The organism is Campylobacter sp. CNRCH_2014_0184h (genome assembly GCF_025772985.1).
Taxonomy (GTDB): Bacteria; Campylobacterota; Campylobacteria; order Campylobacterales; family Campylobacteraceae; genus Campylobacter_D.
In genome coordinates this window covers 1-57,671 of record NZ_JAKMTB010000007.1, presented here as the reverse complement: position 1 = coordinate 57,671, position 57,671 = coordinate 1, and the positions used below count along the sequence as shown (strand labels likewise).

Below are 57,671 nucleotides of genomic sequence, written 5' to 3'. Positions count from 1 at the left end.
ATTTTTTCAAATAATTCTTTATAAGTTTCTGGTTCAAGTATGTTAAACTCGTAAGCCTTTGCTTTGATTTTGTAGTTATTTTCTAAATCTTTTACAATTTCTTGAGCTAAATCTGCATTAGAATTATAAGTAAAAGCTACATTGGCTCCTGCTTTTGCAAACTCATATACAATAGCTTTACCAATCCCTCTTGTTCCACCGCTAATTACTAAAGTTTTATTTTGAAAAAAAGTATCCATTAAAATCCTTTGATATTATAGTTTTTCATAATCGCTTCTATTTTTGCTAAATTGCAATCACTAGGTTTACAAAGTGGCAAACGATATTCTAAGGTAGGGGTTAAACCTGCTATATACATTGCTGCTTTAATAGGTATAGGATTGCTTTCGCAAAATAAAATTTTATTGATATTATACAACTCATCATTAATTTTTTTAGCTTCGATGTATTTTTCTTCTAAAGCTAGATGAGTTAATTTTGAAATCATATCAGGAAGTAAATTTGAAGTAACTGAAATCACACCTTTACCGCCATTTGAAAGTATAGGATAATTAATCGCATCTTCTCCGCTTAAAAGCATCATTCTAGGCTCATGTGCTAGCAAATCAACGCATTTGTCAATGCTCCCACTAGCTTCTTTTACCCCATAAATATTTTCACAATCTCTAAACAATCTTATAATGGTTTCTGTTTGAAGCTCACAACCTGTTCTTCCTGGGACATTATATAAAAGTACAGGTATATCTATGCTTTTTGCTATTTCTTTATAATGCAAATACAAACCTTCTTGTGTGGGTTTGTTATAGTATGGAGTAACGCTTAAAATACCATCAGCTCCATGCTCTTGTGCAAATTTAGCCAAACTTACAGCCTCATGGGTAGCATTGCTTCCTGCTCCTGCTAAAACCTTACAAGAACTTCCCTTGCAAGCATCTAATGCTATTTCTATACAAATTCTATGTTCTTCATGGGTTAAGGTGGCACTTTCTCCAGTTGTTCCAACAGGCACTACTGCATCAATCCCATTTGCTATTTGTCTTTTGATGAGTTTGTGGTAAGTTTGTTCATCTAATTTTCCATTTTTAAATGGAGTTATTAAAGCTGTCATTGCTCCTATGATGATTTTATTGTCCATTTTCACCCCTTTTTAAGATTATTGTAGTAGATTTGTTTTCATTGAAATATTTTCTAGCACAATGAATTAAATCATCTTTGCTTAGATTTTCTATATTTTTTTCATAATCAAGTAAAGGTTTTAAATCGCCTTTAGCAAGATAAGATCCATAAATATTTGCAACGCTACTTGCATCGCTTAGTGAAAAAATAAAATCACTTTTTACGGTGTTTTTGATTTTTTCCATGATAGTATCATCAAATTTAGCATTTTTTACATCTTCAAGAATTTTTAAAAGCTCTTTTTCAACATCTTCTGCTTTTATACCTTCATTGCAAACACAAATAAATATAAATAAATTCTCATCTATATTTTCGCTTGCATAAGCATAAAATTCATTGATAAGTTCTAATTTATCAATTAAAATTTCGCTTATTAAAGAACTTTTTCCATTTCCCAAAAGTTCGCTTAATGCACAAAGTTTTGGCATATCCTCATGATTAAATGCAGGAATTTTATACGCAAGTGCTAGTAATTGTGTATCGCTTTCTTTATGCAAGATCACACGTTTAGCACCATCTTGCTCAGGTTCTTTTTCATGAACTATAGGGATTTCTTTGGTATTTTTTATATCTTGAAAATGCTTTTTAGCTAAAGTAAATACTTCATCTTCATCAATATCACCACTCACAAGCAAAATAGCATTTTTAGGTTGATAAAAAGTTTGATGAAAATCTTGTATATCTTCTATTTTCCAATTTTGTATATCTTTAAAAAAGCCTATCGGGGTCCAGTGATATGGATGGTGTAAAAAGGCATGATTGTATAATCTAAAATACAAATATCCCAAAGGATTATTATCAGTTCTCCAACGCCTTTCTTCTAAAACTACATTTCTTTCAGGTTGAAACTCATCATCTTTTAAATTTAAATTACGTATTAATTCAGCAAAAAGCCATAAAGATTTATCTAAATTTTCACTAGAGCATTTTATAAAATAATGCGTATAGTCAAAGCCCGTACTTGCATTATCCACTCCGCCAAAACCCTTGACTATCTCATCAAATTCACCTGCTTTTAAATTTTTTGTACTTTTAAAATTTAAATGTTCAAGCATGTGAGCTATGCCACTTTTTCCCATTTTTTCATTTCTTGAGCCAACTTTATAAAAAATATCTACACTTATAACTCCGCTTTTTTTATTTACAGGTAAAGTATAGACTTCAAGTTTATTTTCAAGGGTGATTTTTTTATAATTAATCATTTAAAATTAACTCCTATAGCTTGACTAATATGATTAAAACCATCTTGTTTTAAAAGCTCGATTAAACCTTGATTGATATTTTTAACAATACTTGGTCCTTTAAAAATCATAGCTGTATAAATTTGAACCAAACTAGCCCCGTTTTTAATGCGCTCATAAGCAAGTTCAGCACTATCTATGCCTCCACTTGCTATTAAAATAGTATCTTGATAAATTTCTTTAGCTACTTCTTTAAAAAATGTCGCACTTTTTTGGGTGATTAATCTACCACTAATTCCGCCAAAAGTTCTTGCATTGTCAATCAAAGAATAATCTATACTAGTATTTGCCATGATAATACCATCAGCTTTTGCACTAATAGCGCTTTTACAAAGTGAAATTGCGCTATCTATATTCATATCTGGAGCAATTTTTAAAATCACAGGTTTGTTTGTGATTTGTTTTGCTTGGTTAAATAAAGTACTTACAAATTCCTCACTTTGTAAATCTCTTAAATTTTTGGTATTTGGAGAGGATATATTAATCACAAATAAATCACATAAATCTTTAAATTCTTTTAATAAAATAATATAATCATTAATAGCTTCTTCATTTGGGGTGATTTTGTTTTTGCCTATATTTGCCACTAAAGGTATGCTAAAAGGATAGACTTTTTTTACTTCTTTTGCAATGGCGTCTTTGCCTTTATTGTTAAAACCCATAGCATTTTGAATACTTTCTTGTTCAACAAGTCTAAAAAGTCTAGGTTTTTCATTACCATTTTGAGGTTTTGGAGTAAAAGTTCCATATTCTAAAAAACCAAAACCTAAAGCACTTAGCGGTCTTATCATGGTTGCATTTTTATCAAAACCACCTGCTAAACCCACAGGGTTATAAAAATTTAAATTAAAAATTTCTTGATTTAAAATTTCATCATTTATTACACAATCTTTTGCAAAAAAACTAAGCCCTCCAGGAAATATACAATCTAGCGTCCGCATACTAAATTCAGCCAGAGCATGAGCATTTTCTGGATCTAATTTATATATTAAAGGTTTTAAGCTTTCATAAGTCATATTTTTCCTTTATTTGCAAAATAGCATATTGTACTAAAAAAATGATAATTTTTAGTTTTCATTTTCTTTGACTTTATCAGTTTTTTGTGCTTTTTGTTTTAATTTTTGATAAATTTCACAATGTTGCATTAAATAAGCATCATTTCCTATAGAAGCTATTTTTCCTTTATCAAGTACAGCGATTTTATCGGCATTTTCTATAGTGCTAAGTCTATGAGCGATGATGAGTATCAAACGATCTTTTTTTAAGCTTTCTATAGTTCTTACTATGGCTTTTTCGCTTTCATTGTCAAGTGCTGAGGTTGCTTCATCAAAAATTAAAATTTGAGGATTTTTATATAAAGCCCTTGCTATAGCAATGCGTTGTTTTTGTCCACCTGAGAGATTTTTTCCATGTTCTTTTAATTCAGTATGTATACCACCAAGTTCTTGAACAAAATCATAAGCATTAGCTTGTTTTAAAACTTCTATCACGCGTGTTTCGTTATATTCTTTAGCATAAGCAATATTTTGAGCTATGGTGTCATTAAATATATAAATATTTTGAGTTACCAAAGAAATATTTTCTCTTAAACTAATAATATCAAAAGAGCTAATGTCTTTTTGATTGATTAAAATCTCACCGCTATCTTTTTCAAAAAAATACATTAAAAGATTAATAATAGAAGATTTTCCTCCACCGCTTGATCCAACTAAGGCTAGAATTTCTCCTTTATCAAAAGAAAAATTTACATCTTTTAATACCATTTTATCTTTTTGATAGCTTAAAGAGACATTTTTAAAATGGATATTTTGGATATTTTCTGTAAGTTTTTCTTCACCACCTTTAATTTGTGGTTCTAAATCAGTTAAATAAAAAGTTCTCTCGCTAGCTGCTACTGCATTTTGTAATCTTGTATAAAGTGAAGAAAGTCTTTTAATAGGAGTATAAGCCATAAATAAAGCTGTAGTAAAACTAAAAAAAGAACCTATACTTAAACTTCCATCGATTACTTCTTTACCACCTATTATAATTACTATTGCAAAGCCAATTGAACCCATAGATTCCATTAAAGGGCTACTCAAAGCTTCGATTCTAATGCCCTTTAAGGAAAGTTTACAAACTTCGCTATTAGTTTGGCTGAATTTTTGCATTTCATTTTTGCCTGCATTGGAAGCTTTAATAAGTTCTATATTGGAAAAGATTTCACTTAATCTTGAAGTAAGATCAGAATTTTTTTCTTGGGTATTGCGTCCTATTTTTTTGATTTTTTTAGCAAAAATAGCAAGAGGATAAATTGCTAAAGGTAAAATAACTAAAGCAAAAAAAGCAAGTTTTGGGCTTTGATAAATCACTACGCTTAAAAGTCCAATGGCAGTTAAACTTTCTCTTAAAATTTCAGGTATGATAGTAGAAACTATATTTTGCAAAGCTCCAATATCAGAAGTACACCGACTGATTAATTCGCCACTTCTGTATTTATGAAAAAAACTCATATCTAAGCGCAAAAGATTGCCAAGAACTAATTCTCTTAATCTTCTTAAAATATCTGTCCCAACATAAGATATATAATAAACTTGCATATAAGCACCAAGATTTTTTAAAGCATAAATTAAAACAACAAGCAAAGGCATGTAATAAAGCAATTGAGCATTTTTTTCTATAAAAATTTTATTTAAAATAGGCTCTATGATGTATGCGCTAGCAGCTGTTCCACCACTAGTTAAAAGCATGCCAATGATAGCTAAAACAAAATAAAACCAATAATCTTTATAATAAGGCTTAAAGCGAGTAAAAACCTCTTTAAGCTTCATTTCTTTGTAATTTTTATCCATTTTTCTCCCATACCACACCATTTGGTGTATCCATTAAAAGAATATTCTCCTTAGCTAAATCATCACGAATTTGATCTGCTAAGGCATAGTTTTTTTCTTGCTTTGCTTTGTTGCGTAGAGCAATTTTTTCTTCTATTTCTTGACATTTTTCTTCACTAATGCCAAATTGAAAATATTTTATGGTATCTATGAAGCCTATACCAAAAATAAAAGCAAGTTCTTTCAAGGTTTTTTCTACTTGTATTTTATAAGTTTTATCTTTTGGGTTTTGATCTAAGTAAATATTACTTTCATTGATAAACTCATCAAGTAAAGCTAAGGCTTTAGAGGCATTTAAATCATCATTTAAAACTTCTAAGATATTTTTAGCTACTTCACTTTCTATGGTAGTTTTTTCATCTATAAAAGCATTTAAATTTAAGCGTTTTTTTAAGCGGTAAAATTTATCAAGTCTTTTTTTAGCAGCTTGTAAGTCTTCTAAAGCATAGTTAAAATGCGCTCTATAATGCACACTTAAAAGATAAAATCTCAAAACTTCTCCACTAAAAAGTTTTAAAGAATCTTTTAGAAAAAAGCTATTTCCCAAGCTTTTGCTCATTTTTTCACCATTAATTTGTACAAAGCCATTGTGTAGCCAAAAATTAGCTAATTCATGATTGTTTTTACAACGACACTGGCAAGCTTCATTTTCATGATGAGGAAAAAGTAAGTCTATGCCCCCTGCATGAATGTCAAGTTTATCTTTAAAAATACTCTCTATCATCACAACACATTCTGTGTGCCAACCTGGTCTTCCTTTGCCAAAACTTGCAGGATAAAATTTTTCATCAAATTTCCATAAAACAAAATCGCTATCATTTTTTTTAGCCACGCTTTCTTCTAGGCGTGATTGATTATCTTCTAAATTTCTTTTAGAGATATAAAAGTATTTATCATCTTTACTAGTATCAAAATAAATCCCATCTTCAAGTTTATAAGCTAGGTTTAATTCTAAAAGTTTTTCTATATATATAATCATTTGCTCAATATAAGCTGTAGCCTTTGGTTTAAAATCAGGTTCTAAGATATTAAGTGCTTGCATATCCTCTTCATATCTTTTAATATAAAAATTTGTAATTTCTTCTAAACTTTTGCCACTTTCTTGCATTTTTTTTAAGATTTTATCATCAATATCAGTGTAATTTCTAGCAAAAACTACTTCATAATCATTTGCTAGCAAAACTCTTCTTAAAAAATCAAAACATACACTACTTCTTGCATGCCCTAAATGTGCATCATCATATACAGTAGGCCCGCATAGATAAATGTTTGCTTTTTTTGTCTCATGTGGGATAAATTCGCATTTTTTCTTTAAAACACTATCAAAAAAAACCATCAAAACAAACCTTTAAAAAAAATGATAAATTTCAATTAAAAATTGTATTAAAATATCTTTAATTTCAAATAAGCCTAGAGCAAATAAACTTAAAAATACTATACTTATAAGCCAAAATTTAACCCTAAAAATACCCCAAAGATTTCTAAAGCCAAATTCTTTTATATTAGCATATAATAAATAAAAAGCACTAATAGATGAAGCTAGTGCAATACCTAAGCTCTTATAAGCTTCTTCTTTAATAAGTAAAATAATCACTATACTAAAAAATGCTGATATAAAAAGTGTTTTAAAGGCTATTATAGCGGCTATTTTTTGTTTAAATTTAGCATAAAGCCATAAAGAAAAAAGTTTTTGCAAGCCAAAAGGCAAAAGCCCCAAAAGATAAGCTTGTAATAAAAATGCAGTGATTTTTGTATCTTCTTGATTAAAATTTCCTCTTTGAAACAAAAACTCCACAATTTCTTTAGCTAAGATAATCCCAACTATACTAGCTAAAATCAAAAGCACGCTTAAATACTCAAAAGCTTTTTGCATAAAAGCCAAGGCTTTTTGTTCTTCATTTGCTTTTAAATGTCTTAGTATTTTGGGAAAACTTACTTGACTTAGAGCGATTGCAAAAAGAGCTAAAGGAAGCTGAAAAACTCTGTTAGAATAATACAAATACGAAATACTTCCAGCCATTAAAAAACTAGCTATAGTAGTATCTAATAATGAACTAATTTGATTTGCCGAAGAGCCTAAAAGTCCATGAGTAAATGTAGAGTGGAACTTATCTAAATTAGTCTTTGTTTTTTTAAGTTTTATGCTTAAATACATACTTTTTAAAATTCTAGTGTTTTTTAAAGCAAAAATATGCCATATAAGTTGAGCTAGACCACTTAAAACAGTCGCATATGAAAAATAATACAAAGCCTCTAAAGGTTCATCTTGAGTGACAAAAAATCCGGCAATCACAACAAAAAGATTAAAAAATGAAGCAGAAAAAGAAGTGATGAAAAAATTTTGTTTATAGTTTAATAAAGAACCTAAAAAAGTTACTAAAAAGATAAAAAACAAATACCAAAAATTAATAGAAACTAAAGGCGCAGCTAGAATGATCGTTTCTTTGTTAAAACCAAAGGCAAAAATCTTTGTAAAAAATTCAGCAAAAAAACTCACTAAAACACAGGTTAAAAAAACAATAATACTAAATTGTAATAAGACATTTATACAAAAAGCACCTTTTTTACTTGCTTTTAAAAAACTTGGTAAAAAAGCTTGTCCAAATGCCCCTTCTGCAAAAATTCTTCTAAAAAAAGCAGGCATTTTTAAAGCCACAAAGAAAATATCGCTATAAATTCCAGCACCTAAATATAAAGCTAAAACAATATCTCTTAAAACACCCATAATCCTAGAAAATAAAATTCCTAAGGCATTGATGATAAAATTTTTAAAAATAATATTTTTTCTCATTAATTTTCATTCTTTAAATATTAGTTTGAGTATTATAAAATTTTTTAGTAGCAATAATTTTAACTAAATTTTGATTTTATTTTTGCTAAAATCAAAATTTTATACACAATAAGGAAGCTTAAGCTATGGAAGAGAAGAAAATTTTATATACTAAAGACCCTTATAAAGAGCTTTTGATATTTGCTTCTGAAAATAAATGCGAAGTTGATGAACTTGATTTTAGATTATTAAGTTTTAGTACTTCTTATACTTATGATAATCAAGAATGGATAAAAGTTAATGAAAAAGAATTAAAAATTTTTGAAGAAGATGAAAAATTTTTAATTCATGATTTAAGTATAGAGCAAGAGTATAAAATAGAAATTTATTTTAAAAAATTTGCACACTCACCAGCTTTTGAGATTAGTTTATATACCAACGAAATTTGTACTTTATTAAAAGCTAGTGTTAAAGCCAGTGAAATTATTGCTTTTCATGATAAATTGGCACTAGAACTTTTAGAAGCTATTTACAAAGCGATGATAAAAGAAAAATATTTGCTCGGATTTAGAATTTTTGATTTCAAAAAGCAAATTATTGATTTTAATACCAAAGTCAAAGAAAAGCAAAAATTTGATTTTGAAGTTGAATTTGAAGTATGCAAGGGAGTTAATCCTCAAGAGCCTACAAATGAAGAAATTCAATATCACTACCTAGAAAATCTAAAAAAGCACAATGATGTGATGAATAGAAACTATGTAGCACCCATAGGAAAAGATGAGGTGGCTATTGAGAGGATTAAACCAAAAGAGGGTAGCGATGGCAAGGATTTAAGATTTAAAATTTTAAAAGCACTTCCGCCAAAAACAAATAAAGAAAAAGTTGTTTGTTCGGATAATTTTGAAGTTAAAGAAGATGATGAAAGCATAAAATATATTGCCAAAAAAGATGGCTTTATTATCCAAAAAAAATCTATTTATGAGATAGAAAATTATTTAGAATTTAATAAGGTTGATTTTAAAAGTACGGGTTCTATTTGGGCGGGTTTTGATAAACAAGTTATCATTGTGATTAAAAATACAAATAGTTTAGAAGATGCAATAGGTCCTAGGATTACTGTTGAAGCTCAAGAATTAGAAGTTACTGGTAATATGGCTCAAGATTCTGTTTTAAGAGGTAAAAAAGTAATTCTTAAAGGTAATATGCATCATAAAAGCACTATTATAGGGCAAAAGGTTGAGGTTAATATCTTAAGAGGATATTGTGAGGCCGAGGAAGTTTTTGCTGAAACTTTAGAAAATGGTTCTATCAAGGCTAAAAAAGTAAATATTAAAAAGGCTGTGGGTGGGGAGATTATTGCGGATGAAATTTACATACAAGAGCTTGGTGGTAATTGTTTGTGTATTGCTAAAAGCTTGATTCATGTTGAAAAAGTTCAAGGAAGTGGCAATAAACTTGTAATTCAAGATCTCAAAGCTTTTGATAAAGAAAAAAGTGGAGAAGAGATACTTTTGCATATTGAAGAGTTAAAAAAAGAACAAGAAAATTTAGTCAAAGAAATTGAAGAAACCAAGCATACTATCCATGTGAGTAAAGATTCTGTGAGAATTTTACAGCAAAAGGCAAAAGAATTAATAAGTGCAAAAAGAGCTGTACCGCAAGCTTATAAGATTACTATTAAAGATTTTAATCAAAAGATTGAAAATTTAAATATTTTAGCTAATAAAATAGAAACCTTAAAAGAAGAAGAAAAAGCAAATATGGAAAAGCTTAAAAAAATTCAAGATGAACTTTTAAAATCAAAAATTATTAATAAAAGTGGAAAATGGATGGATTTAAACGAGGTTAAATTTGTTTTATTAAATCCTAGAAAAGAATTAAGCTATCATCCTCATAGTGAAGAAAAAATTCAATGTTTTGAGCTTGAAAAAATAGATACTGAAAATGGGATGAGTGTTTATGAAATTCGCTCTATTAGCAATTACAAGGAATAAGCTAAATGATAGTGGCAATTGAAGGAATAGTGAGTAAAAAAGAACCTACTTTTGTTGTTTTAAAAACTTCAAGTGGGGTAAGTTATGGTGTTTATGTGTCGCTTTTTTGCTCAAGTAATTTTGAAAAAGATCAAAAGGTTGAGTTTTTAATCACGCAAATTATCAAAGAAGACTCTCATAAATTATATGGATTTTTAGATATTAATGAGCAAAGAATGTTTGAATTATTAATTAAAATTAGTGGTATAGGAGCAACTACTGCTATGGCGCTTTGCTCAAGCTTAGATACTAATACTTTTTATGCAGCTTTGCAAAGTGGTGATGAGAGTGTATTTAAAAAGGTTCCTGGTATTGGTCCAAAGAGTGCAAAAAGAATTATAGCTGAGTTAAGTGATGCAAAAATCAATATAGAAAATTCCAATCAAGACCAAGCGCAAGCTTTGGCAGCTTTACTTTCACTTGGTTTTAAACAAGAAAATATTTTAAAGGTTTTAAGAACTTGTGAGAGTAAAAATACTAGTGAGCTTATTAAAGAGGCTTTGAAAAAATTAGCATAATAAAAGGAAAAATATAATGATATATGGTGTAATTTTTGGTGCAAATTCTTATGAGCATGAAATTAGCATTGTGAGTGCTGTGGTATTAAAAAAAGTACTCAAAGCGCAAAAAAAATTTATATTTTGTGATAAAAATAAAGAATTTTTTCTTATAGATGAAGAAAAAATGAATGCAAAAACTTTTAGTAGTGGTGCTTATAAAAAAGAAAAAGTCTTGGTGCTAAAGCAGGGTGGGTTTTTTATAAAAACTATGTTAGGCGAGAAAAAACTTGACATTGATGTAGCGGTAAATATCGTACATGGAAAAGATGGCGAAGATGGCAAAATAGCTGCTTTGCTTGATTTTTATGGTATAAAATACATAGGACCGCGCATAGAAGCTAGTGTTTTATCTTTTAATAAGGTTTTAACTAAACTTTATGCACAAAGTGTAGGGGTAAAAACACTTGATTATAAAGTTTTAAATTTGCATAAAGAGCAAAATGTTTCTTTAGACTTTCCTTGTATTTTAAAGCCTGCAAGATTAGGTAGTAGCATAGGTATAAGTATAGTTAAAGATGAAAGCGAGCTTAAATATGCTAAAGATGTTGCTTTTGAATTTGATGAGGATGTTGTGGTTGAAAAATTTGTAAGCAATATTAAAGAATATAACTTAGCAGGTTGTATGATAGGTGAAAAAATGGAATTTTCTATCATTGAAGAGCCTAGAAAAAATGAAATTTTAGATTTTGAACAAAAATATTTAGGTTTTTCAGAAAGTTCTAAAGTCAGTGAAGCAAATATTAGTGAAGAATTAAAGCAAAAACTAAGGGATAATTTTACGAGAATTTACAATCCTTTATTTAAAGGAGCTTTGATTCGCTGTGATTTTTTTGTGATAGGTGATGAGGTTTATTTAAATGAGATCAATCCAAATCCAGGATCATTGGCAAATTATTTATTTGAAGATTTTACTAATACAGTTGATAATTTAGCAAAAAATATAGAGCTAGAAAAGCAAATTAAGATCGATTATGCTTTTATTCACAGTATTAATGGGCAAAAAGGTAAGTTATAATCATGGCTACTTTTAGCAAAGATGAAATTTATACTGCAACTGAAGTAGTAAGAAATTTCAGTACTATGCTTGAAAAAACAAAAAAGAGCGAAAACGGTAGAGTGGTGATAGTAAAAAATAATAAATTTGAAGCCGTGCTTTTAAGTTTTGAAGAATATGAGCGTTTAAATGAAGCTGTAATGCTTTTAGAAAAGATTTATAAAGATAAAAAAGGCTAGAAATGGCAAAAACTAGAGTATATTCTAATGGATATTTTTATAATTTAAGTTATGAAATCATCAATCCAAAATGTAAAAAAACAATTCTTATTTTACACGGTTGGGGGGCTAATAAAGAGCTTATGAAACAAGCTTTTGAAAAGCCTTTGAATGATTTTAAACAAATTTATTTAGATTTGCCTGGTTTTGGAAATTCAAGCATAGATGCACCTATGGATTCTTATGCTTATGCTAAGGTTGTGGAAGACTTTTTAACTACAATTGAGCAAAAGGCAGATTATTTAATGGGGCATTCTTTTGGCGGAAAAGTTGCGACTATTATGTGTCAAAATGCTAATTTTCAAGGTTTAATTTTACTCTCTAGCGCAGGTGTGGTTTTACCAAAAAGCTTTAAAGTGAGGTTTAAAATAGCCTTGTTTAAAATTTTAAAAAATCTTCCTTATGGGGATTTTTGGAGGAAATTTTTTATTAGCAAAGACGCTCAAGGTATGAGTGAAGTGATGTATGAAACCTTTAAGAAGGTTGTTAATGAAAATTTAGAAAATGAATTTCAAAAGCTTAAAAACCCTATTTTGATTTTTTGGGGTAATGAAGATAAAGCTACGCCTTTAAAAAGTGGAGCGATTATCCATTCTTTAGCACAAAAAGGAAATTTTTTTGCATTAGATGGGGATCATTTTTTCTTTTTAAAACATGCTGATTTTATAAATGAAAAAATACATGAGGAATTTTTAAAAAATGATTAGTATGATAGCTTTTTTAAGTTTGAATTTTTTACTTGGATTTTACCTGATTTTAGCTTTGCAATGGTACTCTTATAAATTCTCACGCATAATTTTACATTTTGCTAAGCCTTTGTGGCATTTATATTTTTTAATAATTCCTTATTTTGCTTTTGTGTTTTCTTTGTATAGCGGAAATTTTTATTTATATTTTATAGTTTTTGCTTTATCTTTGTTATATGGTGGGTACTTATATAAAAATTTAGATAAAAAGCTGGTTTTTACTGCTAGGATTAAGCGTTATTTTTTATTTTTGTCGCTTTTTACTTTAGTATTTATGCCATTTTTTTGGATAGGTTTAGAAGCTTTAGTAGCTGCATTTTTATTAAGCTTTTTAGTAGAAAAAATAAACCAAAATACATTTATAAAAAAGGCAAATAAAAAGATTTGTGATAATTCAAATTTAAAAATTATTCTAATTACTGCTAGTTTTGGAAAAACAAGTATAAAAAATTTTTTATACGAACTTTTAAAAGATGAGTTTAAGTGCTATAAAACTCCAAGAAGTGTTAATACTTTCATGGGTATAGTAAAAGATATCAATGAAAATTTAGAAAATAATACTGAAATTTATATCGTAGAAGCTGGCGCAAGAGAGCAAAATGATATTTTAGAAATTGCAGAGTTTTTAAATCCTCAAATTTGTATAGTGGGTGAGATTGGTTTGGCGCATTTGGAGTATTTTAAAACTCAAGATAACATCCGCAGTGCTAAGTTGCAAGCTTTAAAATCCAAGCGTTTAGAAAAATACTTTTTACACTCAAGCACCTTATATGAAAATGAATTTTATGATGATTGTTTAAGTGATGTTAGGGCAAGTTTAGAAGGTTTAGATTTTAAAATAAGATTAGATGGTAATATTTATGATTTTCATGCAAATTTACTAGGCGCTTTTAATGCTTATAATATTAGTGTGTGTATTTTACTTGCTCATTATTTAGGAATTAAAATAGAAAATATTATAAAAAGTGTATTAAATTTAAAAGCAGTAGAACATCGTTTGCAAGTGATTTCTAAAGAGCCTAAATTTATCATAGATGATGGTTTTAATGGAAATTTTAAAGGTATGAGTCAAAGCTATGAGCTTTGTAAAAGCTATCAAGGAAGAAAAGTTTTGGTAACTCCTGGTATAGTTGAAGTTAATGAAGAAGAAAATATAAAATTATGTAAGATAATCAATGAGTGTTTTGATTTTGTAATTATTACTTCAGAGGCTAATAGCACGATTTTGCAAAAACATATTACATTAGATTTTTATGTATTAAAAGAAAAATCTCAACTTGTGCAAACTTTATCAAAATTAACCCAAAATGGAGATTTGATTTTATTTTCTAATGATGCACCAAGTTTTATGTAAAACCATTTAGCTTAAAAAGGCCAAATGGTTTCCATGAATTTTGTCCCCCAAGGCTTGCGTGTAGATTTATCTATATCACCTTCTGTTTTATAAAGAATTTTTGCATCAGCTATGTATTTACTATCTATCATATTATCTTGAGAAATATCATAAGGTCTTATAACCCCACTTAGCTGAATGATTTGTTTTTCACCATTAATTAAAAGCTCACGACTTCCTTCTATAAAATAATTTCCATTAGATAAAACTTTAATCACTCTAGCAGAAATGGTGGTTTGGAAATTTTCACTTCTAGTTTGGCTTCCTGTGCCTTGATATTGTGAAGTACTTGCTGTAGTATAGCCTATATTTGTATAATCATTGATAAAATCTCTAGCTTTACTAAGTCCAGCACCAGTGGTTACTTGTCCTCCGCCTAAATTAACATTATTGTTTTTACTTGTAGCTTTAGAGCCTTGCGAGTTTTGTGTAGCATTTTCTCTAATGACTACGGTTACTAAATCATTTACATTCATTGCTTTTTTATCAGAAAATAAAGGATTATCTCCTTTACCAAATAGCGATCCAGGATTGCTTTGGGTGTTATGATTTTGTTTTGGAGCCAATTCTTCTACATAAGTTGGAGGTTTCATGTTAATATGCGGATCGACTGTGGCGCTACAACCAAACATTACAAAAGGTAACAAGTAAAAATTAACATTTTTAAATTTCATAGCTTTATAACCTTATATTATTGTGATGAATTTTAAAATTATTATATTACAAAAAAACAATTATTTTGTTAAAAAAGAGGAAAAAATGAAATCCATGTTTTTATTAAATTGTGTTGATGAGAAATTTTTAACACAGTCTTTAGAAAAAGTTCAAGGTAAAATAGCCTTTTACTTTCCTGTTTTTTGTGAAAAAAATAAAGAAAAAATTGCTTTAATATGTTCAAAAACCAATTTTAAGCTAGATTTTTTTAGTAGTTTTGAAAAAAATAATTATCAAAGCAAATTTACTCAAAATTCAAATGATTTTTTTAAAAAAATTATTGAAGATTTTGAAAAAATAAAAAATAAAAATGATTTTGTTATAGTGGTTGGAGTAGATGATTTTGGCTTGATGGGTGATTTGAGTTTAAATATAGCCTTAGCTAAAGAGCTAAATGCTCCACTATATGCAAAAAGTCAAGATGAAAATCATACTATGTTAAATTTTTTACTAAGTCAAAAGCTTAGCGACTTTGTTTTGTTAAAAGAAAATGAAGATTTTACTCAAGATTTATTACAAGAATATACCTATAAAACTCAGGCAAGATTTTCTTATGAGCTTTTTGAAAAAGCAAAAGCAGATAAAAAAATAGTGGTTTTACCTGAAAGTTTTGATGAAAGAGTATTAAAAGCTAGTGAGTTTTTAATGCAAAATGAGATTGTTGATTTGATTTTACTAGGCGATAGCAATGAAATTTGTGCTAAAGCTAATAGTTTAAATATTAATATCGATGGTGTACGTATTATAAATCCTAAAAATTCTCAATATAATGAAGAATTTGAAGAGCTTTTGTATGAAGCTAGAAAAAGCAAAGGTATGAGTAAAGAAGAAGCTAAAAAGTTAGTACAAGATAAAACATATTTTGCGACCTTGCTTGTACATACTCAAAAAGCGCATGCTATGGTAAGTGGAGCAAGTACAACTACTGCTGAAACTATTCGTCCTGCTTTGCAAATTATCAAAACAAAACCTTATGTGAGTTTGGTTTCTGGTATGTTTTTTATGTCTTTAGAAGATAAGGTTTTGGTTTTTGCTGATTGTGCTGTTATGCCAAATCCAACCCCTGAACAACTTGCTGAAATTGCTTATGTGAGTGCAAATAGTGCTAAGGCTTTTGGACTTGATCCTAAAGTGGCTTTGCTTTCATATTCTAGTGGAGATAGCGGAAGTGGGGCTAGCGTGGATGTAATTAAAGAAGCTACTAAAATAGCTAAAGAAAAATATCCTCAACTTGAGCTAGAAGGTCCTATACAATTTGATGCAGCATATGATATGCTAACAGCAAAAAGTAAAATGCCAAATTCTAAAGTAGCAGGAAGAGCAAATGTATATGTGTTTCCTGATTTAAATGCGGCAAATATTTGCTATAAAGCAGTTCAAAGAACGGCAAATTCTTTAGCGATTGGTCCGATTTTACAAGGTCTTAAAAAGCCGATTAATGATTTAAGTAGAGGATGTTTGGTAGAAGATATTGTTAATACTGTGATTTTAAGTGCTATTCAAGCACAAGAATAAGGAGAAAAATGAAAATATTAGTTTTAAATTCAGGTTCATCTTCAATTAAATTTAAGCTTTTTGAAAAAGATGAGGCTTTAGCATCTGGTTTGGTGGAAAAAATAGGCGAGCAAAGCTCTAAAATAGAGTTAAAAGATCTAAAAAGTGGTCAAAAATACAAAAAAGAATTAGCGATTAAAGATCATGAACAAGGTATTGAATTAGTAAATGAATTATTTGCTCAAAGTGGAATTTTACATGATTTAAATGAGCTTGATGGATGTGGACATAGGATAGTTCATGGAGGTCCAAATTTAACCAAGCATTGTTTGGTAGATGATGAAATTTTAAAAGAAATTGATAGAGTTGCTCACATAGCACCTTTACATAATCCTGCGCATTTAATAGGTATTAAAACTATGATAAAAGCAGCTCCAAAAGTTCCTAATGTGACAGTTTTTGACACAGCTTTTCATCAAAGTATGCCTGATTATGCTTATATGTATGCTTTGCCTTATGAATTTTACGAAAAACACCAAGTTAGAAAATACGGCTTTCACGGTACATCACATTCTTATGTAAGTAAACAAGCTGCGCATATACTTGGTAAAGATATTAATGAATTTAATGCAATTAGCGCTCATCTTGGAAATGGTGCAAGTGTTTGTGCTATAGAAAATGGAAAATGCGTAGATACTTCTATGGGCTTTACACCGCTAGAAGGTTTGATCATGGGGACTAGATGTGGAGATATTGATCCTGCTGTATTGCCATTTTTAGCAAAAGAATTAAATTTAAACCCGTCTGATTTAGACACTATAATGAATAAAAAAAGTGGTGTTTATGGAATTTGTGGGTTTAATGACTTTAGAGATATTGAAGCCCAAATTGAAGAAAATAACGAAAAAGCAAGACTTGCTCTTGATATGTTTTGTTATCGTTTGAGTAAATATATCGGTTCTTATTTTGCGATTTTGCCTAGAGTTGATGCGTTGATTTTTACTGCTGGTATAGGCGAAAATGATGATATTGTTAGAGCAAAAGTTTGTCAAAGACTAGCGCATTTAGGATTTGATATAGATTTAGATAAAAATGCACAGCTTAGAAATGGTGAGATTAGTAAAAAAGACTCTAAAATTAAAATTTTAATTGTTCCAACAGAAGAAGAATTAGAAATAGCTAAAATTACCACAGAACTTATTAAAAATAAATAACCTTGAGTTTTAAAACTCAAGGTTTGTTTTAAAATGCAGGGACTACTGCACCTTGGTATTTTTCATTGATAAAGTCTTTTACTTTTTGACTTTGCAAAGCCTTTACTAAAGCCTTGATTTTAGGATTGTCTTTATTATCTTGAGTGGTTACTAAGATATTTGCGTAAGGACTTTCTTTGCTTTCTATTAAAATAGAATCTTTCACAGGATTTAAGTTTGCTGATAAGGCATAGTTTGAATTAATCACTGCAAAATCAACATCATCTAAAGCTCTTGGAAGTTGTGCTGCTTTTAACTCTTTAAATTTGATATTTTTTGGATTATCTTTAATATCAAGTGGAGTTTTTAATGTGCTATTTTCAAAACTAACGAGCTTGGTGCTAGCGATAATATCTAAAGCTCTACTTTCATTTGTCGGATCATTTGGTACAGCTATGGTAGCATTTTGTGGAAGATCTTGGATGTTTTTATATTTTTTAGAATAAACTGCCATTGGTTCGATGTGAATTTTTGCAACGCTAATTAATTTTGTACCTTTATTAGCATTAAACTCATCTAAATAAGGCTGATGTTGGAAAAAATTTGCATCAAGTTCTTTACTATCTGTACTAAGATTTGGCAAAACATAGTCATTAAATTCTTTAATTTCCAATGTGTAACCTTCTTTTTTTAGCAAATCTTTAGTTTGTTCTAAAATTTCAGCATGAGGAATAGGTGTTGCACCTACAGTGATAACTTCATTAGCAAATAAACTTGCACCTAAAATTGTGCTTGCAGCGAGCAATTTTAACAATTTCATTTTAACTCCTTTTTATAGTTTAAAATGCTTGATTATATTATAAAAATATTAATAAGATAAGAAAAGTTTTATTTTTGTTTGTTTTTATATTCTTTGGCAAAATGTTTAAGTTCTTTTATAAATTTTATATAACCACCTTTGTGCCAATTTTTTTGAGCCTTAATGAGAGCTTGTCCGATTTTATAAGAATAAGTATTTTGATTTTTAATACCTTCACTTTTATAATCATCATAGCTTGATAAAGGTGGAAGCTTAAGATAAGGTTTTGTTTTTAAATCTTTTTGATATTGCTTGGCAAGTTTTGTGTGTTTATAGTAAATCTTTAGTAGAGTAAAAGGTAAAAAAGGAATTTTTTTCTTATTTTTAGTACATTCTATAAAAGCATAACCTAGTTTGTATGATAAATGATATCTTATTCTTGCTTTTGCTTGAGTGTGAATAGCTTTTATTCCGCCTAAATATCTACTTCCACCAAGTTTTAACCATTTTTCATAATACTCTTGCCATTTAGGCCATGTTTGATTGCATAAAACATTATTCCAAAAACGATTATTGCTACCTTCAGCATGTGTTATAGAAGCTTTTTGTGATAAATTGGTTCTATAATCAATATTTCCATTATAAGTATCTTTTAAATCTTTTATTTTAAATTTGTGTTCTAGCACCAGTAGTGTAAACAATCCTTGATCGTTTAAATTTTGAATGTTTTCGTTTAGATGTTTATATATAAATTGATAGCATTTTAAAGGATTTGGTATAAGATCTGTAAAGACTAAAATTCCAGTTAAATACGTACGTTTTTGATGATGCTCTTTTTTTGCAGGCAGGCTTTCAAAAAGCAAAGTTTTACCCAATCTTGCACCAAAATGATATTTTCTAGCTCTTAATTTGCTAAGTTCATCTATACTTTTTAAAAGTAAAACATCAAAATCAAGATAAATAATACTTTCGCATTCATCTAAAAACTTAAAAGCTTCAAATCTTGCAAAAGCCATATGTGTCCATCTTTTTAAGAAAAATAAATTATTAATATCATTTTGATTTTTACCAAGAGTGGCTAAAAAATCTTCTTGGGTAAAAGGAAGAAATTTAATTGTTTTGTTTTTAACAATTTTTTGCATGATATTTTGATCATTCAAGCTAAAGCCATCATGTAAAATGTAAAATACATCTACCTTTTCATCCATAACATCCATGATATTAATGAGCAAGGTTCCTATGGTAAAGCTTGAATTTTTAGTCGCTGCTAGCAAAATACCAAGTTTATGCTTCATTGTTTATCTTTTAGTGATTTTATAAAGAATATTTCCTATAAATTGTATGATTTGCACTAGTATAATTAAAATCACAACGGTTTGAATCATAATATCAGTTCTAAAACGTTCATATCCATAGCGAATAGCCACATCACCCAAGCCACCACCACCAACAGTTCCTGCCATAGCGGAAAATCCAATAACAATAATTAAAATTAAAGTAATACCATTAATAATACTTGGCAAAGCCTCACTAAACATAACTTTAAAGATGATTTGTGCTTTGCTAGCTCCATAAGATCTTGCTGCTTCAATGATAGCAGGATCAATTTCTTTAAAAGCACTTTCAATCATTTTAGCTAAATAAGGTGCAATTCCTATGGTAAGTGGCACTATCGTAGCAGTTGTACCTATGCTAATGCCAATAAGATATTTTGTAAAAGGACTTAAAACTACAATGAGCACTAAAAATGGAAAAGATCTTAAAATATTGATAATAAAATCAAGCACACTGTAAATACTTTTATTTTCCCATAAGCCGCCTTTATCAGTAACAGTAAGTACAATTGCAGGGATAAGTGCAATTAAAAAGGCTAAAAAAGTGGCTGTAAAACTCATATAAAGAGTTTCCAATAATGCTGGATAAAGTATATTTTCAAAATTTCTTAAAATTGTTTCTAAGTTCATTATACAAGCTCCCAAATAACGCCATTTTCTTGTAAATAATTTAAAACTCTTTCTTGATCTTTAGCTTCTATATTGATTACCAAATTTCCTAAAGCATTGTTGTTTAGTTTTTCTATCTTACCCCAAACTATATTAAAATCAATATTTAAACTTCTAGCCATGTGAGTGATTATGCTTTGGTTTGCTTTTTCTTTACAAAAATATAAGCGCACATTGACTCCATTTTGTGGTAAAAAATCACTTTCCCCTAGGAATTCACGCATTTTTTCACTTGGCTTTAAGAATAAATCTTCGATTTTTCCTTGACCTATGATTTGTCCATGCTCTAGCAATACGGCCTTTTGTGCTATTTGTTTTACTGCTTCCATTTCATGAGTTACTAATACTACGCTGATGTTAAATTCTTGATTGATTTTAGCAATAAGTTCTAAAATATTATTTGTAGTATTTGGATCAAGTGCAGAAGTAGCTTCATCGCTTAGTAAAATTTTAGGATTTAAAGCAAGGGCTCTAGCTATGGCTACTCTTTGTTTTTGCCCACCACTTAGCTCATTTGGATAAGCTTTGCTTTTAGCTAAAAGTCCCACAAGATCTAAAAGTTCATTAACTCTTTTTTGAATTGTGCTTTTGTTAAAATTATGAATTTCTAAAGGCATAGCTACATTTTCAAATACATTTTTTCTACTCATAAGTGCAAAATGTTGAAAAATCATCCCTATATCTTTTCTAAATACTCTTAACTCTTTTTCTTTTAAGGTAGCTATTTCTTTACCAAAAACCTCTACGCTACCACTTTGATAATTTTCCAAACCATTAATACATCTTAGCAAAGTTGATTTTCCTGCCCCGCTGTGTCCAACAAGAGCATAAATTTCTCCTTCTTTAACTTCTAAAGAAACATTATTTATAACTAATTCTTTGCCATAATATTTTTTAAGATTTTGTATTTTTATCACTTATTAGCCTTCTAAATTAGAAATTTCATCATTGATTTTTTCAAGTTGAGTTTTAATGCTTTCAAGTTGAGTTTTATTTTGCTCAACAACCGCAGCCGGTGCATTAGAGATAAATTTTTCATTTTTCATCATAGCATCTAGCTTGTTAAATTCTTTTTCAAGTTTTATTTTTTGACTATTAAGCCTATTTAAAACACCGCTTAAATCAAGATTTTGAGTTGGTATAAATACTTCTAAATTCTCACTTACATCTCTAATGGATTTTTCTAAATTTGTACTAATAAACTCGATGTTTTCACATTTTGCAAGTGTCGAGATGAAATTAGTGTAATTTTTCAACTCAGCTATTAAACTCTCATCATTTAATTTTATGCAAGCTTTTTGAATTTTTGCATTTGCAAGCTCTACTAGGGTTTTTGCACGGCGTAAACTCACTATGCTTTCTATAATGATATTAAATAATTTTTCTATTTTTTCATTGCTAGAATTAAATTTAGGATATCTTGAAATCATTATAGACTCATGAGTTTGGATAGAAGTTTTACTTAACTCATGGTATAAATACTCACTAATAAATGGCATAAAAGGATTTAAAAGCTTTAATGCTTCTTTAAAAATGCTTCCAAGTTCTTTTATACTTGATTTTTCAGCCTTACTAAGCTCGATCCCCCAATCACAAAATTCATCCCAGAAAAATCTATACAAAGTATTTGCTGCATCATTAAAGCGGTAATTATCTAAATTTTCTCTTGTTTCTTTTACGCATACTTCAAAACGAGACAGCATGTATTTTGCCAAGTTAGTTTGAATTTTGCTTTTATCTAAATCTTCAAATTTTTCTTCATTTAAAAGTAAAAATTTGCTTGCATTATAAAGCTTGTTGGTAAAATTTCTAACTTGTATAAGTTTGTCATTGCTTAATTTTATATCTCTACCTTGGATAGCTAAAAGAGCAAGAGTAAAACGCAAGATATCAGCACTGTATTCATCCACACTTTGCACAGGATCAATGACATTGCCTAAAGACTTACTCATTTTTCTACCTTGCTCATCTTTAACTAAAGCATGTAAATATATATCTTTAAAAGGAAGCTCACCTAAGGCATTAGTACTTTGAAACATCATTCTTGCAACCCAGAAAAATAAAATATCAAAGCCGGTGATTAATAAAGAATTTGGATAAAAATCTTTTAAATCATCTTCATGCCAAAGTGTGTTTTTGCCCCAGTCTTTATTACCCCAACCTAAAGTACTCATAGCCCAAAGACCAGAAGAAAACCAAGTGTCTAAAACATCAGGGTCTTGTTTGAAATTAGTGCTTTGGCATTTTGGACATTGACTTGGAGTTTCTTCGCTTGCCCATTCATGAGAGCATTCACAATAATACACAGGAATTTGATGACCCCACCAAAGTTGTCTTGAAATACACCAATCTTTTAAATCTCTCATCCAAGCATTAAAGCTATTAATCCAATGTGCAGGGTAGAATTTGCTTCCACCAAGATTAACTTTTTCTATGCTTTCTTTTGCGATTTCATTTTTTACAAACCATTGTTTAGAAATGTAAGGTTCTACTACATTTTTACAACGATAACAATATCCTACTTGATTAGTATAATCTTCTATTTTTTCAACAAAACCTTTTTCTTGTAATTCTTTTATAATAACATCTCTTGCTTCTAATCTTTCTAAGCCTTTAAAATGCAAGCAATGTTCATTTAAAATGCCTTTTTCATCAAAGATAGTAATAAATTCAAGTTTATGTCTTAAGCCTACTTCATAGTCATTATGATCATGTGCTGGGGTTACTTTCACAAAGCCTGTGCCAAATTCCATATCTACATGCTCATCAGCAATAATAGGAATTTTTCTATCTATTAAAGGCAAAACGACATTTTTGCCTATTAAGTGTTTAAATCTTTCATCGCTTGGATTAACCATCACAGCGCTATCGCCAAAATAAGTTTCTGGTCTTGTAGTGGCTACTACGATGAATTCTTGAGAATTTTCTAAGAAATATTTTAAATAATATAATTTTCCTTTATTTTCTTTATGTTCTACTTCTATATCGCTTAATGCTCCATCATGAGTGCACCAATTTACCATGTAATTTCCACGCACAATAAGCTTTTTATCATAAAGATCTACAAAGGCTTTTTTTACTGCATTTACCAAACCCTCATCCATAGTAAAGCGCAAGCGACTCCAAGCAGGAGTGATACCTAAAATTCGCATTTGCTTAACTATAGTGCCACCGCTTTGCTCTTTCCATTCCCATACTTTTTTTATAAATTCTTCTCTACCGAGTTCTTCTTTTTTAATACCTTGAGCTAAAAGTTGTTTTTCCACAACATTTTGTGTTGCAATGCCTGCATGATCAAGCCCTGGTTGATAAAGAGTCTTATAACCATCCATTCTTTTATAACGCGTTGTGATATCTTGTAAAGTACAAGTTAGGGCATGGCCTATGTGTAAAACGCCTGTTACATTAGGTGGAGGCATCATAATACAAAAGTTTTTACCTTTTTCTTGAATTTTTTCATTACCATTGATTTCAAAATATCCGCGTTCTTCACAAATTTTATAATATTCTTTTTCTAGTGATTTATCATACATAATTGCTACCTTGAGAATGAAAATAAATTGTTATGTTAGCTTAAAATTGTTAAAGAAGTTTTGAAATTTAGAAATTAGTTATAAAAAACTAATTTCTACTTTACGATTATTTTGTCTTTGAGAGTCAGATTTATCTTTAGTAGGATAGGTGTCTTTTCCTAAAGATTCTATTTCTATAACCTCAGTAAAGCTAAAGAAATGTTTGGCTACGTTCATTGCTCTATTTAATCCTATCATGTAGTTTGCAAAAGTACTACCTCTATCGTCTGCATAACCTTGAAATTTAATTCTTTTGATTATATCTTCTCTTGCTAGATTTTGATTGATTTTTTCAAGTAAATTTTCATTGCTGTATTCGCTATATCCATTTCTTTCAAATAAAAATTTCAAATCAGAAATTTTAACATCTACATAATTAAATTTTTTCTTATTTTTAGCAAAAACAATATCTTTGTTATATATGCTTAATTTCATATTATCATTTGATAGCATATCGATAAAAATAGTTAAATTATAATCTTGGGAATTAACTTTAATAGGATTAATCATTTCTTTTAGCATATCAACTCTATAATCACTTAAACTTTTTCCATCTAGCACATAAACTTTAACAAAATCATCACTCAATCTTGGCTCATATCTGCTAGTTTTACCTTTTGCAATGTATTCTTGCATGGTATTTTTATATTTTGTTGTTTTTTCTTTTTTTACACTTGTTTGTTTGTTGTTTTCAACTGGAGTTTTTTCTTCTTTTTGGACTACTTTAGGTGTAGTAATTTCATTTTTAGAAACTTCAGCTATATTTGTTTGGGTTGTTGGAGCAACTTCTTGAGTGCTTGTATTTTCATCTATGATAGGATTATTTTGTACCGGAGTTTCTTCTTTTAAAGGCTCTTGGTTTGTTTGCTGTGGTTGGTAGTAAGTATTATTACTTATATTATTTCTTTCTTGATTGTATTGAGTGCTTGGTGGAGTGTAGCTTTGATAAGAACTATTTTTTTTATAATCATATACATAAGTATTTGAATCATCTTCAAAATACCACATATAAAAACCAATACTAGCGCCTATTAGCACCACAAAAGCTATACTAAAAGCAATAATACTTTTCATTTTTTATCCTTTGTGAAGTCCTTAAAAGGACTTTGATTATTTATAATTTTTAATAGAATTTTCTAAAATTTCACTTGCTTTTTCAATGTCTGCAAATTCTTTTACTTTTACCCATTTGTTTGGCTCAAGCATTTTATATGTTTCAAAGAAATTTTTGATTTTATCTAAGCTTGCTTTTGGTAAATCATCTAAACTTTTAATATTATCATATCTTGGGTCAATTTTACTTACAGGAACAGCAAGTAATTTTTCATCCATACCACTTTCATCTTCCATCAATAATACTCCTATTAAACGACAAGGAATCACAGCTCCTGCCTGGATAGGGTATTCATTTAAAACTAAAACATCAATAGGATCGCCATCATCTGCAAGAGTGTTTGGTATAAAACCATAGTTTGCTGGATAAAACATAGCTGAATACATTACACGATCAACCATGATGGCTCCGCTTTCTTTGTCAAGTTCGTATTTAATGTTTGATCCATAAGGAATTTCAATAACTGCATTAAGTTTGTTTGGCACTTCTCCAACTTTGATTTTGCTAATATCCATTTTTTATCCTTTATTTTAATAAATCATTGATTAAATTTTTCATATCAGCTACGATAGCTTCAATACTTCTTTCACCATTGATTATATGGTGGATATTTTCTTTAGTATAGAAATTTGTTATTTCTTCTAAAGGTTCTAAATAAACTTTCATTCTATTATTGAAAACTTCTTCGTTATCATCAGCACCTCTAGCACGTCCTAAAACTCTTTCTCTAGCAACTTCTTCACTAACTTTAACTTCTATCACACCTTTTAAAATTACTTCACTTTGGTTTTTTAATACCTTATCAAACTCAAGCATTTGTTCGACACTTCTTGGATAACCATCGATAAGTATTGTGTTAGTTGGTGCATTTTTTAAAGCAGTGATGATAGTATTTACAACTACATCTAGTGGAACTAAATTTCCCTTAGAAATAAAACTATCAATAGTCTTTCCAAGTTCGCTTCCACTAGCCACTTCTGCTCTTAGTAAATCACCTGTAGAATAGTGAGTAATATTTGCATCATCTGTAGCTATAATGCTTGCATCAGTTGTTTTGCCACTACCTGGTGCACCTATAATTAAAAATAATTGTTTCATTTAGTATTCTCCCTTAATCTTATACCTAATTCTCTCATTTGTTCATTGCTTACTTCGCTTGGAGCTTGAGTCATAAGACATTGCGCTCTTTGTGTTTTAGGAAAAGCTATGACTTCTCTAATGCTTGAAGATTTTGTTAAAAGCATGATAAGTCTATCAAGGCCTATTGCTATACCACCATGTGGTGGTGCTCCAAAGCTTAATGCATCAAGTAAGAAACCAAATTTCTTTCTTTGTTCTTCTTCATCAATATTTAAAAGCTTAAAGACTTTTTGTTGGATAGGGCTTTTATGAATTCTTATACTACCGCCACCTAGTTCTACACCATTTAACACCACATCATGTGCAATAGAATTAATTTCTTCTAAATCTTGCTCGTCAATATTTTTTGGCATAGTAAATGGATGGTGCATTGCAGAATAGCTTCCATCATCATTTTGTTCAAACATAGGAAAATCAATAACCCATAAGAATTCTAATTTATCCTCATCAATAATTTTCATTTCATCAGCAAGGAATAATCTAAATCTACCCATATAATCAAGCACGGTTTTCTTAGCTCCTGCACCAAAAAATACTACATCTCCAACTTCTAATTCACATCTTTGAATTAAAGCATTCAAATCCTCTCCATTAAAGAATTTGCAAAGTGGACCCTTAGGACCATCTTCTTTCATTTGTATAAATGCAAGTCCTGCCGCTCCAAATTTGCGTACAAATTCTTCAAATCTTTGCATTTGGCGTTTAGAAAAAATTGTATCGCCTTTTGGAACTCTTAAAGCTTTAATGCGATTTTTCTTTGTATCTTTTGCAATATTTGCAAAAATTTCGTTATTTGATTTTGCAAAAATATCAATCACATCAATAAATTTCATATCAAATCTTAAATCAGGCTTATCAGAACCATAATTTTCCATAGCTTCTTTGTAACTCATTTGTCTAAAAGGTATGCTAATTTCTTTTCCGCAAGCTTTGAAAATATCTTTGAGTAAATTTTCTGCCATAGCTATGATATCTTTTTGCTCACAAAAACTCATTTCTATATCTATTTGAGTAAATTCAGGTTGGCGATCTGCTCTTAAATCCTCATCTCTAAAACATTTTGCAATTTGAAAATATCTATCAAATCCTGAACACATTAAAAGTTGTTTGAAAAGTTGGGGGCTTTGAGGTAAGGCATAAAATTCGCCTTGATGTACACGTGATGGTACTAAATAATCCCTTGCACCTTCTGGAGTGGCTTTAGTTAAAATAGGGGTTTCAACTTCTAAAAATCCCATGCTTGATAAAGAATTTCTTGCTGCTATACAAGCAGTTGATCTTAGAGCAAAATTATCATAAAGTTTTTTGCTTCTTAAATCTAAAAATCTATATTTTAATCTTAATTCTTCATTAACACTTTCATCACCTATAGCAAAAGGCACTACAGCACTTTCATTTTCAATAGTAAGTTTATTTATAACAACTTCTATTTCTCCGGTTTTTAATTTTGGATTTACAAGTCCTTCACCGCGTGGGCGAATTTTACCTTGTGCTATTAAAACATATTCATTTCTTACTGATGAAGCTATATTATGTGCTTCTTGATTATCTGCAGGATCACATACTAACTGTATAAGTCCGCTACGATCTCTAAGATCGATAAAAATTACACCTCCATGATCACGGTAAGAATTTACCCAACCACATAATGTTACTTCCTCGCCAACATTTTGTATGTTAAGCTCTGTATTATAATGAGTTCTCAAAATTTTTCCTTAGCTTAATTTTGTTCAATTTTGTTATTATAGTATTTTATTCTTTTGCTTAGCTAAGTTTTGTTATAATTTTTTTATGAAAAAAAATATAAATATAGAAAAAATTCAAAAAATAGGCTTATTTTGTAGGTTAAATACAAATTTAAATGAGCAAATTGATTTTTTAAGAGCAATTTTTTTGCAAAAAAATATAGAGCTTGTGTTGCTAGAGCAAGAAAAAATTAATCTAAAAGATTTACAAGAATTAGATTTTTTGATTTCTCTGGGTGGAGATGGTACACTTTTGTCTTTATGTAGACAAGTTTATCAAGCTAAAAAGCCTATTTTGGGTATAAATGCAGGAAATTTAGGTTTTTTAACAGCTCTTTCTTTTAATGAGGTAGAAAGTTTTTTTAAAGATTTTTTTAAAAGTGATTTTAAAATAGAAAAAGCCAAAATGCTTCAAATTACCTTGTATAAAAAAAATAAAATCATTAAAAAATTTGCTTTTAATGATGCGGTTTTTTCTCGTGATAATGCTTTAATGGCAAATGTAGAAGTTTTTTTTGAAAATAAACTTTTTAATGCTTATTATGGAGATGGTTTGATTATAGCTAGCTCAAGTGGCTCGACTGCTTATAATATTAGTGCAGGTGGGCCTATAGTGCATCCTTGGAGTGAAATTTTTGTTCTAACTCCAGTTTGCTCTCATTCTTTAACTCAAAGGCCCATAGTTTTACCTTATGGCTTTGAGCTTGAATTGAAAGTTGAGCATTGTTTGTTGTATTTAGATGGACAAGAAGTGATTGATCCTAAAGAATATGATAAAATTCTTATAGGACTTAGCAAAAAAGAACTTAGTTTTATACATAAAAAAGATAGAGATTATTTCCAAGTTTTAAAAGAAAAGTTAAATTGGGGTAAGTGATGATAGAGAGTATTTTAATCAAAGAAAATTTAGGTTTTAAACAGGCAAAATTAGAATTAGAAGCGGGACTTACTGTCTTTACTGGTTTAAGTGGTGCTGGAAAGTCTGTGCTTTTTAAGGCTATTTTGGCAGCATTTGCTCTAAGTGAGAGTGAAGCTAAAATGGTAGAAATTTTATTAAATGATAAACTTGAATTAGATGAGTTTGGTATCGAAAATGAAGAATTAAATGTATTTAAACTTTTAAAAGATAAAAGCTCGCGTTATTTTATCAATAATCAACTTATTTCAAAAAAGAATTTAGCCTTGCTTTCTAAGAAATTTGTAAAATATCTTTCAGCTAAGGAAAATAATGAGTTCTCAAATGAAAGATTTTTAAACTTACTTGATTTTATGCAATCAAAAGAGGATAAGAAATTTCAAGATTTTTTAAATGAATATAAAAATATTTATAAAGAATATATGGAAAATAAAACTAAATTAGAAAAAATTCAAGAAGAAGAAAAAAAAGTAGAAGAATTAAAAGAATTTACGAGCTTTGAAATACAAAAAATTCAAAGTATTAACCCAAAAATAGGTGAATTTGATGAGTTGATGAGTTTTAAAAAAAGACTTTCGAAAAAAGATAAAATTGACGCTGCTTGGAATAGGGCAAGCAGAATTTTTGAATTAGAATCAGCAGTGATTGAAGCTTTGCAAATTAGTGATGTTGATAGTTCATTTTTTTCAGAGTGTTTAAATGAACTAAGGGCAGTGTGGGAAAATCAAAGTTTTGATGATTTTGATTTTGATATAGAAGAAGTACTTGATAGGATAGAAAAACTTTCTTCTTTGATTTCAAAATATGGAAGCATAGAAGAAGCTTTAGAAGCTTTAGAGAAGAAAAAGGCAGAATTAGCTCATTATGAAAATTTAAGTTTTGAAAAAAAGGAATTAGAAGAAAAAGTACAAAGTACTAAAATACTTTTAGATGAAAAAAGTCAAAAATTAAGTACTTTGCGTAAAAAAAGATTAAAAGAGCTTGAAAAATTACTGAATTTTTATCTTGAAAAACTTTATATGAAAGAAGTTAAATTAGAACTTAAAGATTGTGCTTTAAGTATTTTAGGTAAAGATGAAGTGAGTTTAAATATCAATGAGGCTAGTTTAAAAAATTTAAGTTCAGGCGAGATAAACCGTCTAAGACTTTCTTTTATTGCAACAGAATGCAATGTTACTAATAAAGCTAGTGGGATAATATTTTTAGATGAAATTGATGCAAATTTAAGTGGCAAAGAAGCTATGAGTATAGCTGAAGTATTAAAAGAGCTTGCTAAGTTTTATCAAATTTTTGCAATTTCACATTTACCACAGCTTTCATCAAAAGCAAGCAATCATTTTTTAGTAGAAAAAATAGGAAATGAAAGTAGGGTAAGAAAAATAGAAAAAGAAGAAAGAGTAAGAGAACTTGCTAGAATGGTAAGCGGGGAAAATATCACACAAGAGGCTTTAGAATTTACTAGAACTTTACTTTAAAAACAAAAAGTAAATTTCTATATGTTATAATTATACTTTTAAATTATAAAGAGAGTTGACTATGGAAGAAAAAATTTTAATTATTGATGATAACAAAATGCTTACAAAGCTTTTAGCAAAAAAAGTAGAAAACACTTTGGGTTTAAAAGTAGATGTTGCTTTTGATATGAATAGTGCTAAAGAATTAGTGAAAAATGATTATTTTATGGCTTTTGTAGATCTTTGTTTGCCAGATGCTCCCAATGGAGAAGTGGTGGATGTGGTTTTAGAAAAAAATATTCCTGCTATAGTACTTACAGGAAGTAGTGATGGGCAAACGCGTAAGAAATTTATGGAAAAAGATATTATAGGTTATATTCAAAAAGAAAGCGAAAGCTGTATTGATGAAATGCTAAGTTCCATTAGAATGCTTCAAAAAAACAATAAAACTAAGATAATTTTAGCAATCGCTAATGTAACTTTACGCGCAGAAATGAAAAAAAATCTTAATAATCAACTTTTTAATGTTTTAGCAGCAGCACATGGAGAAGAAGCGCTAAGTTATCTTAGTGATAATCCTGATACAAAATTAGTAATTTGTGATGCAACTATGCCTGTAATTAATGGAGAAGATTTGCTTGTAGAAATTCGCTCAAAATATTCTAAGATAGAGCTTGGCGTGATTATGGTTGGAGATAAAGATGATGCGCTAGAGGCAAGAGCTTTTAGAAAGGGCGTAAATGACTATGTGATTAGACCTTTCCAAAAAGAATCACTTAATTGTAGAGTGAATAATTGCTTAGATTATATGCAAAAATGTGTTTTACTTGATGAGTATAGTTTGGGTAAAGATTTGCTAACAGGACTTGATGATTATGCAAATTTTGAAAAAAGATTTTTAGATTATTTAGAAGATATGCAAGAAAATGAAGAATTAGCTTTAGCATTAATTGATATAGACAATCTTGCAACAATTAACTATGAACTAAGTTATGATTGTGGCGATGGAGTGATTAAACACACAGCTAAAAAAATTAAAGATCAAATTCGCGGTATGGATTTAGCAACTAGAATTGAAGATGGTAAATTTTACGTACTTTTAAAAAATACAGATAATAAAGAAGCATTGAAAGCTTTTTCAAATATAAGAGTAAATATTGCTAAAGAAAGTGTTTTAATAGCTTTAGATGAGGTTGATTACAGTGTTTCTGTAGGAGTTGCTTTTGGAGGTAAAACAAGCCAAATACAAGATTTGCTTAATAATGCTCAAAAGGCACTAGATTTAGCTAAGGCTAATGGTAAAAATAGGGTAGAGGTATGTTTTTAGATTGTGATTTTAGCGAAAAAATCATAGATACACATTGTCATCTAGATAATCAAGCTTATTTTGGATGTTTGGATGAGATGTTAAATCATGCCTTTGCTAGTGGAGTAGATAAAATCATCATACCTGGAGCAGATATAAAAGATTTGCCAAGAGCAAGAGAAATTGCACATGATTATGAAAATGTGTATTTTTCTTGTGGAGTGCATCCTTATGATATAGATGATTTTGATTTGGATGTTTTAAAAGAATTTATAAATGATAAAAAATGCGTTGCAGTGGGTGAGTGCGGACTTGATTATTATCGTTTAAGGGCTGATGAGGATGAAATAAAAGCAAAGCAAAAAGAAGTTTTTATAGCTCAAATTCAGCTAGCTATTGAATATAAAAAGCCTTTGATTGTTCATGTGCGTGAAGCTAATGAAGATAGTTTTAATATTTTAAAAACATATGCAAAAGATTTACAAGGTGGTGTTTTGCATTGTTTTAATGCTAGTGAGCTTTTACTTCAGCTAGCAGATGATGGTTTTTATTTTGGTATAGGTGGGGTTTTAACTTTTAAAAATGCAAAAAAATTAGTAGAAGTTTTACCTAAAATTCCAAAAGATAAGCTTGTTTTAGAAACAGATGGACCTTATTTAACTCCAGAGCCATATCGTGGCAAGGTAAATGATCCTATTTTGACCCATTTTGTAGCTCAAAAAATGGCTGAGCTTTTAAATTTATCTAAAAATGAAATAATAAAACTTACTAATTCTAATGCTAATCGTTTGTTTTTCCAAGGTTTATGATGAAAAAAAGCTTTTTATTTTTTATTTTAGTGTTATTATGTTTAAATGCTAAAGCCTTGCAATTTACTCCAGAGCACTATACTCAACAAGCACAAATTTTAAGAAATTTAGATATAGAAGCAAGCTATCTTAGTGATATGATTTTTTTAGAATTTAAAGAATCTTCCATGGATATGCATTCTAAAACTTTAGTAGATACGATGAGGGAATTTTACAAAATCACTCCAATTATCCGTAAAATCTTAGAAAAAGAAAATATCCCTCAAGAATTTTTATACTTAGCAATTGTAGAATCTGGTTTAAAAATTCATTCTATCTCAAGAACTAAAGCAGTAGGTGTTTGGCAATTTATGAAACCAACAGCACAAACTTTGGGTTTAAGGATAGATCCTTATGTAGATGAGAGAAAAGATTTAGTAAAATCAACTTATGCAGCTATTACTTATTTAAAACAACTAAAAGAGCAGTTTGGAAAATGGTATTTGGCTATTTTAGCTTATAATTGCGGTGATGGTAAATTACGTCAAGCTATAAAAAAAGCAAAAAGTGATGATTTAAGGGTTTTGCTTGATCCTGATAAAAAATACTTGCCATTAGAAACTAGAATTTTTATTAGAAAAATTCTTACTATGGCATTTTTGGCTAATAATAATGATTTTTTAATTTCTCAAGATAGTGCTTTGCTTAATTATGCCCTATCAAGTGAAGTTAAAAAAATCTCAGTTCCACCAAGTGTTTCTTTAAGAGAGCTTGCCAAAGTAGCTAAAATGTCTTATAAAGAATTTAAGCGTTATAATCCACATTTTAATTATGACTTTACTCCACCTGATAAAAAAGATTATTACATGTACATTCCTTTAAGCAAAAGTGTGGCGGTAGAAAAGGCGTTGGAGAATGTAAAATTAGCTAAGGTGGATACAACCATTCCGCATACAAAAATTTATATAGTAAAAGAAGGTGATAGTCTTTATACTATTGCAAGAAAACATAAAATAAGCGTTGAAAGTATTAAAGAATACAATAAAATAAAAGGAAATTTAATCAATATCAATCAAAAACTTGTGTTAAAAATTAAGGAGAATAATAATGCAAAAATCAAAACAACTCAAAAAATATCAAAAAACTCTCATACAAAAGTCGTTAGTCGTTAGTTGTGTAGGAGTTTTGTTTAGTGCTTGTAGTATGGTGCCTATTAGCACACCTACTGTGTATTATCCAGAGAGGGATTTTAAAAGTGTAAAGCACAATAACACTAGTTTAAAAGGTACCATGAAGCCTTACACTATTAATGGTAAAACTTATTATCCAACTGTAGTAGAGGTGGGTGAGATAGCTGAAGGTATAGCTAGTTGGTATGGACCGGGCTTCCATGGTAAAAAAACTTCCAATGGTGAAACTTATGATCAACACGCATATACTGCAGCTCATAAAACTTTGCCTATGAATACCATAGTAAAAGTAACTAATTTAAAAAATCACCGTCAAACTACTGTTAGGATTAACGATAGAGGACCTTTTGTAGCAGGTAGGATTATAGATTTATCTAATATGGCTGCAAGAGATATAGATATGATTCAATCTGGAACAGCTCCTGTAAGACTTGAAGTGATTGGCTTTGGAACAAGTGCAAGTTCGGGTTCAGTTCATACTAATTCTAATTTAGGCAGCAGTGGAGAGATTGCTGATAGTGGTCATATTTTCCAAGGTGGATCTTTTATGGTGCAAATTGGAGCATTTAGAAATAAAAATGGCGCAGAGCTAATAGCAGGTAGATACAAAAATTATAATTCTTATACTTCAACTATACAAACAAGTGCTAAAGATGGCTTACATAGAGTATTTTTAAAAGGTTTTAGAAGTGAGCAAGAAGCAAGAGATTTTGTTGATAGTGGATCTTTCCCAGGCGCGTTTATAGTAAGAGAGTAAGATTATGATAGAACTTATTTTTTTAGATGTAGATGGTTGTCTAACAGATGGTAAAATCATCTATACACAAAACTATGGTGAGATTAAAGAATTTAATGTAAAAGATGGTGCGGCGATTGAAGCTTGGCAAAAGCTTGGTAAAAAAGTTGCTATCATTACGGGTAGGACTAGCGAGTGTGTGTATTTTAGAGCTAGGGATTTAAAAATTGATTTAGTCTATCAAGGTATTAGTGATAAACTAGCTTGCGCTAAAGAAATTTTAGAAAAATTAAATTTAGATTTTTCTCAATGTGCTGCTATTGGGGATTATTATAATGATATGAGTTTGCTTGAAGCAGTTGGATATAGCTTCAAGCCAAAAGATGCACACAAGGCTTTGAAAACTGATAAAGTTTTAAATAGAAAAGGTGGCAATGGAGCAGTGAGCGAGATGATTGAAATTTTAATCGAACATAATAATATGCAAGCTCAATGGGATAAACTTTGGCGATAAAAATTTTTGCTATATTAATGAGCTTATTTGCCTTTGTTATGGTGATTTTAAGTACCCAAGATCCATATTTATTTGCCATAAAACCACAAAAGGTAGATGTGGCAAATATGCAAGCTTTTGATGTGCTTGATTATGAGTTAAATGCTAGTGTAATTAAGGCTACATATCAGGCAAGTCGTTGGGTAAAATATCAAGACAAAGATATTTTTGATGATTTTAAAGTTCAAGCGCTTGATTATAATTTAAGTTCAGATTTATTAGTAAGAAATGAAGAAAAATCCATTTTAGAAGGCAATGTAAGTTATTTTGATTATAACCAAACTTCTATTTTTACCCAAAAAGCAACTTATGATATGAAAAATAAAATTTTATTTTCTAATGATAATTTTAAAGCATATATAGGTTTAAATGAAGTTTTTGGGGATAATTTTTTATATGATGTAAATCAAAAAGAATTAAAAATTCAAGGAATAAAAGCATGGTTTTTAGAGCAGTAATTTTTTTGTGTTTGTTAAATTTGTTCGCATTTAGTGCACAAAAAATAGAAGTTTACGCTAAGGATTTTTACTTAGATGAAAAAAATGAAACAAGTGTATTAACCGGTGATGTAGAAGTTAAAAAAGGTAATGATGTTTTAAATTCGCAAAAATTAGTTATTTATATGAAAAACAAACAACCCACCAAGTATATAGCTACTAAAGATGCTAAATTTAAAATCATGATGAAAGATAAAACTTATCATGGAAGCGGTGATGAGTTTATTTATAATGTGGCTAAGGATACATATGAGATTAATGGCAATGCAAAAATTACAGAAATGCAAACAAAAAAAGAACTCATAGGGGATAAAATCATAGTAGATAGAAAAAATATGACTTATAGAGTAGTGAGTAAAGATAAAAAACCTGCCAAATTTGTATTTGAAGTAAAAGAATGATATTAAATGCTAAATTTTTAATTTCTGCTTCCAAAATAGACGAAGCACCACAACCTATATACACTGAAATCGCCTTTTTAGGACGTTCTAATGTGGGTAAAAGTTCTTTGATTAATACACTATGCAAAAATAAAAATTTAGCGAAAAGCTCTTCAACTCCAGGTAAAACACAACTTATTAATTTTTTTGAAGTTGATTGCAAAAAAGATGAGGATAAATTTAAACTAATATTTATTGATTTGCCTGGTTTTGGTTATGCTAAAGTGAGCAAAAAAACTAAGGCTATTTGGAATAAAAATTTAGATGAGTTTTTAAAAGAGCGCAGTTCTATCAAGCTTTTTATCCATCTAATAGATTCAAGACATGAAAATTTAGATATTGATGCAAATTTGGATTTATATTTGGATTCTTTTATTAGAGCTGATCAAAAAAAAATAACAGTGTTTACAAAAGCAGACAAGCTCAATCAAAGTCAAAAAGCAAAAATTTTAAATACAAATAAAAATGCTATCTTAGTGTCAAATTTGAAAAAAAGTGGTATTGATAAATTAGAACAAAAAATCATTTTAGAGAGCTTGGGTTTGAATGAGGAGTAGAAATTTAGTAAAAAATAGATTTGATTTTTCTTATTTATTTTTTTATTTATCTTTGATTTTTTATCAAGTGCTAAGCTCTGTGTATTATTGGATGCCTCCTTTATTTGGGGTGTTTTTTTGTTATATGATAGTGCTTTTAAAAGAAAAAGAAAGAACTCTTAATAAGCTTGATTTTAGATGGTATTTTTCTTTGTTTTATCTTTTGCTAGTTGATATTATCCATGGATTTTATCTTTTTAGCTCATGGATAGCTTTTTTTGTTTTTTATCATCTTTTTGTCGATTGGTTTAAAAGCAAGTTAAAACTAGGTCATTATTTACTCGTTATATTTACTTTGTGTGCTTATATTTTTATCTATCTTTTTGATGTGTTTTTAGCATATTTAGATAATAATGAAATTTTAAAATTTGGTATTGAATATCTATGGTTTTTTGCTGTTGAGGCTTTGATTTCTTTTGTTATTTTTAAAGGGAAAATCTAATATGCGTATGCGTTTGGTGATGGGATTTATAGCTTGTTTTTTCTTGCTTTTGCTTGCTAGGGTGTATTATATAAGTATTAAATCTAATGTTTATTATGAAGAAATAGCTAAACAAAATGCCATTAAAACGCAATTTTTAGCACCTGTTAGAGGGCAAATTTTAGATATAAAGGGTAGACCCTTAGCGGTAAATAAATTAGGTTTTTCGATCTCTATAAAGCCATATTTGCATATAAAAAAGAAAAACAGAAATCTTTTAGAGCAGGAATTGCAGGTTATAGTAGATGCTTTTCCTGATTTAAACATAACTAAATTAAAACGAAATTATATAAAAGCAGATTCTTATTATAATCAAGATTATATAGAAGTAGTTCCATTTGTAGAATATGATGCGATGATTAAGCATTTTACTAAGCTTAATTTGCGCGAAAACATGCAAGTTAAATCTACTACTCAAAGATTTTATCCTTATGATGCTTTAGCTAGCCATGTTATAGGTTATGTTGGAAAAGCAAATTTAAATGATATGAATGAAAATGAAATTGCAAGATTGACTAGCTATGTAGGGCGTAGTGGCATAGAGCGTTCTTATAATGATATTTTACAAGGTCAAAATGGTGAAAAGGTTAGCAAGGTAAATGCATTAAATAAAGAAATAGAAGAACTTTCTTATAAAAAACCTACTTCAAGTAATATCACTTTAAGCATAGATCTTGATTTGCAAGAATACTTAGCCAGTATTTTTGAAAATTTAGCAGGTGCAGCTATAGTAATGGATGTAAAAAGCGGAGCTATTTTGGCAGCGGGTAGTTTTCCTGAGTATAATCTCAATCCATTTGTTACGGGTATTAGTCAAGAAGAATGGGATAAACTTTCTAATGATTTAAATCATCCTTTTACTAATAAACTTATTAACGGTCTTTATCCTCCAGGTTCAGTTATAAAAATGGGTACAGCTTTAGCTTTTTTAGATAGTGGAAAAGTAAGTGAAAATCATAAATATTTGTGTGATTCTAACTTTGAGCTTGGTGGTAGAAAATTTAGATGTTGGAAGGCTATAGGTCATGGTTATGTAGATATGACAGATGCTATTAGGGAAAGTTGTGATGTGTATTTTTATAAAGGCGCTTTAGAGGTTGGTATTGATACTATTAGTTCTGTTTTTGAAAGAATAGGTTTTGGTGCAAAAACAGGAGTGGATTTACCTAATGAATTTATAGGAACAGTACCTAATAGAATATGGAAAAAAGAAAAATACAACCAACCATGGTATCAAGGTGAAACTTTAAATACAAGCATAGGACAAGGTGATTTTCTTGCTACTCCTATGCAAGTGGCTAAATTTACAGCTATGATTGCTACGGCTAAAGATATCACACCGCATTTTTTACATAGCGTTGATGATAATATTACTAAGATAAATTTTGATAATAATGAAAGTGTTTTTACGACTTTTGAACTATCAAAACTTCCACTTTTAAGGCGTGCTATGTATGAAGTTGCTAATGAAGACGGTGGAACTACGGCAAGATTTTTAAGAAATTCACCTATTACCATAGCAGCCAAAACAGGAACAGCACAAGTAGTTGGAATTTCTCAAAGTGAAAAAAAGCGTATTAAAGAAGAGGATTTAGAATATTTTTTAAGATCTCATGCTTGGATTACTTCTTATGCACCTTATGAAAAACCACAATATGTAGTAGTGGTTTTAATCGAACACGGAAAAAGCGGTAGTAGTACAGGAGGGCCTATACTGGCTAAAATTTATCAAAAACTTATAGATTTGGGTTATATTGATAAAAAATATATCAAGAAAAAGACTAAATAATTAGCATTCCATCACCATATGAGTAAAAACGATAGTTATTTTTTATAGCTTCATGGTAAAGCTCTAAGGTTTTTTCCCTACCTATAAATGCTGCTACAAGCATAATTAAAGTTGATTTTGGTAAGTGAAAATTAGTAAGTAAATAATCAAGTCTTTGTGGGGTATTTTGTGGGTGTAAAAACAAATCACAAAAACCTTCTTTTAATTTTTTTCTATGATAGTACTCTACACAACGAGTAACAGTAGTACCAACGCCTAGTATTTTCTTGGAAGAATCAATCAAAGCACAAGTTTCATCATCAATATGAAAAAATTCTGAATGCATTTTATGATCACGTATATCTTCACATTCTACACCTTTAAAAGTTCCTGCGCCAACGTGTAGTGTGATAGTATGGATATTATGATTTTTTTTAAGTTCATTGATCATTGCTTCATCAAAGTGTAAGCTTGCAGTAGGTGCGGCAACTGCGCCTTGATTTTTAGCAAAAATGCTTTGATAGTTAATGCTATCTTGCGCTTCATCTGCTCTTTTAATATAAGGTGGTAAAGGCACATGGCCTATTTTTTCTAAAATTTCAAAAACTTCATGATGATTAAGCTCTTTTTCATCATTAAAAAACTCTACTTCTCTTGTGCCATCATCATGTAATTTTTTGATTTTAGCTTTTAAAGAATTTTCAAAATATAAAATTTGCCCTTCTTTAACCTTACCCCGAATTTGCACTAAAAAATCATTATTTTTTAAAGGATGGTTGATAAAAAGTTCTATTTTACTACCACTTTCTTTGTTTCCATAAATTCTTGCTTTGATGACTTTGGTATCATTAAAGATGATTTCACAAGGTGGTAAAATTTTAGCTAAGTCCTTAAAATGCAAATATGAAATTTGATCTTTACATCTTTCATATACTAAAAGCTTGGCATTTTCTTTGGGTAAAATAGGAAAATTTGCTATAAGTTCATTGGGTAAATCATAATCATAACTAGAAAGCAAAAGATCTTTATTAATCATTTTCATCATCTTCTTTTTGACTAGGATTAACTTTTTTAGCTATATAAATAGAAATTCCATAAAGCCCGCATAAAGGAACAGCCATTAAAAATTGTGATATAACATCAGGTGGTGTCATCATAGCTGAAAAAACAAAAATCACTAAAACTGAAACTCTAAAATGTTTTTTCAAAAAAGTATCATCAATCAGTCCAAGTTTAGCAAAGAAAAAGGTTATTACAGGCATTTCAAAAGCTAAACCAAAAGCGATTACTAATTTAGTAAAAAAGCCTACATATAAACCTATACTAATTAAAGGCTTAAAATCTTGGGTTTGCACCCCAAAATCAATCAAAAATTTAAAAGCCAAAGGTATAACTATATAATAACAAAATAAAGCACCAAGTGCAAACATAATACTAGCAAAGCTTACAAAAGGTACTACTAATCTTTTTTCATTATCATAAAGTCCAGGTGCTACAAATTTCCAAAACTGCCAAAAAATAACTGGCAAAGAAATCAAAAAAGCTGTAAAAAACGAAACCTTCATCGCAGTAAACAAAGGCTCTTGTAACTCAACAAAGGTCATTTGTCTTGAAATTTCAGGTAAGGCCGCTTCAACAGGCGCTTTTAGTATATCTATGATATAGTTATTAAAACTAAAACATACAAAAAACATCACAACAACACAAGCAACACTTATAAATAATCTTTTTCTAAGTTCTACTAAATGCGGTTTTAATTCTTCAAACATTCTTAGCTTTCCATTTTCTGAGTATTTTTTTCATCTTTTTGAATTTTTTCTTCAAGATTAGAAAGTTCTTGTATATCTTTTTCTAAATCATTAATTTCACTTTTTAATTCTTTGGTATTATTTAAAATATCTTCTTTGAGTTGATCAAATTCTTCAAAACTTAGTTTTTTTCTGATATTTTCATTAGTTTGTGAAAATTCATCTTTGTATTTTTGTGCTTCATCTTTTAATTCTGCTATTTTTAGTTCTTTATTAATACTTGCTTTTGCTTCATCGATATTACTTTTAATGACTTTTAAAATTTTTGCAATTTCAACTATAGTTGAAGGTAATTTTTCAGGCCCAAGCACTAAAATAGCTACAACTAAAATAACTAAAATTTCACCAAAACTCATTATTTTATCTTCTTTCGTTTGAATATATGGTTTACATTTTACATAAAAATACTTAAAAATATTATTACTTTTATCATATTAATATATAAAGATATCTTGATATATTAATATATTTTTGTTATATTGAATTAAAAATAAAAAAGGAAAAGCATGGAGAAATTAGTTTTTATTTTAAAAGATTTTCTTATTTTATTTATAGAAATATCTGTTTTGTTTATTTTGGTTAGTATGCTTATTGCTTATTTAAATGAGCGCTATGCCAAATTTTTTAATGAGCATTTAAAGAAAGATTCTTTTACAAGCTATATAAAAGCCATACTTTTGGGTTGTTTAACTCCATTTTGCTCATGTTCAAGCATACCGCTTTTAAACGCATTTTTAAAAGCTAAAGTCCCACTTGGGGTATGCATAGCTTATTTAATCACCTCGCCTTTAATTAATCCTATTATAGTAGTGATGTTTATGGTGAGTTTTGGCTTAAAAATATCTTTATTTTATGTGGGGTTTTTATTTTGTGTGATTTTATTTATTGCTTTTTGTGTTTCTAAAATAAACACTCAAGGATTTTTTAATGAAGACTTTTTAAAAAATGATTTAGAGCAAAAGTCATGTTGTTCTAACAATACTTTTCAAAGCTCATGTTGTCAAAAACCTAGCTTGGTTTTTGCTAAAAATTCTAAAACAAGTAAAATTTTAAATTTTAAAAACAAAGCTAAAGAAAGTAAAATCAAAATATTATTTTCACAAAGCTTTAAAGAGTATAAAAAAATTTTACCTTATATTGTTATAGGTATGGCTATAGGGGCTGTTATACATGGTGCTTTTCCACAAGATTTTTTCCAAAATTATATGAAAGATTATGGAGTTTTGGGCGTATTTATAGCAGCTTTTATAGGAGTTTTACTTTATATGAATTGTACAGCTATGATACCTGTAGCACTAGCTTTAACTACCAGTGGAATTCCACTTGGTATAATGATGAGTTTTTTAATAGCAGGAGTAGGGTGTTCTTTGCCTGAGCTTATTTTGCTTAAAAGAATTTTCAAAACAAGCTTTTTGATTTTATTTGCAAGTATGATTGTTGCTATTGCGATTAGTTTTGGTCTTTTAATGTTTTTTATATAAGGATTTTTATGCAAGAGTTTTTAAAAATAACAAGTGCGGTTAATGATGAAAGCAGGATTTTGATCCTAGCTTTCTTACAAAAATACGGAAAGCTTTGTGTGTGTGATTTGCAAAGCTCTTTAAATATGAGCCAATCAAGGCTTTCAAGACATTTAAAAATTTTAAAAGAAGCTAATTTTTTAGAAGTAGATAGACAAGGTGTTTGGGCGTATTATGGAGTAAAAGAAAATTTAAATAACTTTTGTAATGATATGCTAAAAAACATCAATGAACTTTCCATAAAGCTTCCTGAGCTTAAAAGGTTTTCTTGTGAATGCGCTAATGCTAGGTAAGTTACCTAGCAAGCTATTTTTTGTGTGAGAATTGATGAGGGTGTTTTCCTTTGATGTGAATAATTTTCCCATCTTGTATATCATAAGCTTTGCCAAATCCTTTTACAAAGCGTCCATTGTGAAAGTTAAGTTTAATCAAATGAAAATCAAGCATAGTTCTAATCATCTTCACTGCTTTATCATCTTTTGTTTGTTTTTCAAACTCATCATATTTTTTGTCAAATTCTGTATCTCTTTCAAGAATGGATGCGCTTGCTTTATAGCGTAGTCTTTTTCTTAGAGTGACCGAACTCGCTTTGCATTCATCTTCTAAAAACATTACTTCAATGTTGTTTGGGTTTGTTTTGATATTATGAAAATGCTCACTGATTTGACTAATGTAAATGTAATTTTCAGATTGAAATCTAAAAAATGGAGCATAAGAGCAAGTGGTTTCACCATTTTCAGTGAGTGTTGCTAAAATGATGGAATTGTATTGTGCGATAAATTCATCAATCTCTTGATGAATGTTTTCTAAACCATCGTTTTTTGCATTCATGCAAAGCTCGATAATGATATCTTTAATGGTGTTTACATCAGCTTTTGTTGGAAAATTAATGCGTAGTGTTTGATCATCATTGTAGATTATATCTAGTCCTTCAAAGTCCACACTTTGAAGTATAGCTTTTTCGATTTTCTTGGAGTCAGAAAATTTTTTGCATAAGTCTATAATGTTGGATTGATGGTGTGAGTTCATATGCTCAATGATAGTACTAAAATTCATTGAATAGTATCCTTTTTATAAAATTTTGAAAAACAATATCAATTATCAAATTAAATTTATCTTAAATCGCTTATTATTTTATCTTTTTTTAAATTAAATGAGAGTATATTTCTCTTTTTTTAATAATGATATGAATTATCATTATTATATAGTAATCACTAAGGAGTATATATAATGAATTCTACAAGTAGGATTATTTCGTTTTCTTTTTATGTAGTATTATTTTTAAATCATGCATGGGCTAATGCATTAAATACAAAAGATGAAAAAGTGTATTTAGATGAACTTGTGGTTTCTGCGAGTGGATTTGAGCAAGATGCGGATAAGAATTTGAGAAATGTTATTGTTGTAGATGGTTCTTCTTTAAAGAAAAAAGGTTTTAGCTCTATAGAGCAAGTGTTAGAGAGTATACCTGAAATCAATTTTGTTAATTTTGGACTAGGTCGTAATGTTGATATGAGAGGACAAGGAAATAAATCTAATACTGCTGTTAAGGTAATGCTAGATGGTCGCCAAATTAATATGCTTGATAATTCCCATGGTGTTACTCCTTTAAATGGTATTAATATAAACAATATCGAACGTATAGAAATCATACCGGGTGGAGGGTCAATTTTATATGGAAATGGCACAAGAGGTGGTGTGATCAATATTATAAGCAAAAAGCAAAAACAAGATCATTTTTCTATTTTTGGTCAAACACAATCTTACCAAAATATTATCGATGGAGGTAATTTCGGTTTTAATTTAAATAAGGTTTTACGTGATGATGTGGCTTTGTCTTTGAGTGCTCAAAAATTTGACAAAAATGGCTTTCAAGAAGGCTACAATGAAAAAGGCTTTCATCTTAATACAGGCATAATGAGTGATCTTGATGAAAATAGTAATATTGCATTAAATTATAATCATTTTAAAAGTATAAATAAAAATAGCGGCTATTTAACCAAAGCGCAAATTGAAAGTAACCCTAGACAAAAAGGCGCTTCAGAGAATATCACACAAACTAATAGATCTGAATTAAGCTTAGATTATAATTACTATCTTGGCGATGCTTGGGAATTTCGCTTAGGGAGTTTTTGGCAAGATCAAAAAATCGTTTACGATAAAGATGTGATTATGATGAAAGGCATTAAAGCTTACCAAGATGGAAGTGGATTTAATGACACAACTTTAGGGTTTAATTTTAAAGCAAAATACAATTATAATGAGAATTCTTACTTGGTAAGCGGGTATGATTTTTTAAATCATGATGCTAAGCGAACAAGCTTATTAAAATATAGTGTTTTTCCTATCATACCTTATCATTATATGCAAACTATTATGGATATGAACAAACAAAGCCATTCGATTTTTGTTTTAAACTCTCATCAATTTAATGATATTTTTGTTTTATCTAGTGGTATTCGATACGAATGGAACCAATACACCACACATAGAAGTTATAAAAATCAAATGCAAATTAACACTCCAAATCACCCCATAATTATAGATGAGTTGAGTCTTTTTGATACAAAAAAACACAGTGATAATATTGCTTTTGAGTTTACTCCTACTTTTGTATATTCTGATACGGGTTTGGCTTATTTTAAATACGAAAAGGGTTTTATATCCCCAAGCCCAGCACAATTTGTAAATAAAGACAACAAAAGTAAGAAGTATTATTCTACGGATTTAAATTCTGAAATTTTTCATACCTTTGAATTGGGTATTAATGATGTATTGTGGGATTTTCACGCTTTTAGAGCAAGTGTTTTTTACACCCAAAGTAAAGATGAGATAGCTTATCTTGGCAACCCGCATGCTACATCAGGATCATGGTGGAAATACTACAATATAGATGAGACTAGACGACTTGGTGTTGAAATGAATTTAAGTCAAAAACTACTCGGAGAAACTTTGATCTTAAAACAAGGTGTAGCTTACATCGATGCAAGTATATCTAAAGGGGTTAATGATGGCTTAAGAATTCCTTATGTTTCTAAGGTTAATTTATATGCGGGATTAGATTATTACTGGAGTGCAAATTTTAATACTTTTGTTGACTTAAATTATCATTCTAGAGCTAAAGATGGTGGTATGATAGATGAGAAAACGGGAAAAATGTATCAAAATGAATGGATTAAAGACTACACTTTAGTAGATATTGGAGCAAGTTATAATTATAAAAATTTGCAAATTGCTGTAGGGATAAGAAATATATTTGATAAAAAATATTACACCTATCAAGATAGTATAAATGATCAGTACCTACCAGGAAATGGAAGAAGTTATTATACGGAGTTTAAGTATGTGTTCTAAAAACACTTTAATTTACTCCATGTTTGTTTTGGCTTATTTTGTGGTTATTGTAATGGCGTTATGCTTAGGTGAGGAAAATATCAACCTTGTGCAACTGTATGAATATGTTTTTATACATAATGACACTTTAAATCAAATGATCATAGATGCTCGTTTAAGTAGAGTAGTTATGGCTATTTTGATTGGAATGTTATTATCAAGTAGTGGAGCTATTACCCAAAATGTATTTTCAAACCCCATAGCAGATCCTTATATCATAGGTATTGCTTCAGCGGCTACTTTTGGGGCTATTGTTGCTTATTTATTGGGCTTTGAAGATTATTATTATGGAATTTTTGCCTTTATTTGTTCGAGTATTTTTTCTTTTTTTGTTTTTAAAATTGCTTCTAAAACTTCCATTAGCACATTGTTGATTATTGGTATTGCTACATCATCTTTTTTAGGAGCTTTTACTTCATTTTTTACTTATGTTATTGGAGAAGACTCTTTTAAGGTTGTAGCTTGGTTGATGGGAAATATTGGCTTAAGTTCTTGGTATCATGTGCAAATTCTTATCTTGCCTTTGCTTTTAAGTTTATTGTATTTTTATATCAATAAAAATGCCTTAAATATTTTACTAAGCGGAGATGAAGAGGCTAAAAATTTAGGAGTTGATGCATATAGCTTAAGGATAAAACTTTTGATCGTTTCTTCATTAGCTGTATCTTTTGCTGTGGCTTTTACGGGGATTATAGCTTTTGTTGGTTTGATTATACCGCATGTTGTGAGATTGATTTTTAAAACCTATGATAATGCTATTGTGATCCCATATTCTGTTGTTTTTGGTGGTATTTTTTTGCTCATTAGTGATATTATAGCAAAGACTTTACTTTCTCCTGTTCAAATACCCATAGGCATTATTACTGCTTTGTTTGGTTCGCCTATATTTTTATATTTAGCTTTGAAGTCAAAAAAAGGATTTTGAAAAATGATTAAAATTCATAATTTGTATTTTTCATATGATCATAAAGCATTACTTGAAAATATCAATATCAGTCTAAAACATCAAACATTCTTAGGTATTTTAGGTCCAAATGGGTCTGGAAAAAGTACTTTATTAAAGTTACTATTGAAAGATTTAATGCCAAATCAAGGTGAAATTGTTTTATTAGGCGAAAATGTGAATCATATTAACACAAAAGACATATCACGTCTAATAGGGCTAGTACCACAAAAATCTAAACTCCAAGCTCCTTTAAAAGTTGTAGATGTTTTGCTAATGGGAAAATATAACGCACTAAAGTATTCTTTTTCAAGTTATACTCATGAAGATATAAAAGAAGTGAAAAATTACGCAAAAACACTACAATGCGAACATTTGTTGCATAGAAATATCTTATCTTTAAGTGGGGGAGAATTCCAAAAAATCCTCCTTATAAGGGCTTTATTAAAAAATCCAAAAATACTTTTCCTAGATGAGCCTACTTCAGCTTTAGATTTAAAATACTCTATAGAAATTTTAAAATTTTGTGAGCAACTTATCCATAAAAAAAATATCTCTATTGTGGCTATTTTGCATGATTTAAATTTAGCTTCTATTTTTTGTGATCAATTGGTATTTTTAAAAGATGGAAAGGTTCGGTATTTTGACAGTACACATAAGCTTTTTACTCCTGAAATTTTATATGAAATTTATGGGTTAAAATGCGAAGTGATTTATAAAAATGCAAGACCATATGTTTTAGCTTTAAAGGAATAAAATGAAAAAAATCTTATTGTTAATAAGTATTGTGATTAGTTTTGTGTATTCTAAAGAGCGTTTAGTGGTGTTAGATCCTGCTAGTGTTGAGACCATATTTATGCTTGATGGAGCAGATGAGATTGTTGGTATTGCTAAGTTACAATATTCTAGTATTTATCCAGAAGAAAAGACTAAAAATATCCCAAGCGTAGGTACTTTTTCTAACCCTTCAGTGGAAAAAATTGTTTCCCTGCGACCAAGTTTAGTTGTTTTGAGTGAATATTCTTTCAATCTAAAACCCATATTAGATCAGTTTAAAATCAAAAGCATTGCATTACAATCAAAAAATTTAGAGGATATCAAAGAAAATATTCTCATCTTAGCAAAGCTTATTCATAAAGAGGAGCAGGGGCAAAAACTTTTGGAGTATTTTCAAAATGAACTTAAACAACTTCAAGAACAAGCTAAAAATAAAAATGTTATATATTTATATTCAGCTCAACCTTTGATGGCTTTTAATGATAATTCTTTGATTGCAGATATTTTAAGATTACTGGGTTTTTCTAATGTTAGTCCTAAAAGTAAGGTTTCAAGACCCATTCTTTCTCAAGAGCATATCTTAAAGCAAAATCCTGATATGATCATACTTGGAATGGGTGCAAACAAACAAAGCTTATTGAATTATTCTTTATTAAAATCCACTAAGGCTTGGAAGCAAAATTGTATCATTATAAATGATCATACCCATGAATTGTTAAGATTAAGTCCAAAAATACTTGATAGAATTAAAAAATTTAAAACATTACTTTCTAAGTGCTAATATACAAAGCTAGTTCATCGCTTAAAAGGTAGTTGGTGTTATAAAAAATTCCATTTTTATAAACTAGCTTTCCTTTTTTACTAAGAAATATTGCTTTTTCTTTTTCTAAAGGTTCTAGCTTTGTTTCATCCACTCCTATAATACTTCTAAGTCCTAAGAAAATATGCTCTAAGCGTAAATCTTTTGAATTTAAATTTTCAATCTCTCTAAAACAAGGATTTGTTATATAATCTTTTAAACTTTTTTTAGTATAAAATCTTTGATTTTTTAAAAATCCCACCGCACTTAAACCACAACCTATATAGTCTTTTCCTTGCCAGTATGCAAGATTGTGTTTGCAAATTTGTCCAAAATTGCTGATTTCATATTGTTTATAGCCAAGGATTTCAATTGCTTTAATAAAATGCTTTGCAAGGCGCGGTGCATTTTTTTTAAAATGAAATTTTTTAGCAAATCTTGTCTTTTCTTCTATGGTTAGATTATAAGCGCTCACATGGTTAATATCAAGCAGAGTAAGTTTGGAAATTTCATAATCAAGCATTTTTTTATCATCAAGTTTTGTATCGTAAATTAAGTCTAGATTGATATTATTAAATCCTGCTTTTTTTGCATTTTCTATACTAGTAAAAATACTTTTTTGATCATGAATACGCCCAAGAAATTGTAATTTTTTTTCATGAAAACTTTGCACTCCAAAAGAAATACGATTAAAACCTAAATTTTTTATCTCTTTAAGCCAAGAAAAATTACTCGAGTTGGGGTTTGCTTCTATACTAATTTCACTATCTTTTTGTAAATAACTTTGTATAAAAATAAATATTTTTTCATAAAAACTAGCATCCATTAAACTAGGCGTTCCACCACCTATAAAAACAGTCTTTATGGAATTTTTATCAAGTTTGAAAAAATTTAGTTGATATTTTATATCTTGCGTTAAAGCATTTAAATAATCTTTTTCAAAGTCCTTTTTCTTAAGTGAAGTAAAAGAACAATAAAAACACTTGCTTTCACAAAATGGTATATGTATGTATAAATGCATAAAACTTCTTTAAAATGTGATTATAAATTCGTATTTTTTTGTTAGAATTATATTATTAAAAAGTCAAGGATAAGAAAATCATGGAAAAAGAAAAAAAATATAGGCCAAATGTAGCCGCTGTTGTACTATCATCAGCTTATCCTTTTGAATGTAAAATTTTACTTGCTAAACGCAATGATATGGAAGATATATGGCAATTTCCTCAAGGTGGTATAGATGAGGAAGAAGAAGTTAAAAGTGCATTATTTAGAGAGTTAAAAGAAGAAATAGGCACAGATGAGGTTGAAATTTTAGCTGAATATCCTGAGTGGATTAATTATGATTTTCCAACTAAGGTTGCACAAAAAATGTATCCTTATGATGGTCAAAGCCAAAAATATTTTTTGGTTAGATTGAAAAATAAAGCTATCATTAATCTAAACACTAAAAATCCTGAATTTGATGCTTATAAATTTGCTTCATTAGAAGATGTTTATGATATGATTAACCATTTTAAAAAACCTATATATATTAAGGTTTTAAAATATTTTAAAGAAAGGGGGTATATTTAATGCTGGTCGTACAAAAATATGGGGGAACAAGTGTAGGAACGCTTGAGCGTATTGATGAAGTTGCTAAAAGAGTAGCAAAAAGTAAAAAAACTTGTGATAAGTTAGTTGTGGTAGTTTCAGCGATGAGTGGGGTTACTAATGAACTTATTGATTTTGCTCACCATTTTAGTAAAAATCCTTCAGGTCGTGAGATGGATATGCTTTTAAGTAGTGGCGAACGCGTGACTTCATCTTTGCTTGCTATTGCATTAAATGAAATGGGTTTAAAAGCTACTGCATTTTCCGGACGCAATGCAGGAATTATCACAGATGATGTTTATACTAAAGCAAGAATAGAACACATTGATACTACAAATATTAACAAAGCCTTAGATGAGGGATATATCGTAGTAGTTGCTGGCTTTCAAGGTATTGACAAAATGGGTAATGTTACTACTTTGGGGCGTGGTGGAAGTGACTTAAGTGCGGTAGCACTAGCGGGAGCTTTAAATGCTGATTTATGTGAAATTTATACTGATGTAGATGGGGTATATACTACCGATCCTAGAATTGAGCCAAAGGCTAAAAAGCTAGATAAAATTTCTTATGAAGAAATGCTAGAGCTTGCAAGTTTAGGAGCTAAGGTTTTACAAAATCGCTCTGTAGAACTTGCTAAAAAATTAAATGTAAAATTAGTTACTAGAAGTAGCTTTAATGAAAATGAAGGTACGATCATTACTAAGGAGGAAAATATGGAACAAGCTTTGGTTAGTGGTATAGCACTAGATAAAAACCAAGCAAGGGTTACTTTAAGAAATATCGATGATAAGCCAGGTATTGCTGCTGAAATTTTTGGGACTTTAGCAAATGAAAATATCAATGTAGATATGATTATCCAAAATGTAGGTTTAGATGGAGCTACAAATTTAGGTTTTACTGTGCCTGAAAATGAACTTGATTTAGCAACTAATGCTATGAAAAAAGTTTTAGGTGCTAATGCTAATATAGAAACAGATAGTGCTGTGGTAAAAGTTTCAGTTGTGGGTGTGGGTATGAAATCACATTCTGGAGTAGCTTCGGCAGCTTTTAAAGCATTAGCAAATGAAAATATCAACATACAAATGATTTCTACAAGTGAAATTAAAATTTCAGTTATCGTGCATGAAAAATATGGCGAATTAGCTGTAAGAGTATTACATGAAGTTTATAAACTAGATATATAAATGAGCAATAGTTTTTTAAAATTTACCCTAGAGCAAATCCGAGAAAATGGTACTTATACAAGTTGGTTAGAAGAAAGGCGTCTTGAGTGGTCGCCTTTGATCGCTTCTAAGTTAGCTTTGCTTTTGCAAGGTTATACTTTTATTGTGATTACTGATGATCAAAGAACGTGGTTTGAAGAGTATTTTTTAGGCCAAATTAACGCTAGTTCCACAAGACCTTTAGTGCCTTTTGTGTCTTTAAAAGGAATTTATAATAAAACTTGTAATACCCAAGAAGATATAGATTTGTTAAATGATCTTTTAAGTATTTCTTTTCCTAATGGTTATGCCTTTTTTTATATAGGAACTAATACAGGTTTTAAATTTAAAATCGCTAATTCTAAAGCAGAAAGTATGCTTTGGCTTTTTGATGAGCAATTGCAAAATAGCTTTTACCTTTCCTCGCGTGATAAGGAATTAGACTATAAACTCATTTCTTTATATAAAGTATTTGAGCAAAGCTTAGAGGCTGTGCTTTTTTCTAAGGTAGAAATTTGAATCTAAGAAATAAAATCATTATCCATAATGATTTTGAGCTAATGCAAGAAAAGCTCACAGAAGAATATGATCAAAAAAATCTAAGATTTTTCATACCCAAAAATCCTGACTTAGAATTAAGACTAAATGACTTAACTTATGACAAAAACGGCCAAGCAACCGCAAAAGCTATTATGAATGAAAGTTATATAGCTGAAGCACAAGCTAAAATCATTGTTATACTAGCCAAGTCTTTTCGTGAAGAAGCGCAAAATTTTTTGTTAAAACTTTTTGAAGAGCCACCAAAAAATGTATATTTTATCATCGTAGCTCCTTCAAAAAATGTTTTTTTACCTACTATACTTTCAAGATTTATCATAAAAAAGCATAAAATTCAAAAAGAAAAGATGTCTTTAAATTTGGATCTTAAAAAAATGGATCTAGCTCAAATTGCTTCATTATTAAAACAATATGAAAATATAGATAAGCATGAGTGTTTAGAGTTAATTAGCACTTTAAGCCATGAATGTTTTAAACAAGATATAAAATTAAACGATGAAGAAATTGAATTTTTTTATAAAGCTTATGAATTAGCTAAATTAAATGCAAAGCCAATTATTTTACTAAGCACTATAGCTTTAATTTTACACGAGAGAAAAAATGAAAATCATTAAAATCAATCCTAATACAGATTTTGAAAAAATTTCTAAATATATAAAGCCACATAAAGCAGGCGAGAAAATTATGAGTGAAAAAACTCAAATTCATTTTTTTCTTATCAAAGAATTAAGAGCACCTGCTGCAAATATACTCAAACAAGATGCGCTAAGGGTTGGAGCTGAGCTTGTAACACATAAAGAAGTTATACTAGGCAAAGAACATACCAATGCCTTGCTTATGGTAACACAAGATCAAGCTAAAAAGCTTATAGAAAAAGAAAAACTACAAGATTTTAAACTTAAAAATTTAGCACTATTTTTAAAGTCTAATTTCGCTAAACCCAAACACGCAAAAATTATGGGTGTGATTAATATTAATGAAGATAGTTTTAATGCTCAAAGTAGGGTTAAAGAAAATGAAGTTTTAGAAAAAATCGAACTCATGATTTCTCAAGGGGCTGATTATATAGATATAGGCGGGGTTTCTTCAAGACCTGGTAGTGTGTATTGTGGGCAAGAAGAAGAGTTTAAGCGTTTAAAAAATACCTTAGATTTAATCTATAAAGAAAAACTTTATGAAAAATGTATTTTTAGCTTAGATAGTTTTGATGAGTATTGTTTAGAATATGCTTTAAATAAAGGCTTTAAGCTTATTAATGATATCACCGGTTTTAAAAATGAAAATTTAGCCAAACTAGCTTTAAAATACAAAGCCACTTACACACTCATGCATATACAAAATACTCCACAAAATATGCAAGATAACCCGCATTATGAAGATGTATTAGCTGAGCTTGATGATTTTTTTGCGCAAAAACTAAAAAGGCTAAGTGAGCTTGGTTTAGTAGATGTGATTTTAGATGTTGGTATTGGTTTTGGTAAAAGTCCTTGGCATAATATGATGTTAATCAAGCATTTAGAGCATTTTTTACGCTTTGAAAAAGAACTTTTAATCGGAGCTAGTAGAAAAAGTATGATAAATGCTTATTTTAGCTCAAGTGTTGAGCAAAGACTAGCGGGTACGCTTTATTTGCATTTAGAGGCTTTTAAAAATGGAGCAAGTATTATAAGAGTGCATGATGTATATGAACATAAACAAATGTTTGAACTTGCAAAAGCTATGGATGAACTTTCTTTGGAGTAATGATGACTTATCAAGAGTATTTAGAAAAGGTAAAATTAGCAAAAGAATGGATGAGGGCTTATTATGAAGATGATGAGCCTTTAGCAAGCGATGAAGAATACGATAAACTTATAAGAGAGTTAAAAGCATTTGAAACGCTTCATCAAGAAAAGATTTCTAAAGACTCTCCTACGCAAAATATCGCCCCAACTATACAAAGTGAGTTTCATAAACTTGCACATAGTGCAAAAATGTGGTCTATGGAAGATGTTTTTGATGAAGCTGAACTTAGAGCTTGGGCAAAAAGAGCTAAATGTGAGTTTGATTTTTTCATAGAACCTAAATTTGATGGAGCAAGTTTAAATCTTACTTATGAAAATGGTATTTTAATCAGCGGTGCTACAAGGGGCGATGGGGAAGTAGGCGAGGATATTACTTTAAATGTTAAAGAGATATCCAATATACCTCAAAAAATTCCTTATAAAAACAAGATAGAAATTCGTGGCGAAGTAGTGATTTTAAAAGAAGATTTTGAAAAAATCAATGAAAAAAGAGCCAAAGATGGCTTGAGTTTATTTGCAAACCCACGCAATGCAGCAAGTGGCTCTTTAAGACAGCTTGATACAAGCATTACAAAAGAAAGAAATTTAAAATTTTATCCTTGGGGAGTGGGGGAGAATTCTTTAGAGTTTAAGAAACACTCTGAAGTGATGGAGTTTGTAAGAAATCTTGGCTTTTTAAAAGATGATTTTGTTTTTTGTGTAAAGACTTTAGATGAGGTTTTAGAAAAATACCATGAGCTTTTAGAAAAAAGAGATCAAAAGCCTATGATGATGGATGGTATGGTTGTAAGGGTAGATGATTTAGCTCATTGTAAGCTTTTGGGTTATACCGTGAAATTTCCAAAATTTATGTCTGCGTTTAAATTTCCTGCTTTGGAAAAAACTACAACCTTACTCGGGGTTAATTTACAAGTTGGAAGAAGTGGGGTAATCACTCCTGTGGCGGTTTTAGAGCCTGTAAATTTAGACGGGGTTATCGTAAAGTCTGCAACCTTGCATAATTTTGATGAGATAGCTAGACTTGGAGTGATGATAGGCGATAGTGTAAGTGTGATAAGAAGTGGCGATGTTATACCTAAAATCACTAAAGTTTTTACCCAAAGACGCGATGGTTTAGAAAGTAAAATCACCAAGCCAACTCTTTGTCCTGAGTGTTTTAGTGAGCTTTTAGATGAGGGTGCTTTTTTAAAATGTCAAAACCTAGACTGCAAAGCAAGACTTGTAAATTCTATTATACATTTTGTATCCAAAAAGTGTTTAAATATAGACGGCCTTGGAGAAAATATCGTAGAACTTTTATTTAAAGAAGGAAAAATCACTAATATAGAAAGCATATTTTTCTTAAAATATAGTGATTTTGAAGGTTTAGAAGGCTTTAAAGAGAAAAAAATCAACAACCTTCTAAGCGCTATTGAAAATGCAAAAAAATGCCCCTTATCAAGGTTTATCACTGCTTTGGGTATAGAGCATATTGGAGAAGTGGCAGCTAAAAAGCTAGCGCAATCTTTTGGCTTTGAATGGTTTATACAAAGCTATGAAGCTTATGCAAATTTAGAAGGCTTTGGCGAGCAAATGGCTAAAAGCTTAGAAGAATTTACCCATGTTAACGCAAACCGCATTAAGCATTTTTATGAAATTTTGCATTTAGAGGATGAGAAAAAAGAGTTTATTATAAATGAAAATATTTCTAATAAAACCTTTGTTATCACAGGAACTTTAAGTAAATCACGCGATCATTTTAAAGAGCTAATCGAAAGCTTTGGAGCAAAAGTAAGTTCAAGTGTATCTAAAAAAACGGACTTTGTATTATATGGAAGCGAAGCAGGCTCAAAGCTTGAAAAGGCTCAAAGTTTAGGAGTCAAGTGCATCAATGAGGCTGAGTTTAATGCTCTTTTAGGCGGTGATGATGAGGTTTGATGTCTTTGTAAGTGCAAAGTTAAACATTTCTCGTAATAAAGCTTGTGAGCTTATAGAAAACAAGCAAATTTTACTCAATGATGAATTTAAAAAAACCTCTTTTAGAATCACATCTCAAAGCCCCTTAGAAGATGAGAGTTTAAAACTAACGCTTTTAGAAGAGCTTTTTGTAAGTAGAGCTGCTTTTAAACTCAAGCGTTTTTTACAAGAGCATACATTTACTATCAAAGATAAAATTTGTTTAGATATAGGCTCATCGACTGGAGGTTTTGTACAAATTTTACATCAAAACAAGGCTAAACATATCACAGCTTTGGATGTAGGTTCTAATCAACTTCATAAGAGCTTAAGAAATTTAGAAAATATCCAAATTTGCGAAAACACTGATTTGCGTGAGTTTAAAAGTGAAATTTTATATGATGTTATCACTTGTGATGTGAGTTTTATATCTTTAACACATTTAATTTTTCATATAGATAAACTTGCTAAAGATCTTATCATCTTGCTTTTTAAGCCTCAATTTGAAGTAGGTAAAAATGCTAAGCGTGATAAAAACGGAGTAGTAAAAGATATCAAAGCCATTAAAACTGCTAAAGAAAGCTTTGAAAAAGCCTGTGCAAAGCTTGGTTGGATTTTACAAGTAAGTCAAGAGTCACACTTAAAAGGAAAAGAAGGTAATGTTGAGTTTTTCTACGCCTATAGAAAAAACTAAAATCACGAGCTTAGCCATAGGGCGTTTTGATGGTATGCATTTGGGGCATTATGAGCTTTTTAAGCATTTAGATGAAAATGGAGCTTTGTTTATCATCACTAAAGAGGAAAAAGAAGCCTTAACACCTAAGGATTTTAGAGTAAATTTGGTTGATTTTCCTTTGATTTTTTGTGATTTTGAAAAAATCAAAAATTACAAAGGCGAGGATTTTTTAAAGCTTTTAAAGCAAGAATTTCCCAAACTAGAAAAAATCATCGTAGGTTATGATTTTAAATTTGGTAAAGAAAGAAAATGTAGCGCCAAAGATATACAAAGCCTTTGTGATATAAACACTATCATTGTAGATGAGTTTAAAATTCAAAACAAAAGCGTTCATACAAGTATGATTAAAACCTTACTTGAAGAAGCTAAAGTTAAAGAAGCTAAAAATTTCCTAGGTAGGTTTTATACTATACAGGCAAATATCATCAAAGGGCAAGGCATAGGTGCTAAAGAGCTTTTTGCAACTTTAAATTTATGCGTCAAAGACTTCTTTTTACCTAAAGATGGTGTATATGCGACTTTGGTAAAGATTGAAAATAAAAGTTATCATAGTGTAAGTTTTATAGGTATAAGATCTACTGATGAAAATTTTGCTTTAGAAACGCATATTTTAGATGAAAATTTCACAAACACAAATACAAAATCAGTGGAGTTAAGCTTTATTGACTATATAAGAGCTAATGAGAAATTTAACGACTTAGCTTTATTAAAAGCACAAATTAGTAAAGATATTAACAAAGCAAAAGAAATTTTAGGAAAATTAAATGAAAGATGAAATTTTTAAAAAACCCTTAGAAAAACAATTTGAATTTGATAAAAGTGTAGCAAGCGTTTTTGATGATATGGTGTCAAGGTCCGTGCCTTTTTATACGCAAAATTTAAAACTCATAGTCGAACTCATAGATCATTTTACACCGCAAAATGCAAGAATTTGTGATCTTGGTTGTTCTACGGCTAGTTTATTGCTTGCACTTTATGAAAAAAGAAAAGATTTTCTTTTAAGTGGGGTTGATGAGGCTAATGCTATGCTAGAGATTGCTAAAAGTAAATGCCAAGCTTTTGGAGCTAGGGTGGAATTTCATCAAAAAAATTTAGATGATTTTGAGTTTTTTAAAAATGATGTTTTCATCGCCACCTACACTTTGCAGTTTATCCGCCCACCCAAAAGACAAGAGTTAGTTGATAAAATCTATCAAAACCTAAATGAAAATGGTATATTTGTGCTTAGCGAAAAAATTCTTTATGAAGATGTCAAAATAGCTAAAAAAATGATACAAATTTATGAGCAGTATAAACTAGAGCAAGGTTATAGTAAGCTAGAAATTTCAAGCAAACGAGAAGCTTTGGAAAATGTTCTCATACCTTATACTCAAAATGAAAACATAGCCATGCTTAAAAAAGCAGGATTTTCTAAAGTAGAAAGTGTGTTTAAATGGGTAAATTTTGAAACTTTCATAGCTTTTAAATAAAATATTTTCAATATAAAAGTTAAAAATATTAGCTTAAAAATTATATTTTTTAATAATTATAAATATCTTACAAATTAATTTTTCTACTATAATCCAGTATAAATATTTGTAATTTATTGTAGAATTTTGATATTATTTGCAATACAAATTTTACTTTTACCCTGATGAAAACTGTTGGTTTCCTGAATATTTTTTGTTAAAAAATTAAAATAATTAAGTATTTTTTTATTATGCAAGTTATTTGTATTCGTTTACAACTATAAAAGGTAAAATTGATAAATTAAAACATAAAAAATATAAAATAATTTTAGTATAATTTCTTAGAATATATTAAAGGATACTATGCGAGTATTATAAATTTTGAAAAACTATGGTTAAAACAAACTAGGATGGTATCGATAAATTTGTGAGTATTTTTTTGCATACAAAGATAGATTTTGTAAACTTGATTATGATCTATATATAAAAAATAAGTAATTGCAATCATTTTTAATTTTAAAAAATGCTACAAAAAGTTAATTTTTAATTTTATATATGAGAATTTTTATTGAAAATATTTCTTAATATAAACCCTATAAAATAAACAATTGAAGTAAA

General features: G+C 29.3%; 56 protein-coding genes and 1 pseudogene (1 of these 57 running past the window's edge). 35 read left to right on the top strand and 22 right to left on the bottom strand.

Annotated elements, in window-relative coordinates; translation table 11 throughout:
• The 7 genes in view from L8X36_RS06910 to murJ are tightly spaced (at most 51 nt apart) and all read right to left on the bottom strand, a layout consistent with a single transcriptional unit that may run on beyond the window.
• Nucleotides 1-239, bottom strand: the 5' portion of a protein-coding gene (locus L8X36_RS06910; protein WP_263683181.1) for an enoyl-ACP reductase. The gene continues 541 nt to the left of window position 1, outside the view; only the first 239 of its 780 coding nucleotides appear in the window; the start codon lies at nucleotides 237-239; the stop codon falls past the left edge of the window.
• Nucleotides 239-1,135: a 4-hydroxy-tetrahydrodipicolinate synthase gene (gene dapA, locus L8X36_RS06905; RefSeq protein ID WP_039666865.1), complete on the bottom strand. Its 897-nt coding sequence runs from the start codon at nucleotides 1,133-1,135 to the stop codon at nucleotides 239-241. The genes L8X36_RS06910 and dapA overlap by 1 nt, the downstream gene beginning before the upstream one ends.
• A complete protein-coding gene (locus tag L8X36_RS06900; protein WP_263683180.1) occupies nucleotides 1,125-2,378 on the bottom strand; it encodes a M16 family metallopeptidase in 1,254 nt (417 codons plus the stop codon). Before L8X36_RS06900 ends, dapA begins: the two co-directional genes overlap by 11 nt.
• Entirely contained in the window at nucleotides 2,375-3,433 is a 1,059-nt protein-coding gene (locus L8X36_RS06895; RefSeq protein ID WP_263683179.1) for a quinone-dependent dihydroorotate dehydrogenase, read from the bottom strand. Before L8X36_RS06895 ends, L8X36_RS06900 begins: the two co-directional genes overlap by 4 nt.
• Nucleotides 3,434-3,484: 51 nt before the next feature.
• A complete protein-coding gene (locus tag L8X36_RS06890) occupies nucleotides 3,485-5,248 on the bottom strand; it encodes an ABC transporter ATP-binding protein (protein ID WP_263683178.1) in 1,764 nt (587 codons plus the stop codon).
• Nucleotides 5,241-6,623, bottom strand: coding sequence for a cysteine--tRNA ligase (gene cysS / locus L8X36_RS06885; RefSeq protein WP_263678989.1), 1,383 nt, complete (start codon nucleotides 6,621-6,623; stop codon nucleotides 5,241-5,243). Before cysS ends, L8X36_RS06890 begins: the two co-directional genes overlap by 8 nt.
• Nucleotides 6,624-6,635: 12 nt before the next feature.
• Nucleotides 6,636-8,078 (bottom strand): murein biosynthesis integral membrane protein MurJ, encoded by a 1,443-nt coding sequence (gene murJ, locus L8X36_RS06880; protein WP_263683177.1) that lies wholly within the window; start codon nucleotides 8,076-8,078, stop codon nucleotides 6,636-6,638.
• 125 nt (nucleotides 8,079-8,203) lie between these two features.
• Here murJ and L8X36_RS06875 point away from each other — a divergent pair, with 125 nt between their 5' ends.
• From L8X36_RS06875 to L8X36_RS06850, 6 genes are read left to right on the top strand one after another with little or no spacing between them, the layout of a single operon-like run.
• Nucleotides 8,204-10,051, top strand: coding sequence for a FapA family protein (locus tag L8X36_RS06875; RefSeq protein WP_263683176.1), 1,848 nt, complete (start codon nucleotides 8,204-8,206; stop codon nucleotides 10,049-10,051).
• Nucleotides 10,052-10,056: 5 nt separating this feature from the next.
• Complete coding sequence (gene ruvA, locus L8X36_RS06870; RefSeq protein ID WP_263678993.1) at nucleotides 10,057-10,608, top strand: Holliday junction branch migration protein RuvA; 552 nt, start codon at nucleotides 10,057-10,059, stop codon at nucleotides 10,606-10,608.
• A gap of 16 nt (nucleotides 10,609-10,624) precedes the next feature.
• Entirely contained in the window at nucleotides 10,625-11,665 is a 1,041-nt protein-coding gene (locus L8X36_RS06865) for a D-alanine--D-alanine ligase (protein ID WP_263683175.1), read from the top strand.
• Between the two features lie 2 nt (nucleotides 11,666-11,667).
• On the top strand, nucleotides 11,668-11,883 hold the full coding sequence (locus L8X36_RS06860) for a type II toxin-antitoxin system Phd/YefM family antitoxin (protein WP_012661347.1): 216 nt from the start codon (nucleotides 11,668-11,670) through the stop codon (nucleotides 11,881-11,883).
• Nucleotides 11,884-11,885: 2 nt separating this feature from the next.
• Nucleotides 11,886-12,629, top strand: a complete 744-nt coding sequence (locus tag L8X36_RS06855) for an alpha/beta fold hydrolase (RefSeq protein WP_263683174.1) — start codon at nucleotides 11,886-11,888, stop codon at nucleotides 12,627-12,629.
• Nucleotides 12,622-14,022, top strand: a complete 1,401-nt coding sequence (locus tag L8X36_RS06850; protein WP_263683173.1) for a Mur ligase family protein — start codon at nucleotides 12,622-12,624, stop codon at nucleotides 14,020-14,022. The genes L8X36_RS06855 and L8X36_RS06850 overlap by 8 nt, the downstream gene beginning before the upstream one ends.
• An 11-nt stretch (nucleotides 14,023-14,033) precedes the next feature.
• Here the strand turns inward: L8X36_RS06850 and flgH are convergent, their stop codons facing one another.
• Nucleotides 14,034-14,735, bottom strand: a complete 702-nt coding sequence (flgH, locus tag L8X36_RS06845; RefSeq protein ID WP_263664106.1) for a flagellar basal body L-ring protein FlgH — start codon at nucleotides 14,733-14,735, stop codon at nucleotides 14,034-14,036.
• Between the two features lie 85 nt (nucleotides 14,736-14,820).
• Between flgH and pta the strand changes: the two genes are divergently transcribed.
• A complete protein-coding gene (pta, locus tag L8X36_RS06840; RefSeq protein WP_263683172.1) occupies nucleotides 14,821-16,290 on the top strand; it encodes a phosphate acetyltransferase in 1,470 nt (489 codons plus the stop codon).
• Nucleotides 16,291-16,298: 8 nt separating this feature from the next.
• A complete protein-coding gene (locus L8X36_RS06835; protein WP_263683171.1) occupies nucleotides 16,299-17,483 on the top strand; it encodes an acetate kinase in 1,185 nt (394 codons plus the stop codon).
• 28 nt (nucleotides 17,484-17,511) lie between these two features.
• On the opposite strand, the gene L8X36_RS06830 is transcribed toward L8X36_RS06835, so the two are convergent.
• The 9 genes and pseudogenes from L8X36_RS06830 to aspS all read right to left on the bottom strand — a co-directional run bounded on the left by L8X36_RS06830 (nucleotide 17,512) and on the right by aspS (nucleotide 27,796).
• A complete protein-coding gene (locus L8X36_RS06830; RefSeq protein ID WP_263683170.1) occupies nucleotides 17,512-18,282 on the bottom strand; it encodes a MetQ/NlpA family ABC transporter substrate-binding protein in 771 nt (256 codons plus the stop codon).
• A gap of 68 nt (nucleotides 18,283-18,350) precedes the next feature.
• Entirely contained in the window at nucleotides 18,351-19,556 is a 1,206-nt protein-coding gene (locus tag L8X36_RS06825) for a glycosyltransferase (protein WP_412175676.1), read from the bottom strand.
• Nucleotides 19,557-19,565: 9 nt separating this feature from the next.
• Nucleotides 19,566-20,228 (bottom strand): annotated as a pseudogene (locus L8X36_RS08140) (methionine ABC transporter permease); the annotation flags it as partial.
• Nucleotides 20,225-21,181: a methionine ABC transporter ATP-binding protein gene (locus tag L8X36_RS06820; protein ID WP_263683169.1), complete on the bottom strand. Its 957-nt coding sequence runs from the start codon at nucleotides 21,179-21,181 to the stop codon at nucleotides 20,225-20,227. The pseudogene L8X36_RS08140 and the gene L8X36_RS06820, both read right to left, overlap by 4 nt.
• 3 nt (nucleotides 21,182-21,184) lie before the next feature.
• Entirely contained in the window at nucleotides 21,185-23,797 is a 2,613-nt protein-coding gene (locus L8X36_RS06815; RefSeq protein WP_263683168.1) for a valine--tRNA ligase, read from the bottom strand.
• Between the two features lie 78 nt (nucleotides 23,798-23,875).
• Nucleotides 23,876-24,910, bottom strand: coding sequence for a hypothetical protein (locus L8X36_RS06810; RefSeq protein ID WP_263683167.1), 1,035 nt, complete (start codon nucleotides 24,908-24,910; stop codon nucleotides 23,876-23,878).
• A gap of 36 nt (nucleotides 24,911-24,946) precedes the next feature.
• Entirely contained in the window at nucleotides 24,947-25,465 is a 519-nt protein-coding gene (gene ppa, locus L8X36_RS06805) for an inorganic diphosphatase (RefSeq protein ID WP_263683166.1), read from the bottom strand.
• A gap of 10 nt (nucleotides 25,466-25,475) precedes the next feature.
• Nucleotides 25,476-26,048: an adenylate kinase gene (locus L8X36_RS06800; RefSeq protein WP_263683165.1), complete on the bottom strand. Its 573-nt coding sequence runs from the start codon at nucleotides 26,046-26,048 to the stop codon at nucleotides 25,476-25,478.
• Nucleotides 26,045-27,796: an aspartate--tRNA ligase gene (gene aspS / locus L8X36_RS06795; RefSeq protein WP_263683164.1), complete on the bottom strand. Its 1,752-nt coding sequence runs from the start codon at nucleotides 27,794-27,796 to the stop codon at nucleotides 26,045-26,047. The genes L8X36_RS06800 and aspS overlap by 4 nt, the downstream gene beginning before the upstream one ends.
• A gap of 85 nt (nucleotides 27,797-27,881) precedes the next feature.
• On the opposite strand from aspS, the gene L8X36_RS06790 reads away from it, so the two are divergent.
• The 12 genes from L8X36_RS06790 (at nucleotide 27,882) to mrdA (ending at nucleotide 38,581) form a co-directional block, all read left to right on the top strand.
• A complete protein-coding gene (locus tag L8X36_RS06790) occupies nucleotides 27,882-28,712 on the top strand; it encodes an NAD(+)/NADH kinase (RefSeq protein WP_263683163.1) in 831 nt (276 codons plus the stop codon).
• On the top strand, nucleotides 28,712-30,226 hold the full coding sequence (locus L8X36_RS06785; protein ID WP_263683162.1) for an AAA family ATPase: 1,515 nt from the start codon (nucleotides 28,712-28,714) through the stop codon (nucleotides 30,224-30,226). Before L8X36_RS06790 ends, L8X36_RS06785 begins: the two co-directional genes overlap by 1 nt.
• Before the next feature lie 61 nt (nucleotides 30,227-30,287).
• Nucleotides 30,288-31,532, top strand: coding sequence for a diguanylate cyclase (locus tag L8X36_RS06780; protein WP_149062250.1), 1,245 nt, complete (start codon nucleotides 30,288-30,290; stop codon nucleotides 31,530-31,532).
• Nucleotides 31,523-32,320 carry a TatD family hydrolase gene (locus L8X36_RS06775; protein WP_263683161.1) on the top strand — a complete coding sequence of 266 codons (798 nt, stop codon included), beginning with the start codon at nucleotides 31,523-31,525 and terminating at the stop codon, nucleotides 32,318-32,320. Before L8X36_RS06780 ends, L8X36_RS06775 begins: the two co-directional genes overlap by 10 nt.
• A complete protein-coding gene (locus L8X36_RS06770) occupies nucleotides 32,320-33,471 on the top strand; it encodes a lytic transglycosylase domain-containing protein (RefSeq protein WP_263683160.1) in 1,152 nt (383 codons plus the stop codon). The genes L8X36_RS06775 and L8X36_RS06770 overlap by 1 nt, the downstream gene beginning before the upstream one ends.
• Nucleotides 33,407-34,246: a septal ring lytic transglycosylase RlpA family protein gene (locus tag L8X36_RS06765; RefSeq protein ID WP_263683159.1), complete on the top strand. Its 840-nt coding sequence runs from the start codon at nucleotides 33,407-33,409 to the stop codon at nucleotides 34,244-34,246. Before L8X36_RS06770 ends, L8X36_RS06765 begins: the two co-directional genes overlap by 65 nt.
• Before the next feature lie 4 nt (nucleotides 34,247-34,250).
• Nucleotides 34,251-34,739, top strand: coding sequence for a 3-deoxy-D-manno-octulosonate 8-phosphate phosphatase, YrbI family (locus L8X36_RS06760; RefSeq protein WP_039618077.1), 489 nt, complete (start codon nucleotides 34,251-34,253; stop codon nucleotides 34,737-34,739).
• Nucleotides 34,730-35,236: a hypothetical protein gene (locus L8X36_RS06755; RefSeq protein ID WP_263683158.1), complete on the top strand. Its 507-nt coding sequence runs from the start codon at nucleotides 34,730-34,732 to the stop codon at nucleotides 35,234-35,236. Before L8X36_RS06760 ends, L8X36_RS06755 begins: the two co-directional genes overlap by 10 nt.
• Nucleotides 35,218-35,676, top strand: coding sequence for a lipopolysaccharide transport periplasmic protein LptA (gene lptA / locus L8X36_RS06750; protein WP_263683157.1), 459 nt, complete (start codon nucleotides 35,218-35,220; stop codon nucleotides 35,674-35,676). Before L8X36_RS06755 ends, lptA begins: the two co-directional genes overlap by 19 nt.
• Entirely contained in the window at nucleotides 35,673-36,272 is a 600-nt protein-coding gene (gene yihA / locus L8X36_RS06745; protein ID WP_263664125.1) for a ribosome biogenesis GTP-binding protein YihA/YsxC, read from the top strand. Before lptA ends, yihA begins: the two co-directional genes overlap by 4 nt.
• Nucleotides 36,262-36,753: a hypothetical protein gene (locus L8X36_RS06740; protein WP_263664127.1), complete on the top strand. Its 492-nt coding sequence runs from the start codon at nucleotides 36,262-36,264 to the stop codon at nucleotides 36,751-36,753. Before yihA ends, L8X36_RS06740 begins: the two co-directional genes overlap by 11 nt.
• Before the next feature lies 1 nt (nucleotide 36,754).
• A complete protein-coding gene (gene mrdA, locus L8X36_RS06735) occupies nucleotides 36,755-38,581 on the top strand; it encodes a penicillin-binding protein 2 (RefSeq protein ID WP_263683156.1) in 1,827 nt (608 codons plus the stop codon).
• Here the strand turns inward: mrdA and queA are convergent.
• Genes queA through tatB form a run of 3 tightly spaced genes read right to left on the bottom strand, consistent with a single transcriptional unit; the run spans nucleotide 38,574 to nucleotide 40,724 of the window.
• Entirely contained in the window at nucleotides 38,574-39,593 is a 1,020-nt protein-coding gene (queA, locus tag L8X36_RS06730; protein WP_412175008.1) for a tRNA preQ1(34) S-adenosylmethionine ribosyltransferase-isomerase QueA, read from the bottom strand. The two genes, mrdA and queA, sit on opposite strands and share 8 nt — an antisense overlap.
• Complete coding sequence (tatC, locus tag L8X36_RS06725; RefSeq protein ID WP_039628251.1) at nucleotides 39,589-40,329, bottom strand: twin-arginine translocase subunit TatC; 741 nt, start codon at nucleotides 40,327-40,329, stop codon at nucleotides 39,589-39,591. The genes queA and tatC overlap by 5 nt, the downstream gene beginning before the upstream one ends.
• A 2-nt stretch (nucleotides 40,330-40,331) precedes the next feature.
• Complete coding sequence (gene tatB, locus L8X36_RS06720; RefSeq protein ID WP_412175007.1) at nucleotides 40,332-40,724, bottom strand: Sec-independent protein translocase protein TatB; 393 nt, start codon at nucleotides 40,722-40,724, stop codon at nucleotides 40,332-40,334.
• Nucleotides 40,725-40,874: 150 nt separating this feature from the next.
• On the opposite strand from tatB, the gene L8X36_RS06715 reads away from it, so the two are divergent.
• On the top strand, nucleotides 40,875-41,849 hold the full coding sequence (locus L8X36_RS06715; protein WP_263683154.1) for a permease: 975 nt from the start codon (nucleotides 40,875-40,877) through the stop codon (nucleotides 41,847-41,849).
• Nucleotides 41,850-41,857: 8 nt separating this feature from the next.
• Nucleotides 41,858-42,181, top strand: coding sequence for an ArsR/SmtB family transcription factor (locus L8X36_RS06710; RefSeq protein WP_263683153.1), 324 nt, complete (start codon nucleotides 41,858-41,860; stop codon nucleotides 42,179-42,181).
• Between the two features lie 13 nt (nucleotides 42,182-42,194).
• Here the strand turns inward: L8X36_RS06710 and L8X36_RS06705 are convergent, their stop codons facing one another.
• Nucleotides 42,195-42,944 (bottom strand): HugZ family heme oxygenase, encoded by a 750-nt coding sequence (locus L8X36_RS06705; protein WP_263683152.1) that lies wholly within the window; start codon nucleotides 42,942-42,944, stop codon nucleotides 42,195-42,197.
• Between the two features lie 174 nt (nucleotides 42,945-43,118).
• Here L8X36_RS06705 and L8X36_RS06700 point away from each other — a divergent pair, with 174 nt between their 5' ends.
• From L8X36_RS06700 to L8X36_RS06685, 4 genes are read left to right on the top strand one after another with little or no spacing between them, the layout of a single operon-like run.
• Nucleotides 43,119-45,242: a TonB-dependent receptor gene (locus tag L8X36_RS06700; RefSeq protein WP_263683151.1), complete on the top strand. Its 2,124-nt coding sequence runs from the start codon at nucleotides 43,119-43,121 to the stop codon at nucleotides 45,240-45,242.
• Nucleotides 45,202-46,206: a FecCD family ABC transporter permease gene (locus L8X36_RS06695; protein ID WP_412175675.1), complete on the top strand. Its 1,005-nt coding sequence runs from the start codon at nucleotides 45,202-45,204 to the stop codon at nucleotides 46,204-46,206. Before L8X36_RS06700 ends, L8X36_RS06695 begins: the two co-directional genes overlap by 41 nt.
• 3 nt (nucleotides 46,207-46,209) lie before the next feature.
• Entirely contained in the window at nucleotides 46,210-46,980 is a 771-nt protein-coding gene (locus L8X36_RS06690) for an ABC transporter ATP-binding protein (RefSeq protein WP_263683150.1), read from the top strand.
• A gap of 1 nt (nucleotide 46,981) precedes the next feature.
• Nucleotides 46,982-47,782 carry an ABC transporter substrate-binding protein gene (locus tag L8X36_RS06685; RefSeq protein WP_263683149.1) on the top strand — a complete coding sequence of 267 codons (801 nt, stop codon included), beginning with the start codon at nucleotides 46,982-46,984 and terminating at the stop codon, nucleotides 47,780-47,782.
• Here the strand turns inward: L8X36_RS06685 and hemW are convergent.
• Nucleotides 47,772-48,821: a radical SAM family heme chaperone HemW gene (hemW, locus tag L8X36_RS06680; protein WP_263683148.1), complete on the bottom strand. Its 1,050-nt coding sequence runs from the start codon at nucleotides 48,819-48,821 to the stop codon at nucleotides 47,772-47,774. The genes L8X36_RS06685 and hemW overlap by 11 nt on opposite strands.
• A gap of 80 nt (nucleotides 48,822-48,901) precedes the next feature.
• On the opposite strand from hemW, the gene L8X36_RS06675 reads away from it, so the two are divergent.
• Genes L8X36_RS06675 through cmoA form a run of 9 tightly spaced genes read left to right on the top strand, consistent with a single transcriptional unit; the run spans nucleotide 48,902 to nucleotide 57,074 of the window.
• The gene (locus tag L8X36_RS06675) at nucleotides 48,902-49,372 is read left to right on the top strand and encodes an RNA pyrophosphohydrolase (protein ID WP_263664133.1); all 471 of its coding nucleotides are present in this window, start codon (nucleotides 48,902-48,904) and stop codon (nucleotides 49,370-49,372) included.
• Entirely contained in the window at nucleotides 49,372-50,574 is a 1,203-nt protein-coding gene (locus tag L8X36_RS06670) for an aspartate kinase (protein ID WP_263664134.1), read from the top strand. The genes L8X36_RS06675 and L8X36_RS06670 overlap by 1 nt, the downstream gene beginning before the upstream one ends.
• Complete coding sequence (locus L8X36_RS06665; RefSeq protein WP_263683147.1) at nucleotides 50,575-51,111, top strand: HobA family DNA replication regulator; 537 nt, start codon at nucleotides 50,575-50,577, stop codon at nucleotides 51,109-51,111.
• 41 nt (nucleotides 51,112-51,152) lie between these two features.
• The gene (locus tag L8X36_RS06660; protein ID WP_263683184.1) at nucleotides 51,153-51,764 is read left to right on the top strand and encodes a DNA polymerase III subunit delta'; all 612 of its coding nucleotides are present in this window, start codon (nucleotides 51,153-51,155) and stop codon (nucleotides 51,762-51,764) included.
• The gene (folP, locus tag L8X36_RS06655) at nucleotides 51,751-52,893 is read left to right on the top strand and encodes a dihydropteroate synthase (RefSeq protein WP_263683146.1); all 1,143 of its coding nucleotides are present in this window, start codon (nucleotides 51,751-51,753) and stop codon (nucleotides 52,891-52,893) included. Before L8X36_RS06660 ends, folP begins: the two co-directional genes overlap by 14 nt.
• 2 nt (nucleotides 52,894-52,895) lie before the next feature.
• Nucleotides 52,896-54,851, top strand: coding sequence for an NAD-dependent DNA ligase LigA (gene ligA / locus L8X36_RS06650; RefSeq protein WP_263683145.1), 1,956 nt, complete (start codon nucleotides 52,896-52,898; stop codon nucleotides 54,849-54,851).
• Nucleotides 54,841-55,563, top strand: a complete 723-nt coding sequence (locus tag L8X36_RS06645) for a TlyA family RNA methyltransferase (protein ID WP_263683144.1) — start codon at nucleotides 54,841-54,843, stop codon at nucleotides 55,561-55,563. Before ligA ends, L8X36_RS06645 begins: the two co-directional genes overlap by 11 nt.
• Nucleotides 55,529-56,380: a bifunctional riboflavin kinase/FAD synthetase gene (locus L8X36_RS06640; protein WP_263683143.1), complete on the top strand. Its 852-nt coding sequence runs from the start codon at nucleotides 55,529-55,531 to the stop codon at nucleotides 56,378-56,380. The genes L8X36_RS06645 and L8X36_RS06640 overlap by 35 nt, the downstream gene beginning before the upstream one ends.
• On the top strand, nucleotides 56,370-57,074 hold the full coding sequence (cmoA, locus tag L8X36_RS06635) for a carboxy-S-adenosyl-L-methionine synthase CmoA (protein ID WP_263683142.1): 705 nt from the start codon (nucleotides 56,370-56,372) through the stop codon (nucleotides 57,072-57,074). Before L8X36_RS06640 ends, cmoA begins: the two co-directional genes overlap by 11 nt.
• Nucleotides 57,075-57,671: the final 597 nt, after the last annotated feature.

What these genes read in the sequence shown, in the direction of transcription:
- dapA (WP_039666865.1), bottom strand. Translation starts at nt 1,135, where the DNA reads ATGGACAATAAAATCATCATAGGAGCAATGACAGCTTTAATAACTCCA.
- L8X36_RS06900 (WP_263683180.1), bottom strand. Translation starts at nt 2,378, where the DNA reads ATGATTAATTATAAAAAAATCACCCTTGAAAATAAACTTGAAGTCTAT.
- L8X36_RS06895 (WP_263683179.1), bottom strand. Translation starts at nt 3,433, where the DNA reads ATGACTTATGAAAGCTTAAAACCTTTAATATATAAATTAGATCCAGAA.
- L8X36_RS06890 (WP_263683178.1), bottom strand. Translation starts at nt 5,248, where the DNA reads ATGGATAAAAATTACAAAGAAATGAAGCTTAAAGAGGTTTTTACTCGC.
- cysS (WP_263678989.1), bottom strand. Translation starts at nt 6,623, where the DNA reads ATGGTTTTTTTTGATAGTGTTTTAAAGAAAAAATGCGAATTTATCCCA.
- murJ (WP_263683177.1), bottom strand. Translation starts at nt 8,078, where the DNA reads ATGAGAAAAAATATTATTTTTAAAAATTTTATCATCAATGCCTTAGGA.
- L8X36_RS06875 (WP_263683176.1), top strand. Translation starts at nt 8,204, where the DNA reads ATGGAAGAGAAGAAAATTTTATATACTAAAGACCCTTATAAAGAGCTT.
- ruvA (WP_263678993.1), top strand. Translation starts at nt 10,057, where the DNA reads ATGATAGTGGCAATTGAAGGAATAGTGAGTAAAAAAGAACCTACTTTT.
- L8X36_RS06865 (WP_263683175.1), top strand. Translation starts at nt 10,625, where the DNA reads ATGATATATGGTGTAATTTTTGGTGCAAATTCTTATGAGCATGAAATT.
- L8X36_RS06860 (WP_012661347.1), top strand. Translation starts at nt 11,668, where the DNA reads ATGGCTACTTTTAGCAAAGATGAAATTTATACTGCAACTGAAGTAGTA.
- L8X36_RS06855 (WP_263683174.1), top strand. Translation starts at nt 11,886, where the DNA reads ATGGCAAAAACTAGAGTATATTCTAATGGATATTTTTATAATTTAAGT.
- L8X36_RS06850 (WP_263683173.1), top strand. Translation starts at nt 12,622, where the DNA reads ATGATTAGTATGATAGCTTTTTTAAGTTTGAATTTTTTACTTGGATTT.
- flgH (WP_263664106.1), bottom strand. Translation starts at nt 14,735, where the DNA reads ATGAAATTTAAAAATGTTAATTTTTACTTGTTACCTTTTGTAATGTTT.
- pta (WP_263683172.1), top strand. Translation starts at nt 14,821, where the DNA reads ATGAAATCCATGTTTTTATTAAATTGTGTTGATGAGAAATTTTTAACA.
- L8X36_RS06835 (WP_263683171.1), top strand. Translation starts at nt 16,299, where the DNA reads ATGAAAATATTAGTTTTAAATTCAGGTTCATCTTCAATTAAATTTAAG.
- L8X36_RS06830 (WP_263683170.1), bottom strand. Translation starts at nt 18,282, where the DNA reads ATGAAATTGTTAAAATTGCTCGCTGCAAGCACAATTTTAGGTGCAAGT.
- L8X36_RS06825 (WP_412175676.1), bottom strand. Translation starts at nt 19,556, where the DNA reads ATGAAGCATAAACTTGGTATTTTGCTAGCAGCGACTAAAAATTCAAGC.
- L8X36_RS06815 (WP_263683168.1), bottom strand. Translation starts at nt 23,797, where the DNA reads ATGTATGATAAATCACTAGAAAAAGAATATTATAAAATTTGTGAAGAA.
- L8X36_RS06810 (WP_263683167.1), bottom strand. Translation starts at nt 24,910, where the DNA reads ATGAAAAGTATTATTGCTTTTAGTATAGCTTTTGTGGTGCTAATAGGC.
- ppa (WP_263683166.1), bottom strand. Translation starts at nt 25,465, where the DNA reads ATGGATATTAGCAAAATCAAAGTTGGAGAAGTGCCAAACAAACTTAAT.
- L8X36_RS06800 (WP_263683165.1), bottom strand. Translation starts at nt 26,048, where the DNA reads ATGAAACAATTATTTTTAATTATAGGTGCACCAGGTAGTGGCAAAACA.
- L8X36_RS06790 (WP_263683163.1), top strand. Translation starts at nt 27,882, where the DNA reads ATGAAAAAAAATATAAATATAGAAAAAATTCAAAAAATAGGCTTATTT.
- L8X36_RS06785 (WP_263683162.1), top strand. Translation starts at nt 28,712, where the DNA reads ATGATAGAGAGTATTTTAATCAAAGAAAATTTAGGTTTTAAACAGGCA.
- L8X36_RS06780 (WP_149062250.1), top strand. Translation starts at nt 30,288, where the DNA reads ATGGAAGAAAAAATTTTAATTATTGATGATAACAAAATGCTTACAAAG.
- L8X36_RS06775 (WP_263683161.1), top strand. Translation starts at nt 31,523, where the DNA reads ATGTTTTTAGATTGTGATTTTAGCGAAAAAATCATAGATACACATTGT.
- L8X36_RS06770 (WP_263683160.1), top strand. Translation starts at nt 32,320, where the DNA reads ATGAAAAAAAGCTTTTTATTTTTTATTTTAGTGTTATTATGTTTAAAT.
- L8X36_RS06765 (WP_263683159.1), top strand. Translation starts at nt 33,407, where the DNA reads ATGCAAAAATCAAAACAACTCAAAAAATATCAAAAAACTCTCATACAA.
- L8X36_RS06760 (WP_039618077.1), top strand. Translation starts at nt 34,251, where the DNA reads ATGATAGAACTTATTTTTTTAGATGTAGATGGTTGTCTAACAGATGGT.
- lptA (WP_263683157.1), top strand. Translation starts at nt 35,218, where the DNA reads ATGGTTTTTAGAGCAGTAATTTTTTTGTGTTTGTTAAATTTGTTCGCA.
- yihA (WP_263664125.1), top strand. Translation starts at nt 35,673, where the DNA reads ATGATATTAAATGCTAAATTTTTAATTTCTGCTTCCAAAATAGACGAA.
- L8X36_RS06740 (WP_263664127.1), top strand. Translation starts at nt 36,262, where the DNA reads ATGAGGAGTAGAAATTTAGTAAAAAATAGATTTGATTTTTCTTATTTA.
- mrdA (WP_263683156.1), top strand. Translation starts at nt 36,755, where the DNA reads ATGCGTATGCGTTTGGTGATGGGATTTATAGCTTGTTTTTTCTTGCTT.
- tatC (WP_039628251.1), bottom strand. Translation starts at nt 40,329, where the DNA reads ATGTTTGAAGAATTAAAACCGCATTTAGTAGAACTTAGAAAAAGATTA.
- tatB (WP_412175007.1), bottom strand. Translation starts at nt 40,724, where the DNA reads ATGAGTTTTGGTGAAATTTTAGTTATTTTAGTTGTAGCTATTTTAGTG.
- L8X36_RS06715 (WP_263683154.1), top strand. Translation starts at nt 40,875, where the DNA reads ATGGAGAAATTAGTTTTTATTTTAAAAGATTTTCTTATTTTATTTATA.
- L8X36_RS06710 (WP_263683153.1), top strand. Translation starts at nt 41,858, where the DNA reads ATGCAAGAGTTTTTAAAAATAACAAGTGCGGTTAATGATGAAAGCAGG.
- L8X36_RS06705 (WP_263683152.1), bottom strand. Translation starts at nt 42,944, where the DNA reads ATGAATTTTAGTACTATCATTGAGCATATGAACTCACACCATCAATCC.
- L8X36_RS06700 (WP_263683151.1), top strand. Translation starts at nt 43,119, where the DNA reads ATGAATTCTACAAGTAGGATTATTTCGTTTTCTTTTTATGTAGTATTA.
- L8X36_RS06695 (WP_412175675.1), top strand. Translation starts at nt 45,202, where the DNA reads ATGGAAGAAGTTATTATACGGAGTTTAAGTATGTGTTCTAAAAACACT.
- L8X36_RS06690 (WP_263683150.1), top strand. Translation starts at nt 46,210, where the DNA reads ATGATTAAAATTCATAATTTGTATTTTTCATATGATCATAAAGCATTA.
- L8X36_RS06685 (WP_263683149.1), top strand. Translation starts at nt 46,982, where the DNA reads ATGAAAAAAATCTTATTGTTAATAAGTATTGTGATTAGTTTTGTGTAT.
- hemW (WP_263683148.1), bottom strand. Translation starts at nt 48,821, where the DNA reads ATGCATTTATACATACATATACCATTTTGTGAAAGCAAGTGTTTTTAT.
- L8X36_RS06675 (WP_263664133.1), top strand. Translation starts at nt 48,902, where the DNA reads ATGGAAAAAGAAAAAAAATATAGGCCAAATGTAGCCGCTGTTGTACTA.
- L8X36_RS06670 (WP_263664134.1), top strand. Translation starts at nt 49,372, where the DNA reads ATGCTGGTCGTACAAAAATATGGGGGAACAAGTGTAGGAACGCTTGAG.
- L8X36_RS06665 (WP_263683147.1), top strand. Translation starts at nt 50,575, where the DNA reads ATGAGCAATAGTTTTTTAAAATTTACCCTAGAGCAAATCCGAGAAAAT.
- L8X36_RS06660 (WP_263683184.1), top strand. Translation starts at nt 51,153, where the DNA reads ATGCAAGAAAAGCTCACAGAAGAATATGATCAAAAAAATCTAAGATTT.
- folP (WP_263683146.1), top strand. Translation starts at nt 51,751, where the DNA reads ATGAAAATCATTAAAATCAATCCTAATACAGATTTTGAAAAAATTTCT.
- ligA (WP_263683145.1), top strand. Translation starts at nt 52,896, where the DNA reads ATGACTTATCAAGAGTATTTAGAAAAGGTAAAATTAGCAAAAGAATGG.
- L8X36_RS06645 (WP_263683144.1), top strand. Translation starts at nt 54,841, where the DNA reads ATGAGGTTTGATGTCTTTGTAAGTGCAAAGTTAAACATTTCTCGTAAT.
- L8X36_RS06640 (WP_263683143.1), top strand. Translation starts at nt 55,529, where the DNA reads ATGTTGAGTTTTTCTACGCCTATAGAAAAAACTAAAATCACGAGCTTA.
- cmoA (WP_263683142.1), top strand. Translation starts at nt 56,370, where the DNA reads ATGAAAGATGAAATTTTTAAAAAACCCTTAGAAAAACAATTTGAATTT.